Annotated in this window: 54 protein-coding genes (2 of these 54 cut by a window edge); 17 read left to right on the forward strand and 37 right to left on the reverse strand. The window is 70.4% G+C overall.

Features of this window, described 5'->3' with window-relative positions; translation table 11 throughout:
- The 10 genes from ACWCOV_RS14110 to ACWCOV_RS14155 form a co-directional block, all read right to left on the reverse strand.
- On the reverse strand, positions 1-435 hold the 5' portion of the coding sequence (locus tag ACWCOV_RS14110) for a TadE/TadG family type IV pilus assembly protein (RefSeq protein ID WP_449829636.1). It extends 294 nt beyond the left edge of the window; the window shows 435 of its 729 coding nt (coding positions 1-435); the start codon lies at positions 433-435; the stop codon falls past the left edge of the window.
- The gene (locus ACWCOV_RS14115; RefSeq protein WP_449829637.1) at positions 425-925 is read right to left on the reverse strand and encodes a TadE/TadG family type IV pilus assembly protein; all 501 of its coding nucleotides are present in this window, start codon (positions 923-925) and stop codon (positions 425-427) included. The genes ACWCOV_RS14110 and ACWCOV_RS14115 overlap by 11 nt, the downstream gene beginning before the upstream one ends.
- A 15-nt stretch (positions 926-940) precedes the next feature.
- Positions 941-1,354, reverse strand: coding sequence for a TadE family protein (locus tag ACWCOV_RS14120; RefSeq protein ID WP_360521320.1), 414 nt, complete (start codon positions 1,352-1,354; stop codon positions 941-943).
- A 5-nt stretch (positions 1,355-1,359) separates the two neighbouring features.
- A complete protein-coding gene (locus tag ACWCOV_RS14125; protein WP_132210455.1) occupies positions 1,360-1,578 on the reverse strand; it encodes a hypothetical protein in 219 nt (72 codons plus the stop codon).
- A 101-nt stretch (positions 1,579-1,679) separates the two neighbouring features.
- Positions 1,680-2,600, reverse strand: a complete 921-nt coding sequence (locus ACWCOV_RS14130; protein ID WP_449829638.1) for a type II secretion system F family protein — start codon at positions 2,598-2,600, stop codon at positions 1,680-1,682.
- Positions 2,600-3,502 carry a type II secretion system F family protein gene (locus ACWCOV_RS14135; RefSeq protein ID WP_449829639.1) on the reverse strand — a complete coding sequence of 301 codons (903 nt, stop codon included), beginning with the start codon at positions 3,500-3,502 and terminating at the stop codon, positions 2,600-2,602. The genes ACWCOV_RS14130 and ACWCOV_RS14135 overlap by 1 nt, the downstream gene beginning before the upstream one ends.
- Positions 3,503-3,514: 12 nt before the next feature.
- On the reverse strand, positions 3,515-4,825 hold the full coding sequence (locus tag ACWCOV_RS14140) for a CpaF family protein (protein WP_449829640.1): 1,311 nt from the start codon (positions 4,823-4,825) through the stop codon (positions 3,515-3,517).
- Positions 4,822-5,625: a hypothetical protein gene (locus ACWCOV_RS14145; protein WP_449829641.1), complete on the reverse strand. Its 804-nt coding sequence runs from the start codon at positions 5,623-5,625 to the stop codon at positions 4,822-4,824. The genes ACWCOV_RS14140 and ACWCOV_RS14145 overlap by 4 nt, the downstream gene beginning before the upstream one ends.
- Positions 5,625-6,356, reverse strand: coding sequence for a hypothetical protein (locus tag ACWCOV_RS14150; RefSeq protein WP_449829642.1), 732 nt, complete (start codon positions 6,354-6,356; stop codon positions 5,625-5,627). Before ACWCOV_RS14150 ends, ACWCOV_RS14145 begins: the two co-directional genes overlap by 1 nt.
- 53 nt (positions 6,357-6,409) lie before the next feature.
- Entirely contained in the window at positions 6,410-6,871 is a 462-nt protein-coding gene (locus ACWCOV_RS14155; protein ID WP_449829643.1) for a hypothetical protein, read from the reverse strand.
- Between the two features lie 153 nt (positions 6,872-7,024).
- Between ACWCOV_RS14155 and ACWCOV_RS14160 the strand changes: the two genes are divergently transcribed.
- From ACWCOV_RS14160 to ACWCOV_RS14170, 3 genes are read left to right on the forward strand one after another with little or no spacing between them, the layout of a single operon-like run.
- Positions 7,025-14,152: a hypothetical protein gene (locus tag ACWCOV_RS14160; protein WP_449829644.1), complete on the forward strand. Its 7,128-nt coding sequence runs from the start codon at positions 7,025-7,027 to the stop codon at positions 14,150-14,152.
- A 26-nt stretch (positions 14,153-14,178) separates the two neighbouring features.
- The gene (locus ACWCOV_RS14165; protein ID WP_449829645.1) at positions 14,179-14,709 is read left to right on the forward strand and encodes a hypothetical protein; all 531 of its coding nucleotides are present in this window, start codon (positions 14,179-14,181) and stop codon (positions 14,707-14,709) included.
- Between the two features lie 3 nt (positions 14,710-14,712).
- Positions 14,713-15,273, forward strand: coding sequence for a hypothetical protein (locus tag ACWCOV_RS14170; RefSeq protein WP_449829646.1), 561 nt, complete (start codon positions 14,713-14,715; stop codon positions 15,271-15,273).
- Here the strand turns inward: ACWCOV_RS14170 and ACWCOV_RS14175 are convergent.
- From ACWCOV_RS14175 to ACWCOV_RS14215, 9 genes are read right to left on the reverse strand one after another with little or no spacing between them, the layout of a single operon-like run.
- Positions 15,255-15,884, reverse strand: coding sequence for an acVLRF1 family peptidyl-tRNA hydrolase (locus ACWCOV_RS14175; protein ID WP_449829647.1), 630 nt, complete (start codon positions 15,882-15,884; stop codon positions 15,255-15,257). The genes ACWCOV_RS14170 and ACWCOV_RS14175 overlap by 19 nt on opposite strands.
- Positions 15,881-16,264 (reverse strand): metal-sulfur cluster assembly factor, encoded by a 384-nt coding sequence (locus tag ACWCOV_RS14180; RefSeq protein WP_449829648.1) that lies wholly within the window; start codon positions 16,262-16,264, stop codon positions 15,881-15,883. The genes ACWCOV_RS14175 and ACWCOV_RS14180 overlap by 4 nt, the downstream gene beginning before the upstream one ends.
- Positions 16,257-16,727, reverse strand: coding sequence for a Fe-S cluster assembly sulfur transfer protein SufU (gene sufU / locus ACWCOV_RS14185; RefSeq protein ID WP_449829649.1), 471 nt, complete (start codon positions 16,725-16,727; stop codon positions 16,257-16,259). Before sufU ends, ACWCOV_RS14180 begins: the two co-directional genes overlap by 8 nt.
- A complete protein-coding gene (locus ACWCOV_RS14190; protein ID WP_449829650.1) occupies positions 16,727-17,983 on the reverse strand; it encodes a cysteine desulfurase in 1,257 nt (418 codons plus the stop codon). Before ACWCOV_RS14190 ends, sufU begins: the two co-directional genes overlap by 1 nt.
- Positions 17,980-18,741, reverse strand: coding sequence for a Fe-S cluster assembly ATPase SufC (gene sufC, locus ACWCOV_RS14195; protein ID WP_449829651.1), 762 nt, complete (start codon positions 18,739-18,741; stop codon positions 17,980-17,982). The genes ACWCOV_RS14190 and sufC overlap by 4 nt, the downstream gene beginning before the upstream one ends.
- A gap of 25 nt (positions 18,742-18,766) precedes the next feature.
- Positions 18,767-19,105, reverse strand: coding sequence for a non-heme iron oxygenase ferredoxin subunit (locus ACWCOV_RS14200; RefSeq protein WP_449829652.1), 339 nt, complete (start codon positions 19,103-19,105; stop codon positions 18,767-18,769).
- Positions 19,102-20,304 (reverse strand): Fe-S cluster assembly protein SufD, encoded by a 1,203-nt coding sequence (gene sufD, locus ACWCOV_RS14205; RefSeq protein WP_449829653.1) that lies wholly within the window; start codon positions 20,302-20,304, stop codon positions 19,102-19,104. The genes ACWCOV_RS14200 and sufD overlap by 4 nt, the downstream gene beginning before the upstream one ends.
- The gene (gene sufB / locus ACWCOV_RS14210; RefSeq protein ID WP_449829654.1) at positions 20,304-21,716 is read right to left on the reverse strand and encodes a Fe-S cluster assembly protein SufB; all 1,413 of its coding nucleotides are present in this window, start codon (positions 21,714-21,716) and stop codon (positions 20,304-20,306) included. The genes sufD and sufB overlap by 1 nt, the downstream gene beginning before the upstream one ends.
- Positions 21,713-22,444 (reverse strand): helix-turn-helix transcriptional regulator, encoded by a 732-nt coding sequence (locus tag ACWCOV_RS14215; RefSeq protein WP_449829655.1) that lies wholly within the window; start codon positions 22,442-22,444, stop codon positions 21,713-21,715. Before ACWCOV_RS14215 ends, sufB begins: the two co-directional genes overlap by 4 nt.
- Positions 22,445-22,607: 163 nt before the next feature.
- On the opposite strand from ACWCOV_RS14215, the gene ACWCOV_RS14220 reads away from it, so the two are divergent.
- From ACWCOV_RS14220 to ACWCOV_RS14230, 3 genes are read left to right on the forward strand one after another with little or no spacing between them, the layout of a single operon-like run.
- Positions 22,608-23,324, forward strand: coding sequence for an ABC transporter ATP-binding protein (locus ACWCOV_RS14220; protein WP_449829656.1), 717 nt, complete (start codon positions 22,608-22,610; stop codon positions 23,322-23,324).
- Positions 23,321-24,097: an ABC transporter permease gene (locus ACWCOV_RS14225; protein WP_449829657.1), complete on the forward strand. Its 777-nt coding sequence runs from the start codon at positions 23,321-23,323 to the stop codon at positions 24,095-24,097. The genes ACWCOV_RS14220 and ACWCOV_RS14225 overlap by 4 nt, the downstream gene beginning before the upstream one ends.
- Before the next feature lie 28 nt (positions 24,098-24,125).
- The gene (locus tag ACWCOV_RS14230; protein WP_449829658.1) at positions 24,126-25,052 is read left to right on the forward strand and encodes a COX15/CtaA family protein; all 927 of its coding nucleotides are present in this window, start codon (positions 24,126-24,128) and stop codon (positions 25,050-25,052) included.
- A 56-nt stretch (positions 25,053-25,108) separates the two neighbouring features.
- Here the strand turns inward: ACWCOV_RS14230 and ACWCOV_RS14235 are convergent, their stop codons facing one another.
- Together ACWCOV_RS14235 and ACWCOV_RS14240 are read right to left on the reverse strand one after the other, a co-directional pair.
- Positions 25,109-26,206: a ScyD/ScyE family protein gene (locus ACWCOV_RS14235; protein ID WP_449829659.1), complete on the reverse strand. Its 1,098-nt coding sequence runs from the start codon at positions 26,204-26,206 to the stop codon at positions 25,109-25,111.
- A 160-nt stretch (positions 26,207-26,366) separates the two neighbouring features.
- Positions 26,367-27,281, reverse strand: a complete 915-nt coding sequence (locus ACWCOV_RS14240) for a heme o synthase (protein ID WP_449829714.1) — start codon at positions 27,279-27,281, stop codon at positions 26,367-26,369.
- A 341-nt stretch (positions 27,282-27,622) separates the two neighbouring features.
- Between ACWCOV_RS14240 and tkt the strand changes: the two genes are divergently transcribed.
- From tkt to ACWCOV_RS14275, 7 genes are read left to right on the forward strand one after another with little or no spacing between them, the layout of a single operon-like run.
- Positions 27,623-29,758 carry a transketolase gene (tkt, locus tag ACWCOV_RS14245; protein WP_449829715.1) on the forward strand — a complete coding sequence of 712 codons (2,136 nt, stop codon included), beginning with the start codon at positions 27,623-27,625 and terminating at the stop codon, positions 29,756-29,758.
- A gap of 33 nt (positions 29,759-29,791) precedes the next feature.
- Positions 29,792-30,901 carry a transaldolase gene (gene tal / locus ACWCOV_RS14250; RefSeq protein WP_449829660.1) on the forward strand — a complete coding sequence of 370 codons (1,110 nt, stop codon included), beginning with the start codon at positions 29,792-29,794 and terminating at the stop codon, positions 30,899-30,901.
- Positions 30,898-32,502: a glucose-6-phosphate isomerase gene (locus tag ACWCOV_RS14255; RefSeq protein WP_449829661.1), complete on the forward strand. Its 1,605-nt coding sequence runs from the start codon at positions 30,898-30,900 to the stop codon at positions 32,500-32,502. The genes tal and ACWCOV_RS14255 overlap by 4 nt, the downstream gene beginning before the upstream one ends.
- Before the next feature lie 33 nt (positions 32,503-32,535).
- Positions 32,536-34,086, forward strand: coding sequence for a glucose-6-phosphate dehydrogenase (gene zwf, locus ACWCOV_RS14260; RefSeq protein WP_449829662.1), 1,551 nt, complete (start codon positions 32,536-32,538; stop codon positions 34,084-34,086).
- Entirely contained in the window at positions 34,083-35,288 is a 1,206-nt protein-coding gene (locus ACWCOV_RS14265; protein ID WP_449829663.1) for a glucose-6-phosphate dehydrogenase assembly protein OpcA, read from the forward strand. The genes zwf and ACWCOV_RS14265 overlap by 4 nt, the downstream gene beginning before the upstream one ends.
- On the forward strand, positions 35,285-36,055 hold the full coding sequence (gene pgl / locus ACWCOV_RS14270) for a 6-phosphogluconolactonase (RefSeq protein ID WP_449829664.1): 771 nt from the start codon (positions 35,285-35,287) through the stop codon (positions 36,053-36,055). The genes ACWCOV_RS14265 and pgl overlap by 4 nt, the downstream gene beginning before the upstream one ends.
- 41 nt (positions 36,056-36,096) lie before the next feature.
- Positions 36,097-36,900, forward strand: a complete 804-nt coding sequence (locus ACWCOV_RS14275) for an isocitrate lyase/PEP mutase family protein (protein WP_449829665.1) — start codon at positions 36,097-36,099, stop codon at positions 36,898-36,900.
- Between the two features lie 48 nt (positions 36,901-36,948).
- Here the strand turns inward: ACWCOV_RS14275 and ACWCOV_RS14280 are convergent, their stop codons facing one another.
- From ACWCOV_RS14280 to whiA, 7 genes are all read right to left on the reverse strand, one after another.
- Positions 36,949-37,308, reverse strand: a complete 360-nt coding sequence (locus tag ACWCOV_RS14280; protein ID WP_360521422.1) for an RNA polymerase-binding protein RbpA — start codon at positions 37,306-37,308, stop codon at positions 36,949-36,951.
- Positions 37,309-37,323: 15 nt separating this feature from the next.
- Positions 37,324-37,557, reverse strand: coding sequence for a preprotein translocase subunit SecG (secG, locus tag ACWCOV_RS14285; protein ID WP_449829666.1), 234 nt, complete (start codon positions 37,555-37,557; stop codon positions 37,324-37,326).
- Positions 37,554-38,366 (reverse strand): triose-phosphate isomerase, encoded by an 813-nt coding sequence (gene tpiA / locus ACWCOV_RS14290; RefSeq protein ID WP_449829667.1) that lies wholly within the window; start codon positions 38,364-38,366, stop codon positions 37,554-37,556. The genes secG and tpiA overlap by 4 nt, the downstream gene beginning before the upstream one ends.
- 6 nt (positions 38,367-38,372) lie before the next feature.
- On the reverse strand, positions 38,373-39,575 hold the full coding sequence (locus tag ACWCOV_RS14295) for a phosphoglycerate kinase (protein ID WP_449829668.1): 1,203 nt from the start codon (positions 39,573-39,575) through the stop codon (positions 38,373-38,375).
- A 77-nt stretch (positions 39,576-39,652) separates the two neighbouring features.
- Positions 39,653-40,660 (reverse strand): type I glyceraldehyde-3-phosphate dehydrogenase, encoded by a 1,008-nt coding sequence (gene gap, locus ACWCOV_RS14300; RefSeq protein ID WP_449829669.1) that lies wholly within the window; start codon positions 40,658-40,660, stop codon positions 39,653-39,655.
- Between the two features lie 196 nt (positions 40,661-40,856).
- Positions 40,857-41,051, reverse strand: coding sequence for a hypothetical protein (locus ACWCOV_RS14305; protein ID WP_449829670.1), 195 nt, complete (start codon positions 41,049-41,051; stop codon positions 40,857-40,859).
- A 93-nt stretch (positions 41,052-41,144) separates the two neighbouring features.
- Positions 41,145-42,128 (reverse strand): DNA-binding protein WhiA, encoded by a 984-nt coding sequence (gene whiA / locus ACWCOV_RS14310; RefSeq protein WP_328520667.1) that lies wholly within the window; start codon positions 42,126-42,128, stop codon positions 41,145-41,147.
- 135 nt (positions 42,129-42,263) lie between these two features.
- On the opposite strand from whiA, the gene ACWCOV_RS14315 reads away from it, so the two are divergent.
- Entirely contained in the window at positions 42,264-42,770 is a 507-nt protein-coding gene (locus tag ACWCOV_RS14315) for a SigE family RNA polymerase sigma factor (protein WP_449829671.1), read from the forward strand.
- A complete protein-coding gene (locus ACWCOV_RS14320; RefSeq protein ID WP_449829672.1) occupies positions 42,767-44,254 on the forward strand; it encodes a hypothetical protein in 1,488 nt (495 codons plus the stop codon). Before ACWCOV_RS14315 ends, ACWCOV_RS14320 begins: the two co-directional genes overlap by 4 nt.
- A gap of 10 nt (positions 44,255-44,264) precedes the next feature.
- Here the strand turns inward: ACWCOV_RS14320 and ACWCOV_RS14325 are convergent, their stop codons facing one another.
- The 3 genes from ACWCOV_RS14325 to uvrC are packed head-to-tail and all read right to left on the reverse strand — an operon-like array spanning position 44,265 to position 48,111.
- Positions 44,265-45,206 (reverse strand): gluconeogenesis factor YvcK family protein, encoded by a 942-nt coding sequence (locus ACWCOV_RS14325; protein ID WP_449829673.1) that lies wholly within the window; start codon positions 45,204-45,206, stop codon positions 44,265-44,267.
- The gene (rapZ, locus tag ACWCOV_RS14330; RefSeq protein WP_449829674.1) at positions 45,203-46,066 is read right to left on the reverse strand and encodes an RNase adapter RapZ; all 864 of its coding nucleotides are present in this window, start codon (positions 46,064-46,066) and stop codon (positions 45,203-45,205) included. The genes ACWCOV_RS14325 and rapZ overlap by 4 nt, the downstream gene beginning before the upstream one ends.
- Positions 46,066-48,111, reverse strand: a complete 2,046-nt coding sequence (uvrC, locus tag ACWCOV_RS14335; protein WP_449829675.1) for an excinuclease ABC subunit UvrC — start codon at positions 48,109-48,111, stop codon at positions 46,066-46,068. Before uvrC ends, rapZ begins: the two co-directional genes overlap by 1 nt.
- Before the next feature lie 82 nt (positions 48,112-48,193).
- Here uvrC and ACWCOV_RS14340 point away from each other — a divergent pair, with 82 nt between their 5' ends.
- Entirely contained in the window at positions 48,194-48,649 is a 456-nt protein-coding gene (locus tag ACWCOV_RS14340) for a DUF6194 family protein (RefSeq protein WP_449829676.1), read from the forward strand.
- A 147-nt stretch (positions 48,650-48,796) separates the two neighbouring features.
- Positions 48,797-50,017 carry a S8 family peptidase gene (locus tag ACWCOV_RS14345; protein ID WP_449829677.1) on the forward strand — a complete coding sequence of 407 codons (1,221 nt, stop codon included), beginning with the start codon at positions 48,797-48,799 and terminating at the stop codon, positions 50,015-50,017.
- Between the two features lie 52 nt (positions 50,018-50,069).
- Here the strand turns inward: ACWCOV_RS14345 and ACWCOV_RS14350 are convergent, their stop codons facing one another.
- The 6 genes from ACWCOV_RS14350 to eccCa form a co-directional block, all read right to left on the reverse strand.
- Entirely contained in the window at positions 50,070-50,627 is a 558-nt protein-coding gene (locus tag ACWCOV_RS14350) for a Rieske (2Fe-2S) protein (protein ID WP_449829678.1), read from the reverse strand.
- Between the two features lie 185 nt (positions 50,628-50,812).
- The gene (locus ACWCOV_RS14355) at positions 50,813-52,402 is read right to left on the reverse strand and encodes a hypothetical protein (RefSeq protein ID WP_449829679.1); all 1,590 of its coding nucleotides are present in this window, start codon (positions 52,400-52,402) and stop codon (positions 50,813-50,815) included.
- Between the two features lie 12 nt (positions 52,403-52,414).
- Positions 52,415-53,737 (reverse strand): type VII secretion integral membrane protein EccD, encoded by a 1,323-nt coding sequence (eccD, locus tag ACWCOV_RS14360; protein WP_449829680.1) that lies wholly within the window; start codon positions 53,735-53,737, stop codon positions 52,415-52,417.
- Between the two features lie 28 nt (positions 53,738-53,765).
- Complete coding sequence (locus ACWCOV_RS14365; RefSeq protein ID WP_449829681.1) at positions 53,766-54,815, reverse strand: DUF6177 family protein; 1,050 nt, start codon at positions 54,813-54,815, stop codon at positions 53,766-53,768.
- Position 54,816: 1 nt separating this feature from the next.
- Complete coding sequence (locus ACWCOV_RS14370) at positions 54,817-55,221, reverse strand: hypothetical protein (protein ID WP_449829682.1); 405 nt, start codon at positions 55,219-55,221, stop codon at positions 54,817-54,819.
- Positions 55,218-56,316: the end of a type VII secretion protein EccCa gene (gene eccCa, locus ACWCOV_RS14375; protein ID WP_449829683.1), read on the reverse strand. Its footprint extends 2,930 nt past the window's final position; the window shows 1,099 of its 4,029 coding nt (coding positions 2,931-4,029); its start codon lies beyond the right edge, outside the window — the gene reads right to left on this strand; it ends in the stop codon at positions 55,218-55,220. The genes ACWCOV_RS14370 and eccCa overlap by 4 nt, the downstream gene beginning before the upstream one ends.

Below are 56,316 nucleotides of genomic sequence, written 5' to 3' on the forward strand. Positions count from 1 at the left end.
GCTGGCCTTCAGGCTGGTCTTGCCGATCAGGCCGAGGAACGTCGTCTTGTTGTCCAGGGCAACCCGGATCTCGACCTGCTCGTCGGTCAGCTTGGTCGGGCCGCAGGACGTCACGGCCGGGTCGTTGGACGACACCTGCGCGCAGAACCCGGCGATCGCGGTGGCCGCCTTGGCGGTGTCGATCTTCGCCTCGGCCGAGTTCAGCTGGATGCTGGCCGCGCCGACCCGGGCCGCCTCCTGGGCGTAGCCGACCGCACGGGAGCGGGCGCCGAGCTGGCGGCCGCCGTCGATCACCAGGCCGGCCAGGGTGAAGATCATCACCGCCAGGATCGCCACCGCCGGGCTCAGCGCACCGCGCCCGACCGTCCGCCGACGGTTGCTCGGGGCATCGATCCGGAAGAAGTCCGGCACCCGCGAGCGGCGCTCACGAGCCATCGCGCACCCCGCGGTACGGGTCCACCGAGGAGGTGAACCGCTTGGTGATCGTGGTGTCGCCGCCGATCCCGAGCAGGCCGAGGTCGCGGTAGTCGATCGTGCAGGTGACCTCGACCGACAACGGCGTGCCGGCCGCGAACGCGGTGGTGATGGTGCCGCTCGCGGTCTCCTTGCAGGACCTGAACGCCTGGCCCATCGTCCGGTTCACCGCGTCGTCGACGTACCCCTGGGCCTCGCTCAGCGAGCGCGCCTGGCTGGCCGAGCGGGCGCCGTCGCGGGCCGCGCTCTCCAGCAGTGAGGAGGTCTGGAAGTACCGGCCGCAGGCGAGCAGGAACATGAACAGGATCAGCAGGATCGGGGCCAGCACGGCCAGCTCCAGCGCCATCGTGCCCTGCTCGGTCGGCTTCCGGTGCCGTCCGGCGGTCCGGATGTACCGCACCGTCGGGCGGGCATGCCGGGGTGGACGACGGGTCCCCAGCTTCCCAGTCATGTCCTCACTCACTTGTCACTTGTCGTCGGCCTCGAACTGCTCGATCGGCCCGGTGGCGGTGCGCTCGACGTGCAGCTTCAGGCCCGGCACCAGCGAGACGGTGTCACCGGTCACGGTGAACGACACCATCCCCTCGGGGTTGTTGTACGACGGCGGCTCCACCTCCGCGTTCTGCAGCGTGGTCCCGCCGAGCTGCTGCGCGTACGCCTTGATGTCGCCCCGGATCTGCTCGCCGACGCCCTCGTTGTACACCGGCGGCTGGACCAGGCGCAGGCGCGAGACGCCTTCCTGGGCCGCGTTCAGCGCGACCGACCGCCCGTACAGCCAGAGGGCGGTCTGGATCGACATGAAGATCAGCGCCAGGATCATCGGCGCCAGGATCGCCAGCTCGAGGGAGGTCGCACCTCCCTCGGACCGTCGCCGGTGCACCAGGGTCAGCCGTTCTCGATCTCGCCGGTGCGCTTGTCGATGACGCGGCGGACCACCAGGCCGATCGCCAGTGCGGCGGCGACCAGGATGGCCGAGATGATGGCCCATTCCAGCGCGGAGGCGCCGAGCTGGGTCCGTCCCTGCCGAGCCCGGGCCCGTTGGGTGTGGGCCCGCGCCACCGCGTAGCCGGCCATCGCGCGCCAGAACTGCAGTTCCGAGTTCATCCGTATGCCTTCCCGATCATGAGGCCCAGTGCGGGCCTCAGTATGCCCTGTACGACGGACCATTCCGCCCCCTGGATCCGTCCAGGTTGCCCTTACCCGTTTCAGTTCCCGAGGATCGCGATCCCGGCCGGGAAACCGAGGAACAACATGAACGCGGCGCACATGACGAGCTGGGCGACCAGCATCGACTGCGACCGCTCCCCCGCCTTGCCTTCCACGTCCGCGAGCTCCTTGCGGCGCAGCGACGCGGCCCGGGCCAGCAGCGAGGCCCGGATCTTGGCGCCCTCGTCACCGGCCAGCGCCAGCGCCGACGCGAGGTCGCGCAGTTCCTCGACGCCGAGGTCCTCGCCCAGCCGGGCCATCGCGTCCCACGGCGTGATGCCGATCAGCCGCGCGTTCGCCAGCGCCTGCCGGATCCTGGCCATCGCCCAGTGGTCGCCGATGGTGGACGCGGTCATCAGCGCCTCGGGCAGGCCGCGGCCGCCGGCCAGGTTCATCGCGACCAGGTCCAGGAAGCTGCCGACCACGTGCCGGAAGTCGCGCCGCCGCGCCTCCGCCTCCTGCCGCAACGCCAGGTCGGGCAGGAAGAACGCAAACGCCATCGCGCCCAGCGTGACGATCGCCGGGGTCGCGCCGGGCGCGGTGAGACCGAGCATCGCGAACAGGAACAGCACGACCGGGAGGAAGATCATCGCGCCGAGCGCGAAGAACACCTTGGTCGCGAGCATCGCGGCGAACGGCTGGTTCATCACCGCGAGGTCGCGGCGCAGCCGGCCGAACGCCCAGCCGCGCGCGTTCGCCTCGAACTCGAGCCGCCGGCCGAGCGACTCGCGGGCCCGGTCGAGACCGCCGAGCACCTTCTCGCCGGCCGCGCTCTGCGTGGCGGCGCCGCCGTACCCGGTCCGCCCGGCGTCGATCCGGGCGATGGTGGACAGCACGTTCGCGGACGGCTTGATGAACATCCGCACCAGCAGGTACGCGCCGAGGCCGACCAGGCCACCGGTGACGAAGGCCCACGTCATCAGCCCACCACCTCCATCCGGTCGTCGCCGGCCCGCTTGGCCCGCCTGTCGGCAGTGCCGATCAGGAACCGCTCCGGGACCTCGATCTTGGCCAGCTTGCGCAGCCAGACCAGCCCGAGCGCGTACAGCGCGATCACGATGAACAGCACGAACTGCCCGATGAAGCTGGTGTACGGCGCGACGTACGTCGGGTTGAACAGGACCAGCGCGGCCGCGACCAGCAGCGTGATCGCGACGACCACCTGGACCGAGCGGCGGGTCGACCGCCGTTCGGCCGCGACCTTGCGCCGTACGTCGAGCTCCTCGCGGGCCGAGTCGGCGAGCGCGGTCAGCACCTCGCGCAGACCGGGGCCGCGCAGGCGGGCGTTCAGCACCAGGGCGGCGACGATCAGGTCGGCGGACGGGTCGTCCAGGTCGTCGGCGAACCGCATCAGTGCCGAGGGCAACGGTTCGCGGATGCGCAGCCGGTCGACCAGCAGGTTCAGGCCGGGCTTGATCGCCGGGGCGGCGTTCACCGCGGTCGCGGGGATCGCCTGCTCCAGGCCGACCGCGCCGGCGATGGTGTCGCGCAGCGCCTCGGTCCAGGTGGCCAGCGCCTCCAGCCGTTCGATCGCCCGGCGCTCCTCGCCGGTACCGCCGAAGAACCGGTCGGCCATCGCGGCCAGCAGTCCGAGCGCGACGGCGAGGACAAGCCAGCGCGTCAACACCAGGACGATCAGGCCGACGCCGATGCCGGTGCCGAGCCGGACCAGGTTCTTCCGCCCTTCGACGCCGGTGCCGCGGCGGAACAGCGACGGGGTCTCGTCCTTCGGCACGGTGCCGCGGATCGCGACGACCAGCAGCAGGAGCGCGCCACCGACCACCGCTCCGCAGAGCAGTGCGAGCAGGGTCCGGTCGTTCATCGCCGCCTCACCTCACGCCCACGTTCCGTGCACGAGCGGCTGGTAGCCGAAGTACTCGAGCTCGTCCATGCAGGCGATCGGCGCGTGCGCGGCCGCCCGCCCGTCCGGACCCGGGGCGAACACCTCGCCGGACAGCACCCGGCCGTCCCAGCCGGTCACCTCGCGGATGCTCTCGATGTAGCGGCTCAAGCCGCCGCCGCGCTGGTAGTCGTTGTGCTTGCGGACGAACACCACGAAGTCGAGCGCGCCGGAGATCAGCATCTGGGTGGCGTCCATCGGCAGCCGCTCGATCGCCTGGATCGCGTAGGTGCTGATCCGGTTGAACACCTCCATCGAGCTGTTCGAGTGGATCGTCGACAGCGAGCCGTCGTTGCCCTGGCTCATCGCGTTCAGCATGGTGACGATCTCGTCGCCGAGCACCTCGCCGACGATGACCCGGGACGGGTTCATCCGCAGCGACCGGCGGACCAGGTCGGCCATGCTGACCTGGCCGACGCCTTCGGAGTTCGGCAGCCGCTCCTCGAACGCGACCACGTTCGGGTGCAGGTCCTTGAACTCACCCAGGCCGAGCTCGAGCGAGCGCTCCACCGTGATGAGACGCTCGTGCGGCTGGATCTCGTTGGCCAGCGCGCGCAGCAGCGTCGTCTTCCCGGAGTTCGTCGCGCCCGCGATCATGATGTTCTTCCGGGCCGCGACCGCCGCCCGCAGGAACGAGCCGACGTCCTCGGACATGGTGCCGTTGGCAACCAGGTCCTTGAGGAACACCCGGCCCAGGCGGGCCCGCCGGATCGACACCGCCGGGCGTGCGGTCACGCCCATGACCGCGGACAGCCGGGAGCCGTCCGGCAGGCGCAGGTCGAGCTGCGGGTTGGCCGAGTCGAACGGCCGGCTGGTCAGTCCGGCGTGGGCGGCCAGCACCTGGATCAGCTCGACCAGCTCGTCGTCGGACTCGGCGACCGGACCCGGGTTCTCCTCGCGGCCGTCGCCGTACTGGACGAAGACCTGGTCGCAACCGTTGATGTCGATGTTCTCGACGTCGGGGTCGTCGATCAGCGGCTGCAGCCGGCCGACCCCGAACAGCGCCGAGTGGATCGCGCCGGCGATCTGCGCGTCGTCGTCCGGCGTGGGCGGCGTGCGGCCCTCGGCCAGCTCGTAGCGGGCATGGTCCTCGAGCACCTGGACGATCAGCGAGCGGGCGTACTCACGCTCGTCCTCGGCGCTCATCGGCGGTACGCCGTTCACCTGGTCGCGCCGGCGTTGCTCGTTCAGCCGCTCGGCGACCTGCACCCGCAGCTTGCGAACCAGTTCCTGGTCGGCGCTCATCGCCAATCACCCTGCGGTGGAAAGGCAGCGTGGGCCATGTCGAAGTCCTGCGGCGGCGGCGCCGCGACGATGGCGGCCATCTCCGCGGTGATGTCGGTCGCGGAGCGGATCAGCTGGGTCTTGTCCAGCCGGCCGTGACCGCGCCCGTCGAAGAAGGCCGCACCGGCCGGGTCGTAGGCCAGGTGCCACCGGTGCCGCACCGGCACGGACATCGCGTCGAGCACGGTCCACACCTGCTTGACGCCGTCCCGCCGCTTCGGGTCGGCCACCACGACCACACCGAGCTGTGCGTCGACGTGGTGCACCAGTGACGACAAGCGCTCGCGGAGATGGGCCACCGACGAGCCGGTCGCCTTACAGACGAGGACGACCAGGCGGGCGGACTGCACGACAGGCAACTGCGGGGACGAGGCCCCGATGCGACCACAGTCGGCCAGTACGTCGCCGCTCTGCATCTGGTTGAACGAGATGCCGAGGGGATGCCACAGACCGCCCATGCCGCCGACCTGCTCGGGCGAACGGACGCCGAGCATGACGTCGAGACCACCGTCGAGCTGCTGGCTGTGCGCGAGGATCACCTCGTCGCTCAGGCCCTTACGGCTGGCCGCGGCCAGGCTGACCAGACCGCGGTCGGAGTTGAGTGGGGCGCCACCCGGTGCGGTCATCCGGATCGCCACGTCGCTGCCGGCCGGGTCGCACTCGGCCAGCAGCACCTGCCGCGGCCAGAGCGCACCGAAGACGAGGCTGGCAGTCGTCACCCCGGGCGAGCCCTTTGCGCTCGCCAGTGCCACCAGAGCCATCAACCGTCTCCGTCGGTGCGGGAGACCTCGGGCTTGGTGCTCGGACTGAGCTCGGCCAGCACCAGGGTCTTGGCCGCCGCGGCCGCCGCGACGGCGGTCGCCTTCTCGGTCGGGACCAGGATGGTCACGTTCAGCGTGTTCGCGTTGTTCTTCGAGTCCGCGATACCGCCCGAGCTGGCGGTCACCTCGGCGGCAGTGACCAGCGGCGCGGCCTGCTGGCTGTCCTGGCTGGCGGTGGGCACCCGGATCACCGACACGATGTCGCCGACGCCGATGCCGTCCGACGGCGCCCGGCCGCCTTCCAGGGTGACGCCGACCAGCGCGCCACCGCCCGGGATCGGCTTGGTCTTGGTGAAGTTGGCCTTCGTGACGAACTGGTCCTTGTACAGCCAGGTCGTCGTGTACTGGCCGATGTAGTCGTCGGCCTCCGACCACGGGATCAGCGCGCCGGTCGCGCCGGCCAGGTCACCGCGGGCCAGGTCCTTGCGGTCCAGCTTGTGACCGGGCTCGAGCTTGTCGGCGGAGATCGCGACGAAGTCGGACCGGTTGCCGCTGTTCACCGCGATCAGCGCGGAGCCGGCCGCGCCGAGCAGGATCAGGATGACGGCGAGGGCGGCCAAGGCGGGGCGGCGTTCCCGGCTGCTCGGCAGGCGGTTTGTACCACTGCCCGCCGATCTGCCCGCTCCGCGGGTGCCTTGGGAGGAAGTACGCGTGGAGGACGAGAGACTCACGCGCCCTACCGTAATGGCAGCGAGGTGCCATCCATGCCACGAGACCGGTGCCGTTACCGGCTCGCGACCCGGTCCCGCTCCGCCGAGGTCAGCAGCTCGGTGAATGCGCCCGGCTCGCCGTACAACTGGTCTAGATAGCTAAACAGTCCCTGCAGCGCCAGCCCGAGCTCGCGTTGCCACCCGTCGGCCGTCTCCAGGTGCGCCGCGAGCACCCGCCCCTCGGCGAGCGTGACGGCCGAGTTCACCGGCTGCACCAGCCGCTCACCGTCCTCGTCCGGTACTGCGCTCCTCCCCCGGACCTGCCGTACGACGCCCGCCAGCTCGGACCGCTCGGCTTCGGGCAGGATCCGGTCGAATCCGGGGGAACCGTGGAGCTGGTCGAGGTAGTCACAGAGAGCGAGGAACAACTCGACAGCGTCGTAGTCCGGGCCAGGTTCGGCCACGGATCGCAGCTGGGCCACCACGCTCCGCGCCTGCGGGACACTCCACTCGGACGCTCCCAACCGGTCGGTCATGTGACGATCGTAGGGACGCGGCAGGCGTAAATCGTTAACTGTTCGGGTGATTTGGGTGGCTGGCCAGTAACCGAAAGTTTGCTAACGTCCGGAAACCAGAGGCTCGGTGACAACTGGTGGTCACCGAGTCGCGATCGGGAGGGGTGGGTCGTCTTGACGACGCCTGGTGTCACCGCCCCGGATCCGGTGGGTCGCGCTCGCGCAACCCTCGGAACCGCGTTGGGCATCGTCGTGCCGTCAGCCGTGCCGCTGCGTGACGGCCGGATCTGGCTGACCAGCCGGCGGGACGTGCTGCCGTCGCACGTCGTCCGGGCGTTGGAAGAGCGACTCAGCGCCCGCGCGGCGGACCGGATCAGTGACGAGCGGATGCTCGCCGAGGCCGTCGCAGTGCTGGGCACAGAGATCGCCCGGGCCCGCGGCGAGTCGACTGAAGCCGGTGCCACCAACGCGCTCGACCGGTACCTGCACACGCCCGGACTGGACCAATCGCGCCGTACCGAGGGTGAGGCGATGCTCCGCCTCGCACTGCGGCTGCAGGCTCGGGAGTCCAGCGAAGCGGCCGCACGCCTGGCCGCGATGCCCGGCGAGACCAGGGTTCCCGTCGCCACCGAGATCGTGTCGGCAGCGCAGCGAATCAACCGCGCCGCCACCCGGCTCGGTACGCCGACCACTGAGCAGCCGCGGACCGGCCGCCACCGGAACCCGGTCGGCATCAGCCACCGGCGCAGCGACACGCGCGTGGTCCGAGGGACCGCACTGGACCCAAGGGGCCGCACGGCCACCGCAGATCCCCAGCAGAGCGAGCTGGCCGCACTGGCGGCGTTGACACAGCTGGGTGAGGCCGACCTGGGCTCGTCCGTCACCAGCCGGCCGGCCGTGAGCCCGCAGTCCCGGTTGGCGACGATGACGCTCACCACCCGCGACGCACCGCAGCACGTCCGCGTCGAGATCCTGCCGACCGACCGCGGCCTGGCAGCTCAGGGCACGCTCCGGTCCGGTACGGCGAACGAGCCGCACGTCCTGCGGATCGCGCCGTGGGTGCCAGAGCACCAGTACCGGCAGATCTGGGTCCGCCTGCTCAGCCGGATGACGCAGCAGATGCAGGCGGAGCAGGCTGAGCAGCCGCGCGGGATCCTCGGCCGGGTGCGCTCGATGCTCGGCTCGGAGCGGCGAGAGCAGCGGCTCAACGAGGACTACGCCGCCTACCAGCAGCTGTCCCGGGACTGGGAGCATGCCCAGGCCGAGACCCTCGCGAACGGTCAGCCGAGCGGACCGCGCAGTGTCGCGGACCTCGAGCGCGACATCCGCCTCCAGGCCGGCGCGATCTGGTGGCGCAGCGGCACCATGCCCACTCTGCCCTGGGCCCAGGACTCGACCTACTCCCCCAGTGCGGCCGTCGAGGGCATCGCCGCCGAACGAGCTGTCGCAGCAGCCACCCCAGACGCCGACACCCCCGAGCACCTGCGACAGCAGGTCGTCGACCAGATCGCCGCCCTGGAAGCCGCCGCCGCGGACCTGCGGAACCAGGCCGGCACCAAGTTCGACAGTGCGGCCGCGTCCGCCGATCAAGCGACCGGCAAGGTCGACCTCGCCGCGGCCGAGGATCTGCTCCAGGACCGCGGTGCACCGGAGCGAGCCCGGAAGCTGCGGGCCGAGGCGACCGGCGCCTTCGCCAAGGCCCGCCGCCATACCGAAATGGCGCACGCCTACCAGGAGGCGGCGAACGATGCCGGCGAGGCGTTGGCCGGCTACCAGGCCCTGCTCGCCCGGCTCGACGACCCGGACCACGAGCCGGAGCAGGTCGCCGAGCTGGCGCGCGACGCTGCCGCCAGAACGGACAAGTACCAGGCAAGCCTGCGCGCTGCCTTGCCTGTCGACCATCTCGAGACCGGGGTGCCGACCGACCAGCACCTGGACCTGCCGGTCGAGGCGATCAACGCGGCGCTGCTGGCGAACCAGAGCAGCCAGCAGATCACCGGCTCCGGTCCGCTCCCGGTCCCGGGCGCTCAGTACCGCAAGCTCTTCTCCGACGGCATGGTCTTCAGCGTCGACGGCCCTCCCGACGACGACGTCAGCCAGGTCGCCCAGGTCCGGGTCCGGGTGAAGGCCAAGGACCTGCGCGAGCGGACCGGCCTCGACTACGACATGGCGGAGCAGATGTCCGCCACCCTCGGCGAAGGCGGCCACAACAACGCCATCACCAACACCCACGCGAGGAACGTCTCCTTCGGGGTCAACCTGCAGCCGCTCATGGCCGCCGCGCCGCCGGGATCCGTCGTCCAGGAGGCCTCGCAGGTGGTCGCGCCGCGCGTCGACGCGTCCACCGGCCAGACGCTCGCCGAGACTGCGGGCGCAAGCGCCCACGGTCAGCTCGGCTGGGTCGACGTGCACAAGGGTGAGTCGATCCCTTACAGCTGGACCGGTGAGTTCGAGATCCAGGTCCGGAACTCGCCGACCGAGCCGTGGTCGGAGGTCACCACGGTCAGCGCCGGCGAGCAGCTGACCTGGGTCCCGAGCCCCTACACGGTCAAGGCGCCGACCGAGACCGTGACGCTGGAGCAACTCGGCCGCGCGGCCGACCTCGACGCCGGATTCCCGCGGCATACGGTCAACCGGATCACCGGCCTGCACGACCTCAACGACCGACTGGTCGCCGAAGCCCAGGAGAAGCTGGGCTCGATCGACCGGATCGGGTACCAGCAGATCCTCGGGCGGGTCACCGAGGACCCGTACCGGTTGCTGGGCGAGTTCGCCAAGCCCGGCGGGCTGAGCCGGACCATCCAGGTCGGTGGCGAGTCGGCGTACCGGCTCACGCTCGAGGTCGAGCCGGTCTGGGCCACCGCTGAGCTGGTCGGTGCGTGCAGCGGAGAGCTGGGCCAGGAGAAGGTCGAGGTCGACTTCGCCGGCGTCAGCGCGAGCCGCGCCTCGGGGGCATCACTGTCCGGCTCGGCGTCGGTCGCCTATCCGGGCACCCCGCTCGATCCCGCCCAGCCCGTTCCGGCCTACCTGCCCAGCCCGACGGCGCTGTCCGACGTGGGCTCGAGCACCGCGGACCTGTCGCCCAACGTCTCGGTCGGCCGCAACGTGTCCCGCCAGGGCGGGATGAACCTCAGTACGACGGCGATCACGCCGGTGGTCGACCGCGACATGTCGCCGACCCAAGGTGTCCTGGTCGACCTCAAGGTCACCGCGACACTGCGCAAGATCGACGATCCGGACACCGAACCGGTGGTCGTCTCCGACACCTGCAAGGCCAAGCTGCGGCTGACGGCCAACCGGCTGCTGCGTGCGGGCGCGCCGGCCGGCAAGGACAACGTACTGCGGGACGACGACGGCGAGATCCGGCTCGACCAGCACGGCCGCGCGCTCCTGGTCGGCGACCCGGAACCGCCCACCGGTCCGCAGACCCTGCCGCCGTGGCACGGGACCGGCGAGAACCAGATGCGCGGCACGGGCAAGGCTCTGCCCGACGGGCTCACCGGCGTCGACGAGGCCCGGCGGCAGGCGTTGACCAAGCTGAGCGAGATGGGCCTGGTGCCGCCGCTCGACGACGACTTCCAGCCGCTCCCGGACGACTCGTTGTCCGACCGGGAGCGGGCCGGTCAGCAGTTGAACTACGACCGCGTGGTCGAGGCCATCGCCGAGCACCGGATCGTGGCCGGGATGAACTCGGCCTGCCAGTCCGGCCTGCTGGTTCACCTCGTCGACCACCGCGACGGCCACGCGCCGCGCGACCGCTTGTTCCGCCTGTCGACCACGCAGGACTTCGACGATGTCCGGGCCGCGGGCAGCAACCCGTCCAGGACGGTCACCCGGCTCGGCATCAGCTCCCGGGCGATCCAGGCGATGCTCGGCCGTTCGAGGTCCATACCGGTCTCCGCCGGCATCGGGGTCAGCGACGGACCGGCGGAGGGACAGCCGGGCTTCCTGGGCCGGCTGGGTCTGAAGTTGAGCCGCAACGCGCTGGCGCGGTCCTTCAGCCAGACGGTGGGCAGCCGGATCAACCGGGTCACGCTGCACGAGAGCACTGCCCCGGTCGACAGCCTCGACCAGAGCATCCGGATCACCTTCACCGAGATCACCCCGGACGGCGAGTCCGAGCCGCTGGCCGACGTCCGCGGCACGATGTCGGTGGCGTACGACAGCACGCTGGCCCAAGCCGACGAGCCCGTGTTCGAGGCCGACCCGAAGCCACCGCACCCGGAGGCCGTCAGCCGGTCGATCCCGGTCGCGATGGACGCCGGCAACCCGGCCGACCGGCTGTACACGGCAGTCGAGGCGATCCGCGCGGACACCGTCGGCTTCGCGGAGCTGTACACCGCGCTGTCCCCGGAGGCGATGCTCTCCAACAAGGAGTGGATCACCGACGGCCGGTACGAGCTGCCGCTGGTGATCACGCCGGCGCCGGCGAACCCGGCGCAGGCCGTGCAAGACCGGACGCTGCTGCCGCAGAGCTACAAGATCGTGATCCGCAGCGAACCGGTCAGCCAGACGTTCGCGGCGATGAACCACCAGGTCACCGGTGACATCAACTTCACCATGATCGACACCGGCTTCACCTCCGGCAGCTCGACCTCGGGCGGCGTCGCGCTCGAAGGCGGCGGCGGGCCGGCCGCCGAAGCCGGCGACCCGTCCACGACGAGCGGCAAGGTGAGCGTCGGCCGAGTCGCCGGCCGGTCGCAGTCCACCGGCACGAGTCAGACGTCCGGCGACGAGCGGCTGCTGATCAACACCGGCGTGCACTACGAGCTGCTCGAGCGGCACCGGCTGGTGGCCGACGTGATGCAGGACGGCAAGGTCGTGCAGACCGTGCCGCTGCAGGACGCGCTGGTCCAGAAGGCGATGCCGGAGTACACCGCCCTGGAGCTGTACGGGCGTGAGCAGTTCGACCTTCCGCTCCCGATCGCGGCGGACGTGGCCGAGCGGTACCTGACCAACAAGATCGAGATGAGTCCGCGGACCGCGGCCGCCTTTGTTCGCCGCTACAAGCGGGAGAAGGCCGGTGTGACGACAGGCTTGGCCGCGGAGCACGACGACGAGCGGCTGAGCCAGAAGGTGCTCGCGCACGCCAAGGTCCCGGAGTCCACCGCGCCGACACCTGAGGAGCGCCTGGCGGACACTCTGGCCCGGACCGAGCAGGTGGCCGGGGAGCAGCGGGCTGTCGGCATGCCCAACTCCTTCCGGGCCACGCTCGGCTCGAGCCAGCCCTACGAGCTCAAGGAGGAGGGACCGGCGCGGCGCGACGTCGACCTGCTCCCCCAGATCCGCGAGCAGGTCGAGGAAGTGGCGCCCGGACGGCTGGCGACCGACCAGTTGCTCGCCCCGGCGCTCGAGGCGACCTTCGCCAAGGACGCTTTCAAGGGTCACCTGGTGAACATGCTCGGCCCGCGCGGCTACACCGCTCCCCCGATCGAACTCCCGGTCGAAGGGCAGGAGCACCCCGATCTGCTGCTCGTCACCGTCAAGGCTCACTTCGAGGGCGACATCCTGGTCGACGGCACTCCCGGTCTGGCGAAGGTCGAGGCGGTCGACTTCGACCAGAAGTACGACTACGGAAGCCGGGACCAGTCGACCGGACGGAACATCGCCTACTCCGGCGGCGTGGAGCTGAAGGGCGAGGGCGACGGGCAGTCGATGTCGGGCGGAGTCAGCGGTGACCGCATCCGGCAGGTCTCGGCCGGCAGCGGCGAGCAGAACACCACCCTGCATCGCACGGGCGACCTCGACCTGACTCCGGTGACCCGGACCGTCGTGTTCACCACCGAGGTCAAGCGCGTGCACCGCGCCGGCGCGGCGGCGATGTCGAGCACCCGGTGGCGGCTCACCCGGACGACGCCGGCCGAGCTGACCACGACCGCGCAGCCGCGCGAGCAGCGCGCCGTGCTGACGTCCTTCGTTCCGCGCGGCCTGGTCGGCGAAGCCCCGGCCGCCGGCGCCGAGCAGGCCACCGGGGAGTTCAGCCCCGAGCACCGCTCGTTCCAGATGCCCGAGGGCGCGCAGGTCGCGGCCATGCTGCCGTACCGCGAGGGCGCGGCCGTCACCGACGAGCTGTACAACAGACTGACCGAGCACCTGTCCCAGCCCGGCGTGCTGGGGGTCGCCGGCCTGGCCGAGCACGAAGTGGCGATCGGGACCCAGTTGCTGCCGATGGCACTGGAGGCCAAGTTCGAGCAGCTGACCGGTCCGGGCGGCCTCAAGCTGGAGCCGCTGATGGGGCGCGGCAACGGCCGGACGACCATCGCCGTCCAGATCAATGCCAGGCCGGTCGGCATCGAGCTGCTGACCGACGGCGTACCAGGCCAGTCGGGCATGGTCCGGCGGTACCAGCACAAGGTCCAGAGCTCGACCGCCGGCAATCAACTCACTCCGGTCACGATCACCGGAGGCTTCAACAGCGGCGTCGTCTCGATGACCGCCTCGGTCGGCGAGCAGGTCAAGAAGCAGTCCTCCGACGCGGTGGGCACCCGGCTCGAGACCATCGCGACCCGCCGCGGTGACCTCGTCGACGTCCGGTTCCCGGTCACGTACGACCTCACGATCAACCAGCAGACGGACAGCGGCCGCGGCACCCCGACGACCAAGGACACCACGCACCTGCGGGACGCCGCACGCGGCGAGTTCTACGTGCGGATGCTTTACCACGAGTACCTCAGCATCCTTCAGCAGATGGAGTCCGGCGGCGACGTCTCTCTGGACGGCCTGCAACTGCAGGCGATGCCGGACAAACTCGGCAAACCGGACCTGCGCGCAACGGAGTACGCCGAAGACGCTGCGGGACAGCGGACGTACCAGCCGTACCAGCCGTTGCTGGCCGCGATCGACAAGGCCATGGCCGAGCGGAAAACCGTGGTGCTGGCCGTGCAGGAGGCCGGTGGCCAGGAGCGGCTCTACCAGGCTGTCCCCGTCCAGGACGAGCGCGGTGTCCACGTCGTACTCTCCGGCGTCAATGACGGCGGGTTCGCGGCGGCCTTCGCCAGCCTGGACCGGCGGCTCGTGCAGATGGCCGAGAGCCCGCACCCGTCCGGTGACGGGCGCATCCGGGTCGACCTGCGGGAGCTGTTCAACACCACCGAGCGCGGTGGCAACTTCAGCACCAAGGTCGCGGCCGCGCTCGAGCAGAACGGCGTGCCGACGGCGATGCTGAAAGGACTCGACTACAGCCGGACGGCACGCCAGGTGACCCCGGCGGCCAGTCAGGGCCAGAAGCCGACTGTCGGTGGGGCGGCCACCAGCCGGACCATCACACCGACGACGAGCGGGCCCTCCATGGCGGGCCCGTGACGGCGCAACACGAGGAGGGGGTCGGTATGGCGTTCGCAGTGGCGCGGACCAGGGACGAGGCGCACCTCTACCTGGAGCTGCATCCTTGCCCCAACTGCGGATCGATCGACACGCCGTGGGAGGACGGGCTGGCCGACGTGGAAGGTGAGCTGGCGATCAGCTACGCCGGGACCTGTCCCGGCTGCGACGTCGAGCGGCAGTACCTGTTCGGTCTGCCGGCCCGCGAGACCAGGGCGGCGGGATGGCCGACGTTCGGCGGTGCGGAACCGTCGGAGTTGCTGGACCCGGGCCAGTGGATGGACGTGGCCGACCGGGCCACCGCCGACGTCCCCACCGATCCGCGCGCGGCCGGTAAGGTGCTGGCCGTCGCCGTGGCCGCGGTCGACGAGGTGATCAAGTTCGTGCCGGCCGGGCAGGACGCCGTACCGGAGGACGAGTTCTGGACGCCGCAAGGCCGGGCGCTCTGGGACGCCGAGCCGGACCGGTTCCGGCTGGAGCGGCTACTGGCGGCCCGCGACACCTACCGCGAGCGGGGCCGAGAGACAGGAGCGACATAACCGATGCTGACCGCAAGGACGCTGGCCGAGGCACAGGTGTACGTGAGCCTGGCGACCGCCGCCGACCAGGCCGCGCCGGCCACCGAGCCCGCCCCGATCGTCCCGGGAGAGAACCTGGCCGAAGGGGACGAGGCCTGGACGCTCGCGTCGTCGGCCGGTGACATCGAGATCTCCTACGCCTCGGAGGACGCGGCCCGCACGATGGGCGCCCGCTTCGGGCTGGGCGTCTCGCAGCTCGTCGACGCGGCGCAGTGGGCTGTGGTGGCAGCGACGTACGCGCGCCGGGCGCTCGAGGCGGACATGGCCTACACCGGTGGACCCGACCAGGACCGGGACACGGTCGAGCTGAACTGGGAGTTCGCCGCCGACGCGGTCGGTGAGGCGCTCAAGTTCCTGCCGGACGGCGCCGACGTGGTGCCGGACGAGGGTGTCTGGTCCGAGTTCGGCCGCCAGTCCCGCGCGCGGAACCCGGAGCTGGTGACCCGGGCCAAGCTGACCGACGACCTCGAGTACTACCGCGGCACCCTGCAGGACTTCCGCGCGCTCTACGGCGACAGGTCCTGAGGGTCGGTCAGCTCGATCCGGATCGCGCGGGCGTCCGCGCCGGCCTGCTCGAGGACCTTCTGCTTGGGATCCGGTACGCCGAGGAACGGCGGCCGGACCAGGCTCGACAGGTCCTTCAACCGGGGATCCTCGAGCACGGTGTCGACGGCCCGCCGGTCTCCCCCGCACACCAACGCGTCGAGACGCGCCGGAGCCAGGATCCGTACGGCGACCTCGTTCGCGGCCGCGAACGCCTCCCGGGCCTGGTTGTCGCGTCGCCGCGCGTACCGCTGCTGCGACCACCCACCGGCCTTCGTCGTTCCCTGGACGTGCCGCGAGCCGACCTTCGAGTCGATCAGCTTGCTCCCGGCGAACACGCCGACGCCGTAGCCACCCCGCCGTACGAGCAGAACGCCCAGCCGGTGGTCGGCGAGCACATGCGCGACGAGGCCCTCACGAGTGAGGGCCTCGAGTGGCGCAAAAGGTACGGAGACGACAGCGATCGAGCCGTCCTCGGCGGAGACGGTCACCGTCTCCGGAGTCACGTCGTACGACGTCGCGCCGTGGCGGTCACCGAAGCCGGCCAGCCACCTGTCCAGCCGCTCCGGCGCCACCGAGACAGCGCGCGTCACACGTTGAAGCCGAGGGCGCGCAGCTGGTCGCGGCCGTCGTCGGTGATCTTCTCCGGACCCCACGGCGGCATCCAGACCCAGTTGATCCGGAAGTCGTTGACCAGGCCGTCGAGCGCCATCCGGGTCTGGTCCTCGATCACGTCGGTCAGCGGGCAGGCCGCCGACGTCAGCGTCATGTCGATGATCGCGGTGCTGCTGTCGTCCACGGTGATGCCGTAGATCAGGCCCAGGTCGACCACGTTGATCCCGAGCTCGGGGTCGACGACGTCCTTGAGCGCCTCGTTCACGTCCTCGACCTTGGCCGGTTCGGCGCCGGGCTGAGCCGCCGCGGTCAGGTCGACCTCGGGCAGCTCGATCTTCTCGTCGGTCTGGTCAGCCATTGCTCACTCCTTTGTGCTGCGCTTCGGTCTGGGCGAGGGCCTGGGCGGTCGCGTCCCGCCAGGCCGACCAGCCCAGCAGCGCGCACTTCACCCGGGCCGGGAACTGCGCGACGCCGGCGAAGGCGACGCCGTCCTCCAGAACCTCTTCGTCCGGCTCGACATTCCCGCGGCCCTGCATCAGCTCGAGGAACTTCTCGTACGTCGCCATGCCCTCGGCGACCGGCTTGCCGATCACCAGGTCGGTCATCACCGACGTCGCGGCCTGGCTGATCGAGCAGCCGACGCTCTCGTGCGTCACACCGGTCACCGTGTCGCCGTCGAGCTCGACCCGGAGCGTGACCTCGTCCCCGCAGGACGGGTTCACGTGGTGCACCTCCACGTCGTACGGCTCCGCCAGGCCCGCGTGGTGCGGGCTGCGGTAGTGGTCCAGGATGATCTCCTGGTACAGCGAGTCCAGCTGCATCAAGCCACCTTGAAGAAGGACCGGACGAAACCGAGGCCGTCGACCAGCGCCTCGACCTCCTCCGGGGTCGTGTAGAGGTAGAAGGACGCCCGCGTCGAGGACTGCACGCCGAACCGCTCGTGCACCGGCCGCGCACAGTGGTGCCCGGCCCGGACCGCGATCCCGCGGGTGTCCAGCACGGTCGCTACGTCGTGCGGGTGGACGCCGTCCAGCTCGAAGCTGATCGCGCCACCGTGGTCGGTCGCGTCGGTCGGCCCGAGAATGGTCAGCCCCGGAACCGTCTTCAGCCCTTCCAGGGCGTACTCGACGATGGCGCGCTCGTGGGCGGCGATCTTGTCCATGCCGATCCCGGACAGGTAGTCCACGGCCGCACCGAGACCGACCGCCTGCGCGATCGGCGGCGTACCGGCCTCGAACCGGGCCGGCGGCGCGGCGTACGTCGAGCCGGTCATCCGCACGACCTCGATCATCTCGCCACCACCGAGGAACGGCGGCAGCTCGGCGAGCAGGTCGTAGCGGCCCCAGAGCACGCCGATGCCGGTCGGGCCGACCACCTTGTGGCCGGTGAAGACCAGCAGGTCCGCGCCGAGCGTCGAGACGTCGACCGGGAACTGCGGCACTGCCTGCGAGGCGTCCACGACGACGGTCGCGCCGACCGCGTGCGCCTTGGCGGCGACGTCGGTGATCGGGTTGATGGTGCCGAGCGCGTTGGAGACCCAGGTCAGCGAGACGACCTTGGTGTGCTCGGTGATCAGCTCGTCGACGTTGCTCAGGTCGAGCCGGCCCTCTTCGGTGACGCCGAACCACTTCAGCGTGGCGCCGGTCCGCTCACAGGCCAGCTGCCACGGCACGATGTTGCTGTGGTGCTCCATCTCGGAGATCACCACGACGTCGCCCGGCTTCAGCGACGCGCCGAGCGTGTGCGCGGCCAGGTTGAGCGCCTCGGAGGCGTTCTTGGTGAAGACGATCTCGTCCCGCGACGGCGCGCCGAGGAAGGCCGCGACCTTGTCCCGGCCGCCCTCGTACGCCGCGGTCGCCTCGGCGCCCAGCTGGTGCATGGCCCGGGCGACGTTGGCGTTGTGCTTCAGGTAGTGGTCCTCGATCGCCTGGACCACCTGGCGCGGCTTCTGCGAGGAGTTGGCCGAGTCCAGGTAGACCAGCGGGAACCCGTTCGCGAGCTCGCGGCTGAGGATGGGGAAGTCCGCCCGGACCGACTGCAGGTCCAGGGGACTGCTGAACGTCCGGGCGTCGGTCACTTCGCGCCTGCCTTCAGGAACCGCTCGTACCCGTTGGCCTCCAGCTCCTCGGCCAGCTCCGGGCCGCCCTCTTCGGCCACCCGGCCGTCGACGAACACGTGCACGAAGTCGGGCTTGATGTAGCGCAGGATCCGGGTGTAGTGCGTGATCAGCAGGACACCCTTGTCACCCTGCTCCGCGAACCGGTTGACGCCGGTGGAGACGATCCTCAGCGCGTCGATGTCGAGGCCGGAGTCGGTCTCGTCGAGGATCGCGATCTTCGGGTTCAGCAGCTCCAGCTGGACGATCTCGTGGCGCTTCTTCTCACCGCCGGAGAAGCCCTCGTTGACGTTGCGCTGGGCGAAGTCGGCGTCCATGTCCAGGTCGGACAGCGCCTTGTTCACGTCCTTCACCCAGGTGCGCAGCTTCGGCGCCTCGCCGTCGATCGCGGTCTTCGCGGTCCGCAGGAAGTTCGCCACCGACACGCCGGGCACCTCGACCGGGTACTGCATGGCCAGGAACAGGCCGGCCCGGGCGCGCTCGTCGACGGACATGTCGAGCACGTCCTCGCCGTCGAGGGTCACCGTGCCGCTGGTGATGTTGTACTTCGGGTGGCCGGCGATCGAGTACGCCAGCGTGGACTTGCCGGAACCGTTCGGGCCCATGATCGCGTGCGTCTGGCCACCGGCGATGGTCAGGTCGACGCCGCGCAGGATCTGCTTCGGGCCGCTCTCGGTGTCGACCGACACGTGCAGGTCGCGGATCTCGAGTGTCGCCATGAGGTTTCTTCTATCTCCGTCTGGTCTACAGGGATGCCTGGTTCAGGGGGTTCTTGACGTCGACGAGCACGTCGTCACCGTCCAGCCGGACCGGGTACACCGGCACCGGGTCGTACGCGGGCAGGCTGGTCGGCTCGCCGGTGCGCAGGTCGAAGCGGGACCCGTGCAGCCAGCACTCGATCTCGCACTCGCCGACGTCACCCTCGGACAGCTGGATCTGCGCGTGCGAGCACTCGTCCCGCACCGCGAAGTACTGTCCTTCGCTCTTCACGACCGCGACCTCGACACCGCCGACCTCCACCGGGACGACTCCTTCGTCCGGTACGTCGGTGACGGCGCAGGCGCGCTCGAAGGTGTCGCTCACTGCCCGACGACCGCCTTGGCCGAAGCGCTCAGCTCCGCCGCGCGGGCCAGCTTCTCCTCGATCACGTCGTGCAGGTGGTCGGCCACCTCGGCGACGCCGATCTTGCCGATGATGTCGTTGAAGAAGCCGGACACCACCAGCCGCCGGGCCGCGTCCTCGGGGATGCCGCGTGCCTGCAGGTAGAACAACTGCTCGTCGTCGAACCGGCCGGTCGCGGACGCGTGCCCGGCGCCCTCGATCTCGCCGGTCTCGATCTCCAGGTTCGGCACCGAGTCGGCGCGGGCGCCGTCGGTGAGCACCAGGTTCCGGTTCAGCTCGAACGTGTCGGTGCCCTCGGCCGCGGCCCGGATCAGCACGTCGCCGATCCACACCGAGCGGGCGTTGTCACCGGCCAGCGCGCCCTTGTAGAGCACGTTGCTCTTGCAGTGCGTGGCCTCGTGGTCGACGAACAGCCGGTGCTCGTGGTGCTGGCCGGACTCGGCGAAGTACACCCCGACCAGGTCGGCGTCGCCGCCCGGACCGGCGTACCGGACGTTGGTGTTGACCCGGACGACCTTGCCGCCGAGGGTGACCGCGACGTGGTGCAGCCGGGCGTCCCGGCCGATCAGCGCGTCGTGCTGAGCCAGGTGGATCGACTCGTGGTCGCCCTGCTGGATCGAGACGACCCGCAGGTCGGCGCCGTCGCCGACGACGATCTCGACGTTGCTGCCCAGCTCACCGGCGCCGGTGTGGTCGATGATCACGATCGCCCTGCTGTGCCGGGCGGCGTCCACGATCAGGTGGCTGAAGCCGCGGGCGCCGAGGCTCGCGACGTTCACGTGCACCGGCTCGGCCAGCTCGGCCTCGGCCGGGATCCGCACCGCCAGCGCCTCGGCCGCGTGCGTCCAGGCGACGGCCGCGGACCGGTCCTGCGGCGTGCCGACCTTCAGCGAGTCCGCCGCGACGGTCTCGATCACCACACCGTCCGGTCCGGACGCGTCGATCTTCGGGGTCTCGGTGCCGGCCTCGTCGGCGAACAGGGCCTTCAGTGCCTTGACCGGGGTGAAGCGCCACTCCTCCTCGCGCCCGTTCGGCACCGGGAAGTCGGCGACGTCGTACGACGTCGGCCGCTCGCTCCGGGCCTGGAGCGGAACCGGGGACCCCGGCCCGTGGGAGTGCGCCCGGTTGCCGGTGGCAACCAGGGTTTCACTTGCGGTCATCAGCCGACGGCCCCTTCCATCTGCAGCTCGATCAGTCGGTTCAGTTCCAGCGCGTACTCCATCGGGAGCTCGCGGGCGATCGGCTCGATGAAGCCGCGGACGATCATCGCCATCGCCTCGTCCTCGGCCATGCCCCGGCTCATCAGGTAGAAGAGCTGGTCGTCGCTGACCTTGGACACGGTCGCCTCGTGCCCCATCGCCACGTCGTCCTCGCGGACGTCGACGTACGGGTAGGTGTCCGAGCGGCTGATGGTGTCGACCAGCAGCGCGTCACAGCGCACCGTGGACTTGCTGTGGTGCGACCCCGGCGCCACCTCGACCAGGCCCCGGTACGACGTCCGGCCGCCACCGCGGGCCACCGACTTCGACACGATCGAGCTGGAGGTGTACGGCGCGTTGTGCACCATCTTCGACCCGGCGTCCTGGTGCTGGCCCTCGCCGGCGAACGCGACCGACAGGGTCTCGCCCTTGGCGTGCTCGCCCATCAGGTAGACGGCCGGGTACTTCATGGTCACCTTGGAGCCGATGTTGCCGTCGATCCACTCCATCGTCGCGCCCTCCTCGCAGGTGGCGCGCTTGGTGACCAGGTTGTAGACGTTGTTCGACCAGTTCTGGATCGTCGTGTAGCGGCAGCGGGCGCCCTTCTTCACGATGATCTCGACCACCGCGGAGTGCAGCGAGTCCGACTTGTAGATCGGCGCGGTGCAGCCCTCGACGTAGTGCACGTAGGCGTCCTCGTCGACGATGATCAGGGTCCGCTCGAACTGGCCCATGTTCTCGGTGTTGATCCGGAAGTAGGCCTGCAGCGGGATGTCCACCTTGACGCCCTTGGGGACGTAGATGAACGAGCCGCCGGACCAGACCGCGGTGTTCAGCGCGGCGAACTTGTTGTCGCCGACCGGGATCACCGAGCCGAAGTACTCCTGGAACAGCTCCGGGTGCTCCTTCAGGCCGGTGTCGGTGTCCAGGAAGATGACGCCCTGGGCCTCCAGGTCCTCGCGGATCTGGTGGTAGACGACCTCGGACTCGTACTGCGCCGCGACACCGGCGACCAGGCGCTGCTTCTCCGCCTCCGGGATGCCGAGCTTGTCGTAGGTGTTCTTGATGTCCGGCGGCAGGTCCTCCCAGCTGGTGGCCTGCTTCTCGGTCGACCGGACGAAGTACTTGATGTTGTCGAAGTCGATTCCGGACAGGTCGGCGCCCCACGACGGCATCGGCTTGCGGTCGAAGAGCTTCAGGCCCTTCAGCCGCAGGTCGAGCATCCACTCCGGCTCGTTCTTCAGCGCGGAGATCCCCCGGACCACGTCGGCACTCAGGCCGCGCTGTGCGACCGCGCCGGCGGCGTCGGAGTCGGCCCAGCCGTACTGGTAGTTGCCGAGGCCTTCCAGTTCGGGGTGAGCGGTTTGCGTCATCGTGCAGTCCTCGCAGATTCGCCGTGGGATACAGGGGCAACCGGTAGTTCACCGGGGATGTGCGTCGTGCAGACACCGTCGCCGTGGGCGATGGTGGCCAGCCGCTGGACGTGCTTGCCGAGGAGTCGCGCGAACACCTCGGTCTCCGCCTCGCACAGCTGGGGGAACTGCTCGGCCACGTGCGCGACCGGGCAGTGGTGCTGGCACAGCTGCTCGCCGTGCGCGGCCTTCGCCGTGGACGCCGCGTAGCCGTCCGTGGTGAGGGCCTGGGCGAGCACCTCCGCCTTCTGGTGCTCGGGAGCCGCGTCGACCAGCTCCCGGTACCGCTTCTCCACCTCGGCGACCCGCCGCCGGGCGAACTCCGTGACCGCCTCGTCACCGCCGGCTTCGGCGATGAATCGCAGCGCGGTGGCCGCCAGGTCGTCGTACGCCTGGTGGAACGCGTGCCGGCCGGTGTCGGTCAGCACGAAGACCTTCGCGGGGCGGCCGCGGCCGCGCGGGCCGTAGACCCGCTCCTCGCGGGACTCGACCAGGCCCTCGTCGAGCAGGTGGTCGAGATGCCGGCGGACTGCCGCCGGAGTCAGCTCCAGGCGCTCCGCGAGCACCGCGGCGCTGGACGGACCGTTGGTCAGGATCGAGCGGGCGACCCGGTCCCGGGTGGACTCGTCCCGCGCGGCCGGCGTCGCGGCGCCCGTGGGCACCGGTCCGTTCGTCGCAGGAGTTTTCACAACATCAGTGTCGCGTAATTCCCGGGACCCTTCAAATAAGGGTCCCCTAACCGGTTCTGGCACTCACGCGGGGCGCCGGAGCCCATCGTGACCAGCGTCACGCCCGGGAGGGTTCGCCCGAACCCGGGCCGAGCGCTCCGCGGGCCGGTCCTAGACTTCTTCCGTGCCAGTCGCGGTGGAGATCGACAACCTCGTCGTGCGGTACGGCGAGAAGACCGCGGTCGACGGTCTCAGTCTCACCGTAACCGGCGGCACCGTGACGTCCGTGCTCGGGCCCAACGGCGCCGGCAAGACCACCACCGTGGAAAGCTGCGAGGGCTTCCGCCGGCCGGACTCCGGCCGGGTCCGGGTGCTCGGGCTGGACCCGGTCGCCGACCACGACGAGCTGATGCCGCGGATCGGCGTGATGCTGCAGGAAGGCGGCGCCTGGTCCGGCGTCCGCGCGGTCGAGATGCTCCGGTACGTCGCCGCCCTGCACACCCACCCGCTCGACATCCGGGCGCTGATCGACCGGCTCGACCTCGGTACCTGCGGCAAGACGCCGTACCGGCGGTTGTCCGGTGGGCAGAAGCAACGGCTGTCGTTCGCGCTGGCGATCGTGGGTCGCCCCGAGATCGCGTTCCTGGACGAGCCGACCACCGGTCTGGACCCGCACGGCCGCCGGGAGATCTGGCAGCTGATCCGCGACCTGCGGGACGACGGCGTGACCGTCGTGCTGACCACGCATGCGATGGACGAGGCCGAGCAGCTGTCCGACCAGGTCCACGTGGTGTCGGCCGGCAAGGTGATCGCCTCCGGCACCCCGGACGCGCTGACCGAGCACCACACGAAATCGCTCGAGGACGTCTTCCTCGAGCTCACCAGGCCGGAACGACGATGACGACATACGCACCGCAGCCCGGAAGCGCGCCGTGGCCGACCAAGGTGATCGCGCACACCCGGATGGAGTTCAAGCTGCTCGTCCGCAACGGTGAGCAGCTGCTGCTGGCCCTGGTCATCCCGCTCGGCCTGCTGTTGCTGCTGGGCGGGACCGGGCTCGGCAACCGCCTTCCGTTGGGTGACGGGCGACCGATCGACGACGCGGTCCCCCGGGTGCTCGCCCTCGCGGTGCTGTCGTCGTCCTTCACATCGCTCGCCATCGCGACCGGCTTCGAGCGGCGCTACGGCGTGATCAAGCGACTCGGCGCGTCTCCCCTGTCCCGGACCGGTCTGCTGGCCGGGAAGATCGGTGCGGTGCTGGCCGTCCAGCTGATCCAGCTCGTCGTGCTGATCGGCGCAGGTTTCGCGCTCGGCTGGAGGCCGGTCGGTGGCCCCAACGCCGGCTTCGGTGTCGTGCTGATGATCCTGTGCGGGACGGCTGCGTTCGCGTCGCTCGGTCTGCTGATGGCCGGCGTACTGCGCGCCGAGGCGACGCTGGCCGCGGCGAACCTGATCTACCTGCTACTGCTGGTCGGCGGCGCGGTGCTCACACCGGTCGACGAGTACCCGGCGGGCATGCAGGGCGTCGTACGCGTGCTGCCGAGTGCCGCGCTGGCCAACGGCCTGGCCAACTCGACCATCGAGGGCGTCGTCCCCTGGGCCGCGGCGCTGTCGCTGGCGCTCTGGGCGGCCGTCATCGGATACCTCGTCTCCCGGACCTTCCGATGGGACTGAACGAGCGCTTCTTTAGAGTGTGCCGGTGATGAGCACGGAGACGCCGCCCCAAGAGACGACACCGGTCACCGGATTCTGGCGACTGGTGCCAGAGCCGAGCCTGGACGTGGTACGGCGCTGGGGCTGGGCGTCGGTGGTGGCGAACATCGGCATCGTGGTCACCGGCGGACTGGTCCGGCTGACCGGCTCCGGCCTCGGCTGCCCGACCTGGCCGTCGTGCACCGACGAGTCCTACGTGCCGCACCCGGAGCTCGGCATCCACGGCGCGATCGAGTTCGGCAACCGGATGCTCGGCTTCGTGGTCGCGGTGGTTGCGATCGGCACCTGGCTGGCGGTGATGCGGTACCGCCCGGTGCGCAAGGACCTGCGCCGGCTGGCGACCGCGGCCGCCCTCGGTGTCCCGCTGCAGGCGGTGATCGGCGGGATCAGCGTGCTGACCGGGCTGAACCCGTGGATCGTGTCGGCACACTTCCTGGTGTCACCGGTGATCATCACGCTGACCGTGTCGATGATGCGGCGGTCACGGACGAGTCCGTACCCGCACACTCCCCCGGTGGTCCGTGCCCTCGCCACGGCCTGTGTGGTGGCGGTCTGGCTGGCCGTTGCCCTCGGCACCTTGGTGACCGGGGCCGGCCCGCACTCGGGCGATCCCGAGACCGGGCGGAACGGATTCAACGAGGAGCTGATCAGTCAGCTGCACGCGGACGTGGTGTTCGCGCTGCTCGGGATCTCGATCGCCCTGGTGATCGCCACCCGGGTGACGGCGACCTCGCGGACGCTGCGGAAGCTGGCGTCCTGGTTGCTCGCGATGGAGCTCCTCCAGGGCGTCGTGGGCTTCACGCAGTACTTCACCGGACTCCCCTGGGTGCTGGTGCTCATCCACATGTTCTTCGCCGCGGTGCTGATCGCTCTGGTGACGGCGGTGTACGGCGAACGCGGCACACCAGCCACCTAGCGGTGGGACCCGGGGCGCCGGGCCCGGTGAGTAGACCTGACGCCCCGGGTTGCTTCTCAGTGTTTCGGCACCACCTGGTAGACGGCGCCCGGCGGTCCGAACAGCGGTGACGTCACGTAGACCTTGCCCGACCGGCTGATCGCCGTACCGCCCGGCAGGGTCAGCTTGCCGGGGGCAAGCTCCTTCTTGACTCCGGCCCTGTGCCACTTGCCCGGGTACTGCAGGTAGAGCGAGCCGATCGGAGAGCCTCCCAGCTCCCACTGGAGCCAGCTCACCTTCGCCAGCTCGACCACCGCGAGCGTGCCCTTCGGGCCGCCGGCCAGGTCGACGATCGACGTGTAGCCGTCGGCGTACCGCGTGCACTTGCCCGTGTGCGGTTTGGCCGGGTCACAGACGGCGTTGTACGAACCCGGCTTGATCCGCCAGATCTGCGACTTGCCTGGCGTTGCCGGGAAGCCGCGCAGCTCACCGACGTACCAGTAGCCGTCCGAGCCGACGGTGACCGACGTGGTGACTGCCTCGCTCGGGATCCTCGTGCCGGCCGGCGGCAGCGGGTTGCCCTCGGGATCCGTGGCCGGCAGACCGGTCGGGACCGGCACGACCCGCGGCTTGAACCGGGCCACGGTCTTGATCGTCCCGTTCGGCCAGACCCGCAGCAGGTCGTTGTTCCCGGCGTCGGCGACCAGCACCGTGCCGTCCCTGAGCGCCGCCACCCCGTACGGGTTGGTGTCGGTCGGCTTGCCTTCCAGGTCGTACGGATCCTTGTCCTTGATCTGGTACTTGCCGATGTCGGCGACCTTCACCGGTGCCTTGCCGGGCCGGAGCCGGTAGAGCGTCGCCGCGCCGGGCGGCAGCTCCTCGGCCGGTGCGCCGCCGCCGGTCAGGGCGTACGTCGTACCCCGGACGTTCGTGTCGATCGCCGGTGGAAATCCGCCCTGCACCTGGCCGAGCTTGCGGATCACCTTGCCGTTGTGGGCCCAGGCTTCGTAGACGGAGCCGTCGCCGACGCTGTAGATGATCTTCCCGCCGAACGTGGCCACCCCCCGCGGACTGGTCAGACCCGAGACGACCGGCTTGATGGTGGTGCCGTACTTCTTCCCTGCGTCGGCTGGTGCCGCGACCAGCACGGACCCGGCGAGCGCCAGCGCTGCCACGGCAGCAATACGTGTTCGTACCCCCACTGCGAAACCCCCATGCATCTATGTCTCCCCAGGCGTGGATCCCCCTCCACAGACCATGACATCGCAACATCAGATCACGATCAGGTCAACGGGAAAACTCCCTGCACCTGCAGGGCGACGCTGAGTCAGAGGCTCAGTGCAGCAGCGGATCGACGGCCGCGGCGATGAACAGCAGGGCCAGGTAGATGTTGGAGAAGTGGAACAGGCGCATGGGTCGCAGGGCCGCGCCCTCGGCGCCGGTGTGGGCCCGGAGCAACAACGCGCGGGCCTCGCGCAGGAAGACGATTCCGAGCGCGATCGCGGCCAGCGGGTAGACGAAACCGGTGTCGGCGATCGGCCACAGGGCGATCGAGGTGATGACCATGACCACGGAGTACGCCATGATCTGGCGGGCCGTGGCGACCGGAGTGGCGACTACAGGCAGCATCGGCACGTCGACCGACGCGTAGTCCTCGCGGTACCGCATCGCCAGCGCCCAGGTGTGCGGCGGCGTCCAGAAGAACACCACCAGGAACAGCACGAACGGCGTCCAGGCCAGCTCGTTGGTGACCGCCGTCCAGCCGATCAGGGTCGGGAAGCAACCCGCGATCCCGCCCCAGACGATGTTCTGCACGGTCCGGCGCTTCAGCACCATCGTGTAGCCGAACACGTAGAAGGCGTTCGCCGTCAGCGCCAGGATCGACGACAGCCAGTTCACGAAGAAGCCGAGCTCGAGCGTGGCCAGCACGCCGAGGACGACGCCGAAGACGGTCGCCGAGCGCGGGCTGACCGCGTGCCGGGGCAGCGGGCGGCGGCGGGTCCGGCGCATCTGCTCGTCGATGTCGCGGTCGAGCACGCAGTTGATCGTGTTCGCGCTGCCGGCCGCGAGGATGCCGCCGACCAGGGTGGCGGCGACGACGCCGAGCTCCGGCACTCCCCCGGCGGCCAGGAACATCACCGGCACCGTGGTGATCAGCAGCAGCTCGATGATGCGTGGCTTGGTCAGCCCGACGTACGCCTTCACCACGTCGCGCACCGACGGACTCAGCACTGCAGCGCTGTCCGGCAGCGGCGTCGGGTAGGACGTCGTCGCGGCTGGACGCGGGTCGACGGCCGTCACGAACACCTCGAACTCGATGGGTTGACGCCGGAGACCGGCGCTGACGGTTCGACAGTCTACGACGCCCCGTAGGAGTCCTCGACCACCCCCCGGGAACAAGGATGTACATGTCCGAGTTGGTGATCTGTGAGAAGCCTGAAACGTGCTGGCGAGTAGGCTCCTGGCGGGGGACCGACAGGAGTGCCCGCAGCCATGAGAGGAGCGCCGCCGGCGTGACGGAGAAGACCAGCCCCAAGCTTGAATGGACCGAGCTCGACCAGCGCGCGGTCGACACCGTGCGGGTGCTTGCGATGGACGCGGTCGAGAAGGTCGGCAACGGCCACCCCGGTACGGCGATGAGCCTGGCGCCCGCGGCGTACCTGCTGTTCCAGAAGGTGATGCGGCACAACCCGGCGAACCCGGAGTGGGCCGGGCGGGACCGGTTCGTGCTGTCGGCCGGTCACTCCAGCCTCACGCTGTACATCCAGCTGTACCTGGCCGGCTTCGGCCTGGAGCTGGACGACCTGAAGGCGCTGCGCACCTGGGGCAGCCTGACTCCGGGCCACCCGGAGCACGGCCACACCAAGGGTGTCGAGACCACCACCGGCCCGCTCGGCCAGGGTGTCGGCAACGCGGTCGGGATGGCGATGGCGGCCCGCCGTGAGCGCGGCCTGTTCGACCCCGAGACCGCCAAGGGCGACAGCCTGTTCGACCACCAGATCTACGTGATCGCCTCCGACGGCGACCTCGAGGAAGGCGTCTCGTCCGAGGCCTCCTCGCTGGCCGGGCACCAGAAGCTCGGCAACCTGACGGTGATCTACGACGCCAACAAGATCTCCATCGAGGACGACACCGACATCGCGTTCTCCGAGGACGTGGCGCTGCGCTACGAGGCGTACGGCTGGCACGTCCAGACCGTCGACTGGACCAACGGCGGGACCGGCTACGAGGAGGACGTCCAGGCCCTGTACGACGCCCTGGAGGCGGCCGCGGCGGTCACCGACAAGCCGAGCTTCATCCGGCTGCACACGATCATCGGCTGGCCGGCCCCGAACAAGCAGAACACCGGCAAGATCCACGGCTCGGCGCTCGGCGCCGACGAGGTCGCCGCGACCAAGCAGGTGCTCGGCTGGGACCCGGAGAAGTCCTTCGACGTGGCCGACGACGTGATCGCGCACACCCGCAAGGCGCTGGAGCGCGGCCAGGCCCTCGAGGACGAGTGGAACACCAAGTTCGAGGCCTGGAAGGCCGCGGCGCCGGAGCGGGCCGAGCTGTTCGCCCGGCTGGGCAAGCGGGACCTGCCGGCCGGCTGGCAGGACGCGCTGCCGAGCTGGGACGCGGACGCCAAGGGTGTCGCCACCCGGGCCGCCTCCGGTGAGGTGCTGACCAAGCTGGCGCCCGAGCTGCCCGAGCTGTGGGGCGGTTCGGCCGACCTCGCCGGCTCGAACAACACCACCCCGAAGGGCCAGCCGTCGTTCGTGCCGGCCGAGTTCTCCACCAAGGAGTTCCAGGGCGACGAGTACGGCCGGGTGCTGCACTTCGGCATCCGCGAGCACGGCATGGGCTCGGTCCTGAACGGCATCGCGCTGCACGGCGGCACCCGCCCGTACGGCGGCACGTTCCTGGTCTTCAGCGACTACATGCGCCCGGCGGTCCGGCTGGCCGCGCTGATGAAGCTGCCGGTCACCTACGTGTGGACGCACGACTCGATCGGCCTCGGGGAGGACGGCCCGACGCACCAGCCGATCGAGCACCTGGCGGCGCTGCGGGCCATCCCGGGCCTGGACGTCGTACGCCCGGCGGACGCGAACGAGACGGCGGCCGCGTGGGCCGCGATCCTGCAGCACAAGGACCGCCCGGCCGGCCTGGCGCTGACCCGGCAGAACGTCCCGGTCTTCCCGCGCGGCGCCGACGGCTTCGCCGGCACCGAGAACGTGCACAAGGGCGGTTACACGCTGCTCGACACCGACGGGACGCCGGACGTGGTGCTGATCGGCACCGGCTCCGAGGTCCAGCTGGCCGTCGAGGCCCGGAACACGCTGGCCGAGCAGGGCATCAAGGCCCGGGTCGTGTCGATGGTGTCGCGCGAGTGGTTCGACGAGCAGGACGACGCCTACCGCGACGCCGTCATCCCGCCGCAGGTCCGGGCCCGGGTCTCGGTCGAGGCCGGGATCGCGCTCGGCTGGCGCGAGGTCGTCGGTGACGCCGGGCGCAGCGTGAGCCTGGAGCACTTCGGCGCCTCCGCCGACTACAAGGTCCTGTACGACGAGTTCGGCATCACCGCCGCCGCCGTCGTCCAGGCCGCCAAGGACAGCATCGCCGCCGCCGCGGAACTCGGCGGCTCCGGGGTACCGGCAGGGCGTCGCCCGGCCGGCGGAATCGGCCCCGGCGACGACCCGGCGGTGAGCGCCGACCCGAACGCCGACGCCACCAACGAGCGCAACTGACACACCACAACAGAACATCCGGAGGCTTCGGACATGAACGATCGCTTGAAAGCACTCGCCGACGCGGGTGTCTCCATCTGGCTCGACGACCTCTCCCGGCAGCGGCTGACCAGCGGCAGCCTGGCGGCCCTGATCCAGGACGCCCACGTGAGCGGCGTGACCACGAACCCGACGATCTTCGCCAAGGCGATCGCGGACGCGGACGCGTACGCCGAGCAGGTGTCCCGGCTGGCCGCCGAGGGGGTCTCCACCGACGAGGCGATCCGGGTGATCACCACCGACGACGTCCGGGACGCCGCTGACCTGTTCAAGCCGGTGTACGACGACACCGACACCGTCGACGGCCGGGTCTCGATCGAGGTCGAGCCCGGCCTGGCCCGGGAGACCGAGAAGACGATCGCCCAGGCCAAGGAGCTGTGGGAGACCGTCGGCCGGGACAACGTGTTCGTGAAGATCCCGGCCACCAAGGAGGGCCTGCCGGCGATCACCGAGACGCTGGCCGCCGGGATCAGCGTGAACGTGACCCTGATCTTCTCCCTGGAGCGCTACAAGGCGGTCGCGGACGCGTTCCTGAGCGGCCTGGAGAAGGCGGTCGAGAACGGCCACGACGTGACCAAGCTGGCCAGCGTCGCGTCCTTCTTCGTCAGCCGGGTGGACACCGAGGTGGACAAGCGGCTGGATGCCATCGGCACCGACGAGGCGAAGGCGCTCAAGGGCAAGGCCGCGATCGCCAACGCCCGGCTCGCGTTCGAGGCGTACGAGGAGATCTTCGCGTCCGACCGCTGGCGCGAGCTCGAGACCGCCGGCGCCAAGCCGCAGCGCCCGCTGTGGGCGTCCACCGGCGTGAAGGACCCGGCGTACCCGCCGACCCTGTACGTCGACAACCTGGTCACCCGGGGTGTGGTCAACACCATGCCGGAGGCAACCATCAAGGCGGTCGCCGAGCACAGCGAGGTGACCGGTGACACGGTCCGCGGCGACTACGCCGCCGACCGCAAGGTGATCGACGACCTGGAGCAGCTGGGCATCTCGTACGACGAGGTCGTCCAGGTGCTCGAGGACGAGGGGGTCGCGAAGTTCGACGCGTCGTGGTCCGAACTCCAGGACACCGTCACCGCCGCCCTGAAGGGTGCGGCCAAGTGACCGAGAACCTCACTGTCAACGCGTACGGCGAAGGCTGGCGCGAGGTCGTCGACCGGCTCGTCGACGAGAAGATCGCGTCCCGGATCGCGGCCAAGGACGCCACCACCTGGGGTCCGGAGGCCGAGTCGGAGTCGGCGATCCGGCTGAACTGGGTCGACCTGTACGAGTCGTCGCGCCCGCTGCTGGCCGAGATCGAGGCCCTGCAGGCCGACCTCCGGGCCGAGGGCCTGGACCGGATCGTGCTGTCCGGGATGGGCGGCTCGTCGCTGGCCCCCGAGGTGATCACCCGGACCGCCGGCGTGGAGCTCGTCGTCCTGGACTCGACCGACCCGAGCGTGGTCGGCCGGGCTCTGGCCGGCGACCTGCAGAAGACGGTCGTCGTGGTGTCGAGCAAGTCGGGTGGCACGGTCGAGACCGACAGCCACCGGCGGGCGTTCGTCAAGGCGTTCGCCGACGCGGGCATCGATCCGGCCGGCCGGATCGTGGTGGTGACCGATCCGGGTTCGCCGTTCGAGAAGCTGGCGGCGGACGAGGGCTACCGCAAGACGTTCCTCGCCGACCCGAACGTCGGCGGCCGCTACAGCGCGCTGACCGCCTTCGGGCTGGTCCCGTCGGCGCTGGCCGGCGCGGACGTGGCCGAGCTGCTCGACCAGGCCGCGGAGGTGGCCCCGGCGCTGCGGGCCGACGACGCGTCGAACCCGGCGCTCGTCCTCGGTGCGGTGCTCGCCGCGAGCCCGGGCCGGGACAAGGCGATCATCGCCTCCGGCGGCTCGTCGATCGTCGGGTTCCCGGACTGGGCCGAGCAGCTCATCGCCGAGAGCACCGGCAAGAACGGCACCGGCGTACTGCCCGTCGCCGTCGAGAGCCTCGACGCACCGGAGCTCCACAGCGGTGCGGGCGATCTCGTGCACGCCGTGCTCGCGGCCGACAGCAGCGCGGCCAGCGTCGCCTCCGGCACACCGACGGTCGTGACCACCGGTTCGCTCGGTGGGCAGTTCCTGCTGTGGGAGGTCGCGACCGCGGTCGCCGGCTACCTGCTGGGGATCAACCCGTTCGACCAGCCGGACGTCGAGAGCGCGAAGGCGGCTGCTCGTGGCCTGCTGGACGCACAGCCCGAGCCGGAGCCGGCGGCGTTCACCGACGGCTCTGTCGAGGTGCGTGGGTCCGAGGGGCTGCTGGACGGTGTGGACTCGCTCAAGGGCGCGATCAACGCACTGCTCAGCCAGCTCGACGACAAGGGCTACCTGGCCGTGATGGCGTACCTGGACTCCGAGCGCGACGCCGGCTTGGCCTCGATCCGCGCGGAGCTGGCGACGCAGACCGGTCGGCCGGTGACCTTCGGCTGGGGTCCGCGGTTCCTGCACTCGACCGGCCAGTACCACAAGGGCGGCCACCCGGAGGGCGTGTTCCTGCAGATCACCGCGACGCCGCCGAACGACGTGGAGATCCCGGACCGGCCGTTCACCTTCGGCGGACTGATCGCGGCCCAGGCCGCGGGTGACGCCAAGGTGCTCGCCGAGCGCGGCCGGCCGGTGCTGCGGCTCCACCTGACCGGCCCGACGAGCGGCGTACAGCAGCTCAAGTCCCTGTTCGACAACTGACGTTCGACAACTGATCTCGGAGGAAAGCGGCTGATGACCGCTGAGCTCGACGAAGAGCTGACCGGACCGGTCAACCCGCTGCGGGACCCGCAGGACCGGCGGCTGCCGCGGATCGCCGGGCCCTGCAGCCTGGTGATCTTCGGTGTCACCGGCGACCTGGCCCGCAAGAAGCTGATGCCGGCCGTCTACGACCTGGCGAACCGGGGGCTGCTGCCCCCGGGCTTCGCCCTGGTCGGGTTCGCCCGGCGCGACTACACCAACCAGGACTTCGCCCAGATCGTGCACGACTCGGTCAAGGAGCACGCCCGGACGCCGTTCCGGGAAGAGGTCTGGCAGCAGCTGGCCGAGGGCTTCCGGTTCGTGCCGGGTGACCTGACCGACGACGAGGCGTTCAAGCGGCTGCGGGAGACCGTGGACGAGCTGGACCTCACCCGCGGCACCGGTGGCAACCACGCCTTCTACCTGTCCATCCCGCCCGGCCTGTTCCCGCAGGTCGTGCAGCAGCTGTCCGAGCACGGGCTGACCGACGAGGTCCCCGGATCGTGGCGGCGGGTGGTGATCGAGAAGCCGTTCGGCCACGACCTGAAGAGCGCACGAGAGCTGAACCACGTGGTCGAGTCGGTCTTCCCGCCCGAGGCGGTGTTCCGGATCGATCACTACCTGGGCAAGGAGACCGTGCAGAACATGTTGGCGCTGCGGTTCGCCAACGCCATGTTCGAGCCGGTCTGGAACAGCCACTACGTCGACCACGTGCAGATCACGATGGCCGAGGACATCGGCATCGGCGGCCGGGCCGGGTACTACGACGGCATCGGCGCGGCTCGGGACGTGATCCAGAACCACCTGCTCCAACTGCTCGCGCTGGTCGCGATGGAGGAGCCGGTCAGCTTCGACGCCTGGTCGCTGCGCCAGGAGAAGAAGAAGGTGCTCGCCGCGGTGAAGCTGCCGGAGCGCCTCGACCTGCACACGGCCCGCGGCCAGTACGCCCCCGGCTGGGCCGGCGGTGTGAAGGTCAAGGGCTACCTGCAGGAGGACGCCATCCCGCCGGACTCCGCGACCGAGACCTTCGCCGCGCTGCGGGTGGACGTCGACACCCGGCGCTGGGCCGGCGTCCCGTTCTACCTGCGCACCGGCAAGCGGCTCGGCCGCCGGGTCACCGAGGTCGCGGTGATGTTCAAGCGCGCGCCGCACCTGCCGTTCACCAAGACCGAGACCGAAGAGCTCGGCCAGAACGCGCTGGTGCTGCGGATCCAGCCGGACGAGGGCATCACGATGCGCTTCGGCGCCAAGGTGCCGGGCACCTCGATGGAGATCCGCGACGTGAACATGGACTTCGCGTACGGCGGCTCCTTCACCGAATCCTCCCCCGAGGCGTACGAGCGGCTGATCCTCGACGTACTGCTCGGCGACCCGCCGCTGTTCCCGCAGCACACCGAGGTCGAGCTGGGCTGGAAGATCCTCGACCCGGTGATCGACTACTGGGCCGGGCACGGCAAGCCGGAGCAGTACGAGTCCGGCAGTTGGGGCCCGGACTCCGCGCACGAGATGCTCGCCCGCGACGGACGCGCCTGGAGGCGGCCATGATCATCGACCTGACCGGCACGACGTCGAGCGAGATCGCCTCGGCGCTGCTGAAGGCCCGCCGGAACGCGGGCTCACCGGCCATGGGCATGGTCGGCACGATCGTGGTCGTCGTCGACGAGGCGTCCCACCACGACGCGATGAAGGCCGCGAACGAAGCGGGCCGCGAGCACCCGTCCCGGGTGCTGGTGGCGATCCTGCGGCCCGGCCGCGGTGCGTCGGGCCTGGACGCCGAGGTACGTGTCGGGGAAGGCATTCCGGGCGAGGCAGTGCTGCTGCGGCTGCACGGCGAGCTGGCCAAGGTGCCCGAGTCCGTCATCACTCCCCTGCTGCTGCCCGACTCCCCCGTCATCGTGTGGTGGCCGGGCGGCGGGCCGAAGGTTCCGGCCGAGGACCCGTTGGGGCGGCTCGGCCGGCGCCGGGTGAGCGACGCGGCCGCGACCCGGCGGGCATCGGTCGACTTCTCGGCCCGGGCCGAAGGGTACGAACCCGGCGACACCGACTTCGCCTGGACGCGGCTGACGCCGTGGCGCGCGCTGCTCGCGGCGGCTCTCGACCAGTACCCGACGAAGGTGACCGGGGCCGAGATCACCTCGGCCAAGGGCAACCCGAGCGCGGACCTGCTCGCCGCCTGGCTGCAGCACCGGCTGGGCGTCACGGTCGAGCAGAAGGTCTCGCGCGGGCCGGGCATCACAGCGGCCCGGCTGTTCACGCCGACCGGTCCGATCTCGCTGACCCGGCCGGACGGCGCGGTCGCGACGTTCAGCGTGCCCGGCGCTCCAGACCGGCCGGTGGCTCTGAAGCGCCGTACGACGTCCGAGCTGTTGAGCGAGGAGTTGCGGCGGCTCGACCCGGACGACGTGTACGCGCAGGCGCTGGCGTGCATGGTCGAGCGGGAGAAGATGCCGGCCGACGCGAAGAAGGTGAGCGCGGAGGATCGCCGTTCGGCCCAGACCGCGGCGTCGAAGGCGGCCACGCGTACGGCGGCCGCGGACGCGCCGACGCCAGCGGCTACGAAGGAGAAGGCCGTCCGGAAGACGGCCGCCGCGAAGAAGACCACGGCCGCCCGGAAGTCGACCGCTGCGCGGAAGTCTGCGGCTGTGAAGAAGTCCGCGGCGCGGAAGACATCCACGTCGACGAAGGCCGCGGCCAAGAAGACGGCGGCGAAGAAGAGCACGGGCAAGCGGGTGGCGGGGCGGTCATGAGCTCCCCGTCGATCCTGGTCAACCGCGACGCCGAGGGCCTGGCCCACGCCGTCGCGGCCCGGCTCATCACCCGGCTCGTCGACGTGCAGAGCAGCGGCCGGGTCGCCCAGGTCGTGCTGACCGGCGGCCGGGTCGCCTCGGTCGTCTACCGGGCCGTCGCCGAGTCGCCGGCCCGCAGCGCGATCGACTGGCGCCGGGTGGAGTTCTGGTGGGGTGACGAGCGGTTCCTGCCGGACGGCGACCCCGACCGCAACGAGACCCAGGCCCGCGAGGCCCTGCTCGACCACGTGGACGTGGACCCGGCCCGGGTTCATGTCATGCCTGCCGACACCGGTCAGGGCGCTGAGGCGGCCGCGGCCGCCTACGCAGCCGAGCTGGCCAAGGCGGTGGGCGCCGGCGATCGGGACGGCGTACCGACCTTCGACGTACTCCTGCTGGGGGTCGGCCCGGACGGCCACGTCGCGTCGCTCTTCCCGGAGCACGCCGGGCTGTACTCCGAGGACACCGCGGCCATCGCCGTCCACGGCTCCCCCAAGCCCCCGCCGACCCGCATCTCCCTGACCTTCCCGGCCCTGAACCGGGCGCACGAGGTCTGGTTCGTGGTTTCCGGCGACGACAAGGCGAAAGCCGTCCGCCTGGCCCTGGCCGGCACCGGCCGGCTGCAGATCCCCGCCGCCGGCGTCCAAGGCCTGAACCGCACCCTCTGGCTCCTCGACGAGGCGTCCGCGGGCGAGATCCCGAGCAGCATCCGCGCCCCGCGCACCTGACTTCGGCGGGGGCCGAAGCGTGCGGCTGCGAGGATGGCGGTATGACTTTTCGCGAGCTGCACAACGGGTTCTTCGTGATGCCGAACGCCTGGGACGCCGGGAGTGCGGTGGTGCTGGCCGATGCCGGGTTCCCGGCGATCGCGACCACGAGTGCCGGGATCGCGTTCTCGCTCGGCAAGGGTGACCACACGCTGCCGGACGGTGCGCCGGCGGTGTCGCGGGAGGACATGTTCGCGCGGGTCCGGGAGATCACCGCGGCGAGCGCCGTACCGGTGAACGGCGACCTCGAGGACGGGTACGGCGCGGCGCCGGAGAAGGTCGCGGAGACGATCCGGCTGGCGCGCGAGGCGGGCCTGGCCGGCGGGAACATCGAGGACTACGACGGGCACGAGCTGTACGACGTCGAGCTGTCCGTGGACCGGATCATCGCCGCTCGCGAGGCGGCCGGCCCCGACTTCGTCCTGACCGCGCGCACGGACGGCCAGCTGCTGCGTACGCCGACCTCGCTGCAGGACTCGATCGACCGCGCCAACCGCTTCCACGAGGCCGGCGCCGACTGCCTCTACGTCCCCGGCGTCAACGACCTCGACTCGATCCGCACGCTCGTCAAAGAGCTGTCCGGCCCCCTCAACGTGGTCCTGGGCCTAGGCGCCTCCACCCTCACCGTCCCAGCCCTCCGATCCGCCGGCGTCACCCGAGTCAGCCTCGGCGGCAGCATCGCCCGAGCCGCACTGGGCCTGGTCCGCCAAGCCGCCCAAGAACTCCTCACCACCGGCACAACCACCTTCGCCACCCACCAAATCCCCCAGGCCGAACTCAACCAGCTGTTCGCCAAGCGGTCCTGAAACACCGGCAGCCCGGACCACGATCGGTCCGGGCTGCCGGTGCAAAGCTCAGAAGATGACTTCGCCGCGGGCGCGGCGGGCTCGGAGTTTTTCCAGGGCCTCTTCGAGGATTTCCTGGGCCTCCTGCTCGCTGCGTCGTTCCTTCACGTAAGCCAGGTGGGTCTTGTAAGGCTCGATCTTCGGGGGCGGGGGCGGGTTGTTCACATCGGTGCTGGTCGGCAGACCGCACCGTGGACAGTCCCACGCCTCCGGGATGGACGCCTCGACCGCGAACACGGTCGCGGTCTCGTGCCCGTTCGCGCAGAAGAACACGATGCGCTGCCGGGGCGCGGTGTCGCCGCGCTCCGCCTCGCCCATCGGGCCTGCGCCGACCCGGCTGCCACGAATCGCACTGCCACCACCAGCCACGGGAACCTACTCCCCTCAGCCGAGCTTGTAGAGCAGGCCGAGGGCGACGATGGCAGCGAACCAGATCAGACCGACACCGATCGTGATCCGGTCCAGGTTGCGCTCGGCGACCGACGAGCCGCCCAGGCTGGACGACACCCCGCCACCGAACAGGTCCGACAGACCGCCACCGCGGCCTTTGTGCAGCAGCACGAGCATCGTGAGGATGAGGCTGCAGACGATCACGACGATCGAAAAAGCGAGAATCACGAGGAGTAGCCTAACTGAAGGTCCAGGTAACGGCAGATTCCGGCGAACTCGTCCACCTGAAGGCTCGCACCTCCGACCAGGCAGCCGTCCACGTCCGGTTGGGCCATGATGCCACCTGCGCTGGCCATCTTCACCGACCCCCCGTAAAGAATCCGTACCGAGTCGGCGACCGACGGTGAGATCGTCTCCTCGATCCGGCCCCGGATGGCCGCGATGACCTCCTGCGCGTCCTCCGGCGTGGCCACCTCGCCGGTGCCGATCGCCCAGACCGGCTCGTAGGCCAGGACGAGCTTGCGGACGTCGTCCTGCTTCAGCCCGGCCAGCGCGCCGTCCACCTGGGCCAGCGTGTGCTCGACGTGCTCGCCGGCCTTGCGGACGTCGAGCCCCTCGCCGACGCAGACGATCGGGGTCAGCCCGGCCTCGAGCGCCTTGGTCGTCTTTGCGTTGACCAGCGCGTCGTCCTCGCCGTGGTACTGGCGCCGCTCGGAGTGCCCGGTCAGCACGTAGGTGCAGCCGAGCTTGGCCAGCATCGCCGCCGAGATCTCGCCGGTGTAGGCGCCCGCGTCGTACTTCGACACGTCCTGGGCGCCGTACCTGATCTTCATCCGGTCGCCGTCGATCAGCGTCTGGACGCTGCGCAGGTCGGTGAACGGCGGCAGCACCGCCACCTCGACCCGCTCGAAGTCGTGCTTCTTGTCCTGCAGCGTCCAGGACAGCTTCTGCACCAGGTGCACAGCCTCGACGTGGTTGATGTTCATCTTCCAGTTGCCCGCCATCAACGGCGTACGGGCAGCTGCGCTGTCAGCCATGGGGTGTCAGTCCTCTTCCAGTACGGCGAGACCCGGGAGCTCCTTGCCCTCCAGGTATTCCAGCGACGCCCCACCACCGGTGGAGATGTGCCCGAACGCGTCGTCGGCGAAGCCCAGCTGGCGCACCGCCGCGGCCGAGTCACCGCCGCCGACCACACTGAGGCCGTCCACCTCGGTCAACGCCTGCGCGACGGCCTTGGTTCCGCCGGCGAAGGCGGCCATCTCGAAGACGCCCATCGGGCCGTTCCAGAACACCGTCTTGGCGGCCGCGACCTCGGCGGCGAACGCCTTGCCGGACTCGGGGCCGATGTCCAGGCCGAGCTGGTCGGCCGGGATCGCGTCCGCGGCCACGACCGTCGCCGGGGCGTCGGCCTTGAACTCGGGCGCGACCACGATGTCGGTCGGCAGCACGATCTCGACGCCCTTGGCCTTCGCGGTCTCCAGGTAGCCCTTGACCGTGTCCAGCTGGTCTTCCTCGAGCAGGCTCTTGCCGACCTCGTGCCCCTGCGCCTTCAGGAAGGTGAAGACCATCCCGCCGCCGATCAGCAGCTTGTCGGCCTTGGCCAGCAGGTTGTCGATCACCGCGAGCTTGTCCGACACCTTCGCGCCGCCGAGCACGACGACGTACGGACGGGCCGGCTCCTCGGTCAGCTTCTTCAGTACGTCGACCTCGGCGAGCACCAGGCCGCCGGCGGCGTGCGGCAGCTTGCGCGCCACGTCGTACACGCTGGCCTGCTTGCGGTGCACCACGCCGAAGCCGTCGCTGACGAACACATCGGCCAGCGCGGCGAGCTCGTCGGCCAGCTGGTCGCGCTCGGCATCGTCCTTGCTTTCCTCCCGCGCGTCGAACCGCACGTTCTCGAGCAGCAGGACCTCACCCTCGTCCAGCTCCTGTACGGCGGACTGCGCGCTGTCGCCGGTGACGTCGCCGGCGAAGTGCACCTTGATGCCCTCGGGCTGCAGCAGCTCGCCGAGCCGCTTGGCCACCGGGGCCAGCGTGAACTCCGGGTTCGGCTTGCCCTTGGGGCGGCCCAGGTGCGCGGTGACGATCACCTTGGCGCCGGCCTTGGCCAGCTTCACCAGGGTCGGCAGGCTGGCCCGGATCCGGCCGTCGTCGCCGATCGTCTCGTCCTTGATCGGCACGTTCAGGTCGGAGCGCACCAGCACGCGCAGGCCGGCCACGTCCCCGAGGTCTTCGATGGTCTTCACAGTTCAGCAATCCTTGCGGCTCAGGGATCAGCCTGCGTCCGGGGTGGCCCGGACGCAGGCTGTCGACAGTGAAGGTGTCAGAGCGAGGCGCCGACGTGCTTGACCAGGTCGACGAGGCGGTTCGAGTAGCCCCACTCGTTGTCGTACCAGCCGACGACCTTGACCTGGTTGCCGATCACCTTGGTCAGGCCCGCGTCGAAGATGCAGGAGGCCGGGTCGGTGACGATGTCGGCGGAGACGATCTCGTCCTCGGTGTAGGTCAGGTAGCCCTTCAGCGAGCCCTCGGCGGCGGCCGCCTTGTAGGCGTCCTTGACCTCGTCGACGGTGACCTCGCGGCCGACGGTGACGGTCAGGTCGGTGGCCGAACCGGTCGGGACCGGGACCCGCAGCGCGTAGCCGTCCAGCTTGCCCTTCAGCTCCGGCAGCACCAGGCCGATCGCCTTCGCGGCGCCGGTCGACGTCGGGACGATGTTCAGCGCGGCGGCGCGGGCGCGGCGCAGGTCCTTGTGCGGCGCGTCCTGCAGGTTCTGGTCCTGGGTGTACGCGTGGATCGTGGTCATCAGACCCCGCTCGATCGTGAACGCGTCGTGCAGGACCTTGGCCAGCGGGGCGATGCAGTTGGTGGTGCAGGACGCGTTCGAGATCACGGTGTGCTTCTCGGCGTCGTACAGGTCGTGGTTCACGCCCATCACCACGGTCAGGTCCTCGTTCTTCGCCGGGGCGGAGATGATGACCTTCTTGGCGCCGTTGTCGGCGTGCGTCTTGGCCTTGGTGGCGTCGGTGAAGAAACCGGTCGACTCGATCACCACGTCGGCGCCGACGTCGGACCACTTCAGGTTGGCCGGGTCCCGCTCGGCGAACGCCTTGATGCTCTGGCCGGCGACGGTGATGTCGTCGTCGGTCGCGGAGACCTCACCGGGGAAGCGGCCCAGGATCGAGTCGTACTTCAGCAGGTGAGCGAGGGTCTGGTTGTCGGTCAAGTCGTTGACGGCGACGACCTCGATGTCGGCACCGGACGCCTGCACGGCGCGGAAGAAGTTACGGCCGATCCGGCCGAAGCCGTTGATACCTACGCGTACGGTCACGGGACTGCGTCTCCTCAGGTCTAGCTTTGAGCACTGCCGCTACACCCGAAACACTAGCCCAAGAGCCCACTCGGCCCACTGGTAGTGTCCACACCAGACCACCCCGCAAACCGTTGCCTTCCGAACCAGACCAGCTGCAACAGGGTTTCAACGGCAACAGCGGCCCTGGACGCGATCCAGAGCCGCTGCTCGACTCTCAGCGCCCGAAGGCCTTCTCCTCAGCGGCGTCGCCGGCATCGCCGATGCGCGCTGCGGCGGCCACCTTCTCCTTCAGGCCGGGCGCCGGTCGCACCGCGTTGTCCGGCCAGCCGGCCACTACCGGGGACTCGGCGAACAGGTTGCTCTGCTGCTTGTCCCCCGTGGCCGGCTCGTCCTCGTTCGCGTCGCCCATCGGTCTCCGATCGTTGTCGTGATGGAAACCCCCGCTCCGGCCATCCAACCAACGGGGCCCGAGCGGCGTGGCGCTTGATCGGTAACGATCCGGTCAGGCCGGGTCGAGCATCTCCGGGGTGAGGTTGGCCTCGGTGTTCGGGATGCCGAGGTCGGCCGCGCGCTTGTCGGCCATCGCGAGCAGGCGGCGGATCCGGCCGGCCACCGCGTCCTTGGTCAGCGCCGGCTCGTGCAGCTGCCCGAGCTCCTCCAGGCTGGCCTGCTTGTGCTCCAGCCGCAGCTTGCCGGCGACCTGCAGGTGGTCCGGCACGTCGTCGCCGAGAATCTCCAGCGCACGCTCGACCCGCGCGCCGGCGGCCACTGCCGCCCGCGCGGAGCGGCGCAGGTTCGCGTCGTCGAAGTTCGCCAGCCGGTTCGCGGTCGCGCGGACCTCGCGGCGCATCCGGCGCTCCTCCCAGGCCAGCACGGACTCGTGCGCACCCAGCCTGGTCAGCAGCGCGCCGATCGCGTCGCCGTCGCGGATCACCACGCGGTCGACGTTGCGCACCTCACGGGCCTTCGAACCGATCCCGAGCCGCCGGGCCGCGCCGACCAGCGCCAGCGCCGCCTCCGGCCCCGGGCACGTCACCTCGAGGGACGACGAGCGCCCCGGCTCGGTCAGCGAGCCGTGCGCCAGGAACGCGCCCCGCCAGGCCGCCACCGCGTCACAGGAAGCGCCCGAAACGACCGCCGGCGGCAGACCCCGGACCGGGCGGCCGCGGTTGTCGACCAGGCCGGTCTGCCGGGCCAGCGCGTCACCGTCCCGGACGACGCGCACGACGTACTTGGTCTGCTTCCGGATACCGGACGGGGAGATCACCACCACGTCCGACGGGTGCCCGAAGATCTCGGCGATGTCCTTGCGCAGCCGCCGGGCCGCGGCCCCGCTGTCCAGCTCCGCCTCGACGACGATCCGCCCCGACACCAGGTGCAACCCGCCCGCGAAGCGCAGCACGGACGACACCTCGGCCTTGCGGCAACAGGGTTTCGTGACCTGGATGCTGGTCAGTTCGGACTTCACCTGTGCAGTCATCGCCATGAAGGCATCCTCCCACCGTTGTCAAAGACCCTCGGGACCGAACCTCCAACTGAGACCATGCGAAGTGCGTTACGCGGCGGTGCAACCTGGCGGCCCACCGGTTGCGTTCCTTCGGCGACACCCGAGAGGAGGGGCATGAGAGCACGCAACGACGCCGAGTTCACCGAGTTCGCGGCGAATGTGATCCGCCCGCTACGGCGTACGGCGTACCTGATGTGCGGCGACTGGCACCGCGCCGAGGACGCGGCCCAGGACGCCCTGGTGAAGGTGTACCGCCGGTGGAACCGGATCGACCGGAGCGAGGGCCTGAAGAGCTACGCGCACCGCTGTGTGGTCACCGCGGTCCTCGACCAGTCCCGCAAGCCGTGGCGCCGGGAACGGTCGGACGAGGCCGATGAGTCGGCACTGGTGCTGCCGGACGTTTTCGGCAAGGTCGACAACCGGATGCTGGTCGTCGACGCGCTCGCCCAGCTGCCACCGAGCCAGCGAGCCTGCGTCGTACTGCGCTACTACGACGACCTCCCCGTCGAGCGGACCGCCGACATCCTCGGCATCAGCGCCGGCGGCGTGAAGAGCCAGACCTCGCGCGGCCTCAGCCGGCTGCGCGAACTCCTCCTGCTGACCGAAAGGAGCGCCTCGTGAGCAACGACATCGAACGTCTGCTGGCGGCCGCGGCCGACGACACCGACCGGCCACTGCACACCGACATCGACGCCATCCTCGCCCGCGGCCGCCGTTCGGTCCGCCGCGGCCGGATCGCCGTCGCGTCCACCGCCGTCCTCACCACTGCGGCGATCATCGGCGGCGTCGCCGCCTGGTCGAGCACCGTGAACGACTCCGCGGACCCGGCCGGGGACCCGAAGAACCAGACCATCACCGTCGACTCGAAGACCGGACAGGTCGTCGACAACGAGTCCGGCCGGCCGGCCATGGCGCCGCCGCCGGTCAGCCCGCTGTCGGACGCCGAGGTCCTGCAGCGTTGCAAGCTGTACGACAACGAGTACGTCCAGGCCAACCAGGAGCGCGGCTCGAACAACTTCGACAAGGCGGGACCGATCAACGCCCGCTGGAAGGTCCTCGTGAAGAGCGGCGACCAGAACCGTCTGCAGGCGCTGTTCCTGGCGCCCGACCAGTCGATCGTGTCCACCTGCACCATGGAGGGCCCACAGCGGCCGAAGACCAACGGGCGCTACAGCACGACGGAGAGCTTCGGGACGCTCGGCAAGGTTCCCAGCGGTTCGGACGGCGAGCCGCAGGCCGTCGCGGCGAAGGTCCGGATCCCGGCGAACGGCGTCGCCAGGGTCCTGGTGAACTTCGTCGACGAGCAGGCACCGCGGCAGGCGCTGGTCGGCCCCGACGGGTTCTTCACACTCGGCTACCCCGATTGGGAGCAGTTCCACCGGCCGTCGCCCGACGCTTCGGGCCAGGCACGCCGGCCCGAACCGACGCTCCAGCGGATCAGGGCGTACGACGCCGACGGCCGCCGGATCTACGACTGGAAGTACCAGCCGGTGGAGCTGCCATCGCAACCGGCCGTTCCGGCGGACCGGAAGATCGAGCTCGCGGCACCGATCACGCCGCAGGTCGTGCTCACCGAGGACCCGGCCACCGGCAAGCCGCTGCGGCCGGCGCCGCCGGTCAGTCCGGTCAGTGACGACTCGATCCGGACCCGGTGCAAGAAGCCGGACGGCGCCTACCTCAAGGAGGGCGTCCTGCCGGGTCAGGACTCGCGGACCCACGACGCCGGCAAGATCACCCCGGACTGGAAGGTCGCCCTGAAGACCGGAACCGGGATCGACTTCACCGCTCTGCTGGTCTCCCCCGGCGACAACGTCGTCGCGTGGTGCCACATGTACGACGAGGCCGATCACTACGACTACAGCCGCGGCGGGGTCCCCGCCACCGGGAAGTTCGGAGTCGGGCTGGAGTGGGGCCAGGTCCCCGACGGGGTCGCCCAGATCGTGGTCGACCTGCCGAGTGGCCCGGTCCGCGCACTGATCTCGAACGGGTTCTTCATCTGGGGCCTGACCGGCGGCAACTCCGACGTCAAGAACGTGCGGATCCGCGGCTTCGACGCCCAGGGCAGGCAGGTGTACGACGCCAAGCACGACGTCGACGCCAGCTAGATCGACGCAGCTAGACGAGCAGCTCCCGGTAGACCTTGGCCAGTTTGTCGGGAGCGTGGTGGAGGTGGCGGTCGTCGTCGGCGATGTCGGCGACGACCAGCTCCGCGCCGAGCGCTTCCGCCGTACGGCGCAGGGACGCCGGGTCGGGCACGTGGCCCTCGTCGGCGAGGACCACGTCGATCCGCAGGTCCGGGGCGTGCGCGGCCAGCACCTCGAGGTGGGTCTCCGGCGAGAAGCCGTCGGTCTCGCCCTTCTGCTCTCCCAGGTTCAGCGTCAGCACCCGGCGGGCGCTGGTCTGCTCCAGGCCGCGGCACAACGCCGGGACCAGCAGGTTCGGGATCACCGAGGTGAACCACGAGCCCGGGCCGACGACGACCCAGTCGGCTTCCGCGATCGCGACCAGCGCCTCCGGGCAGGCCGGCGGGTCGGCCGGGTCGAGCGCGACGTCGACGACGTGCCCCTCGGTCGTCGCCACCTCGGCCTGGCCGCGGATCTCGGTGATCGCCTCCGGATGGTCCGGATCCAGCCCGAGCACGCGCGCCGTGATGTCCAGCGGTACGGCGGACATCGGCAGCACCCGGCCTTGGGCGCCGAGCAACCGGGCGACCCAGTCGAGCCCGTCGACGGCCTCGCCGAGCAACTCCCACAGCGCGACGATCAGCAGGTTGCCGACCGCGTGGTCGTGCAACGCGCCGTCACTGCGGAACCGGTGCTGCAGCACGTCGGCCCATGTCCGGCCCCACTCGTCGTCGCGGCACAGCGCGGCCAGCGCCATCCGCAGGTCACCCGGCGGCAGCACACCGAGCTCGCTGCGCAGGCGACCGGACGAGCCGCCGTTGTCGGCGACCGTCACGACCGCGGTCAGCTGATCAGTGACATGACGAAGCGCGGACAGGGAGGCGGCCAGTCCATGCCCCCCGCCCAGTGCTACGACCCGGGGCGATCTCGTCACTCGCGTCCCAGATCCCGGTGTACGACCAAGGTCGGTGACCCTTTCTCCCGCAGCCGCTTGGCGATCTCCTCGGCCATCGCGACGCTGCGGTGCTTACCCCCGGTGCAGCCGATCGCGACGGTGACGAAGCGCTTGCCCTCGTTCAGGTAGCCGGTCCGCAGGGTGTCCAGCACGTCCACGTAGTTCTGCAGGAACTGCTGGGCCAGCGGATGGCCGAGGACGAAGTCTGACACAGGACGGTCCTGTCCGGTCATCGGGCGCAGGTCGGGCTGCCAGTACGGGTTCGGGATGAACCGCATGTCGGCCACCACGTCGGCGTCGACGGGGATGCCGTACTTGAACCCGAACGACACCACGGTGGCCCGCAGCTCGGCGTTCTCCTCGTCGCCGAAGGCGTTCACGATCTTCGCGGCGAGCTGGTGGATGTTCATGTTCGAGGTGTCGATGACCAGGTCGGCCCCGGCCCGGATGTCGCCGAGCAGCTCGCGCTCGCGCTGGATCCCGGTCAGCAGCCGGCCCTCGCCCTGCAGCGGGTGCGGCCGGCGAACGCTCTCCTGCCGCCGCACGATCACGTCGTCGGAGGCCTCCAGGAACAGCGTCAGCGGCCGGTAGCCCTTCAGCCGCAGGTCGTGCACCGCCTGCGGCAGCTCGTCGAAGAACATCCCGGTGCGGACGTCGACAACGACCGCGAGCCGGGGCGCGGCTCCGGTGCCGACCACCTGCTCGACGATGGTGGTGAGGAACATCGGCGGCAGGTTGTCCACCACGAACCAGCCGAGGTCCTCCAGCACATCCGCGACCGAGCTCCGTCCTGCGCCCGACATGCCGGACACGATGACGAGATTGCCTGCGTCGTCCATCAGTTCTCTGTTCTCCCTGGATCCCCGTCGGCCGTGTTCGCCGGCCGCTGTCCGGCCGGCGCCGGGATGTCGTCGTCCAGTATCTCGCCCGTGGCCATGTTCACCGCGGGCGCCCGGCCGGTTTCCGCCTTCGTTGCGGCAGCGTTCACCGCGAGTACGACGGACTCGGCCGTCCGGCGGCCGAATCCGGGCAGCGCGGCCACCTCGTCGATGGTGGCCTGGCGCAACTTCTTCAGCGAGCCGAAGTGCTTGAGCAGGGTCTTGCGGCGGACCTCGCCGAGGCCGGCGACCTCGTCCAGGACGCTCTCCACCATCGACTTGGAGCGCCGGCTGCGGTGATGGGTGATGGCGAACCGGTGGGCCTCGTCGCGCAGCCGCTGGAGCAGGTAGAGCCCCTCGGACGTCCGGGAGAAGATGACTGGGTCCTCCTCGTCCGGCAGCCAGACCTCTTCGAGCCGCTTGGCCAGGCCGCAGACCGGGATGTCGCCGAGGCCGAGCTCGTCCAGCGCCTGCCGCGCGGCCGCGACCTGCGGCGGGCCGCCGTCCACCACGACCAGCCCGGGCGCGTAGGAGAACTTGCGGGCCCGGCCGGTCTCCGGGTCGATCAGGTTGGCCGCCGGGTCCTCGTCGTCCTGCAGCGTGGCCCGCTCGTCCAGGAGCCGCTTGAACCGCCGGGTCAGCACCTCGGCGATCGAGGCGACGTCGTTCTGCCCGTCGACCCCCTTGATCACGAACCGCCGGTACTCGCTCTTGCGGGGCAGGCCATCCTCGAACACCACCATCGAGGCGACCACCTCGGTGCCTTGCAGGTTCGAGACGTCGTAGCACTCCAGCCGCAGCGGCGCCTCGGGCAGATCAAGGCCGGCCTGGATCTCCTCGAGCGCCTGGTTGCGGGTGGTCAGGTCGCTGGCCCGCTTGGTCTTGTGCATGGTGAGCGTCTGCAGCGCGTTCCGCTCGACGGTCTCCATCAGTGCCTTCTTGTCACCGCGCTGCGGGACCCGGATGAAGACCTTCGAGCCGCGCAGCTCGGACAGCCACTCGGTCAGCGCATCGGTGTCCTCCGGCTCGGTCGGGACCAGGATCTCCCGCGGGATCGCGTCGCCGGAGTCACCGGCGTACGTCTGCTGGATGAACCGCGAGACCAGGTCGCCGGTGGTCGCCGTGCCGTCCGCCTTGTCGGCGATCCAGCCGCGCTCACCGCGGATCCGGCCGCCGCGGACGTAGAAGATCTGGACGGCGACCTCGAGCGGGTCCTCGCTGAGCGCGATCACGTCGGTGTCGGTGCCGTCGCCGAGGACGACCGCGTTCTTGGCCAGCGCCTTCTCCAGGGCGGCCAGGTCGTCCCGGATCTTCGCGGCCCGCTCGTACTCGAGCTCGGCCGCGGCGGCCTTCATCTCCTTCTCCAGCCGGCGCACGTACGTCGCGGTCTGGCCGGAGAGAAAGGCGGCGAAGTCGTCGACGATCTTGCGGTGCTCGTCCTGGCTGACCTGGCCTGTGCACGGCGCCGCGCACTTGCCGATGTAGCCGAGCAGGCAGGGCCGGCCGATCTGGCGGTGCCGGTTGAAGACGCCCTTGCTGCACGAGCGCATCGGGAACACCCGCAGCAGCAGGTCCACGGTCTCCCGGATCGCCCAGGCGTGGCTGTACGGGCCGAAGTAGCGCACGCCCTTCTTCTTCTGGCCGCGGCCGACCATCACCCGCGGGTAGTCCTCGTTGAGGGTGATCGCGAGCCAGGGGTACGACTTGTCGTCGCGGTACTTCACGTTGAACCGCGGGTCGTACTCCTTGATCCAGGAGTACTCCAGCTGCAGCGACTCGACCTCGCTGGCGACCACCGTCCACTCGACCTTCGCGGCCGTCGTCACCATCGCCTGGGTGCGCGGGTGCAGGTTCACCAGGTCCTGGAAGTACGACGACAACCGGGCCCGCAGGTTCTTCGCCTTGCCGACGTAGATCACCCGCCCGGCGGCGTCGCTGAAGCGGTAGACGCCAGGCGAGTCGGGGATCGACCCGGGAGCGGGACGGTAGGAGGACGGATCAGCCACCCATCCACCCTAGTTCGCCGCACGGACAAAGACGGAATTCCGCCAAAGTTTCTACTGCGCCTTCAATGACACACTTGAAGGCATGACAGTTGACGAGATGGACCTCCTGATCAAGAGGTACGACGGCGTCCGGATCCTCGAGGCCCAGGACGACCTGTTCTACCTCTACGACCCCGACGGCGACCTGCCGCCCGAACGGCAGCAGCCGTTCGCGACGATCGTGACCGGTGACCACTACGAGACCGTGTCCCGGCTGGACGAGCCCGGAGCCTGGCGACTCAACATCGGCCTGACCAAGGCGACGTACACCTCGCTGTTCGGCGCCGTGCCGACCGAGCGGGACGCGGACTGGGTGCTGGACTCCGGTCACGACTACACCGCCCGCGACCAGTTGATGCCGCACCCGTTCTATGCCTCGCAGCACTGGGTCTGCATCGTCTCCCCCACCGACCCGGCTCCACTCCAGGACCTCCTCACCGAGGCCCACGAGTTCGCCGCGCGCAAGTACGCCAAGCACCGGGCCCGCCAAACCAACTGAACCTTGCGGTCGTGTTGCGGCTTGCCTCATAAGCCCGGTTTGACCCCCGGTTGGGATGGGCGGACTCCCTAGCGTGTCACCCAGGGTAGATGCGCAGGACCTTTGCGTGAGGCAACTGGGCCTTGCGCTGACTCGAGGGAGCCGCCCATGTCCCCCATCCGCAGACCGCGGGCCGTGCTGGGAGCACTTGCCGCATCCGCGCTCGCCGCCACCGGCATCGTCGCCACCGCGGCCGGTAGTGACGCCGCACCGGACACCGGTGTCAGCATCCGCGGCGCCGGTAGCGCGAACGCCATCCCGGACAGCTACATCGTCGTGCTGGCCGGCCAGCGCAGCCAGGCCGAGACCCGCGCCACCAACGCCGGCCTGGCCAGCAGCTACGACGTGAAGGTGCGCAAGCAGTACGACGCGTCGGTCAAGGGTTTCTCGGCGACGATGACCGCGGAGCAGGCCAAGAAGATGGCCGGCGACAAGCGGGTCGCGTTCGTCCAGCAGAACCAGAAGATCACCGTCAGCCAGGACAACCCGCCGTGGGGACTCGACCGCAGTGACCAGCGGGACCTGCCGCTGGACACGAAGTTCACGCCGTCCAGCGCCGCCGAGAACGTGAACGTCTACGTGATCGACACCGGCATCTACGCCGCGCACAAGGACTTCGGCGACCGCGCCGCGGTCGGCACCGACACCGTCGGCGACGGCCAGAACGGTGTCGACTGCATGGGCCACGGCAGCCACGTGGCCGGCACCATCGCCGGCACGACGTACGGCCTGGCCAAGGGCGCCAAGGTGTTCGGCGTCCGGGTGCTCGACTGCAGCGGCTCCGGCTCGACCGAGTCCGTCATCGGCGGGATCGACTGGGTGACCAAGAACGCGAAGAAGCCCGCGGTCGCCAACATGAGCCTCGGCGGTGGCGCCGACGACGCGCTGGACGCGGCGGTGAAGGCGTCGGTGGACGCCGGCATCACCTACGCCGTTGCCGCCGGCAACGAGAGCGCGGACGCCTGCGGCGGCTCGCCGGCCCGGGAGCCGTCCGCGATCACGGTCGGCGCGACCGACGACCAGGACCAGAAGGCGTCGTTCTCGAACTGGGGCAAGTGCGTCGACCTGTTCGCACCGGGTGTGGACGTCGAGTCCGTCGGCATCACCGACCCGGAGTCGACCGCCAAGATGAGCGGTACGTCGATGGCCACGCCGCACGTGGCCGGCGGCATCGCGCTTTACCTGGCCGACCACCCGGACGCCACGCCGGCCGATGTGACGACCGCGCTGGTCGGCGCGTCCACGCCGGACAAGGTGGGCGACCCGGGCGAAGGCTCGCCGAACAAGCTGCTGTTCGTCGGGAAGGCCGACCCGGCCGACCAGGGCTGACCTGCTGTAGGTGAAGAGCCCGGCCCCCCCGGGGCCGGGCTCTTCGCCCGTCTCAGGCCGACTGGACGATGTTGCTGCCCTGGACGGCGACGTTGACGGCCGGCAGCGGGCTCTGGGCCGGACCGCTGACCGGGCTGCCGTCGGTGATGCTGAAGTGGCTGTTGTGGAACGGGCAGACGATCTCTCCGCCCTCGACCGAGCCGATCGGGTTGCCCTGGTGGGTACAGACGGCCGAGAAGCCCTTGTACTGACCCGCGGACGGCTGCGTCACCACGACCTTCGCCTCGGTGAACACCTTCCCGCCGCCCACCGGCACGTCGGAGGCCGGGCCGAGCACCGTTCCGCCCGCCGTCGTCGCCGGAGCGCTCGAGGACGGGGCGGTCGACGACGGCGCGCTCGACGGTGCGCTCGTCGTCGGCGCCGAGCTGGTGCCGGTGGTGCCGGCCGAGCCCGCGTCGTCTCCCCCACCGCAGGCGGCCAGAATCGGAGCGCCTGCGCCGGCCAGAGCGACCATCGCGGCGCAGCGCAGCACGGACCTCCGGTCGCGCAGGTCGTCCGCGGCAGGCGCAGCCTCAGGGGTTGTCGGTGGGGCCATGGTGTCATCGCTCATGAATCTGGACCTCCAGGAGCTTCCGGTCAAAGTAGTTGAACGCTTTGCTTCTTAGCTTTCTACCCGGCCCCTCAAGTACGGGGCGGATACCGGGACAAACGACCGGATCACCCGAACGGTTCAGCGTTTGAGCACCTTTTCCGGATTCAACCGGGATTTGAGGCTTGCTGGGAACCGGCTGTGCGTCAGCCGGCAGTGCGGGTGACGGTCTCCACGACCCGCGCGGCCAGCTCCAGGACGGTACGGCGGGTGTCGGACTGCAACTGCTCGCTGTACAGCGGCCACGACTGGGCGATGTGCAGGTCGAACGGCAGCACGATCGGCTCCATACCGCGCTGGCGGAAGGCCTCCACGAGCCAGCTCACCGATGCCGGGTCGACGTTCTCGACCACGGTGATGACGATGATGCCGCGGTTGAGCAGCACGTCCTGGCCGTCCGGTGTGAGCTGGTCGAGCTGCGACAGGCAGTACTCGGCCACGTGCCGCACGGACGGCAGCACCACGACAGCACAGTGGCCGGAGCCGGCCATCTCGCTGCCCACCTCGTCGAAGATGCCGCCCGGGCAGTCGACCACGGCCAGCCCGACGTCCCGCGACCCTTGGCCTTGCGCTTCGGCGAGCGTCGTACGCACGGCCTCGGCGGTGCCCTCGCTGCGGACCAGAGTCACGCGCTCGATCGGGCCGGCGCCGACGGCCAGCTCCAGCCGCCGGGACAGCTCGGCGCCACCCGGGTCCGCGTCGACCGCGACGACCCGGTCGGAACGCTGTGCGGCCAGCATGGTGGACAGCAGTGCGGTGACGGTCGACGTACCGCCGTTGGTCACCGGGCTCAGGACGCCGACCCGGCGCATGATCGCGATCGGGCGGCGGATGGTCGCGATGTTGTCGACGTCGCGCTGCATCCGGCCCGAGGCGCCGACCAGGTACGCCGCTTCGGACGCGATCCGGCGGAACCGGCGGAAGACCGAGTCGCCTTCCGGCTCGGGCATCGGCGTGCCGATCTGGTCCGACTGAGGAGTCGGTGGCGGGGCAGCCCAGCCTCCGCCGTGCTGCTGTGGCGGCTGCTGGTCGTAGTAGTCCTCGTGCGGCACCTGCCCGGGGTGGTGCTGCCCCTGCGGCGGGTACTGCTCGTACGGCGCCGGCTGCTGGTACTGCGGCTGCGGTGGGTACTGCTCGTACGGCGGCGGCGCGTACTGCTGCTGGTCGTACGGCCCGGGCTGGTAGGGCGGCGGCTGCTGCTGGTACCCCTGCTGCGGATACTGCTCCGGCGGATACCCGTGCTCTGGCGGATACCCCTGCTGCGGTGGATAGCCCTGCTGCGGCGGGTACGGCGGCTGCGTTGCGTACTGCTCCGGCGGATAGGGCTGCTGCGGTGGGTATTGCTGAGGTGGGTACTGCTGGGGTGGGTACTGCTGAGGCGGCGCCTGCTGCTCGTACTGCTGCGGCGCTTGCTGCTGCTCGTACTGCTGCGGTGGGTACTGCTGCGGATATTGCTGGTGGTACTCCGGAGGAGGCGGCGGCGGTGGCTGCTGCCCGTACGCCGGCTGATACGGCCCCTGCTGATAAGGACCTTGCTGCGGAGGCACTCCCTGCTGCGGCGGACCCGGCTGTTGCTGCGGGTAGCCCTGCTGAGGTGCAGGAGGCATCGCAGGCCCGCCCTGCCCAGCGGGAGCTTGGGGCGGGGCGGGCGGGGTGTCCGGGCGGTCAGGGTCTTCGGCCGGTGACTGCTCCGCCATCCGGCGCAGCATGTCACCCTGCCAGTTCGATTCAGTCATTCCATCCGGTCGTCAGAACGCGTTCAGCAGGTCGGAGTAGACGCCGAAGACTCCCAGCGCCAGGGGGACCGTCACGATGATCGCCCCGACCTCAAGATAGTCGAGCAGCTGGGTGAGCCGCGCCCGGACATGCTCCGCCGGTGCGAAACTGAGACCGAACGCGCAGAACATCGCCACCAGCACCAGCAGCCCGAGCGCGATGAACGCGCCGCCCTGACCGTTCACCGCCGCGATCAGCACGCACCCCGACACGATCGTGAACGCGGCCGCGAACAGTACGGCGACCTCGCTCACCAACGGGTACAGCCGGGACCGCGACGCGAGCAGGAACGCCAGCACCAGCGCCAGCGCGACCGCCCACGCCCCGCCCTGACGCAGCAGCATGATCCCGGCCACCGCGGACGACACCGCGATCGGCACGACCGCCAAGGCCAGGCCGAGGTGTGCGGCGTTGAGCGCAGCCTGCACGTCGCCGCGCATGATCTCCTGACCCGCCGCACGCCGGTCGTCCAGACCCGACAGCCCGGACAACGCCAGCGCCAGCCGCGGCAGCAGACCGAGCAGCAGCACGGCCAGCAACGCCGCCAGTGCGCCGATGCGATCCGCATCGAGCCCAGTGCCCGCGCCGACCATCCAGATCGCCACGAACAGGATCGCCGTCGCGCCCGCGACCACACCGCCACCGGCCACTCCGGCAGCCGCATAGAACATCGGACCGAACGCCAGGCACAACGCGCCGACGGCGATCGACAGCCCGACGTTCCAGCCGGCGTCCAGCGCCCAGAACGCGGCCGTCAGCGCCAGTACGACGGTCGCCACCGTGACCAGCGGGATCGCGACGACCTTGTTGCCGGACCGGCCCAGGGCGATTCCGATGAAGGCGCAGATCGCCGCCAGGACCAGCAGAACCACGCCGGTCAGCACGTTCGGCGCCGCGACCAGCAGCGAGATCGCGCCCGCGACGACCGAGAACACCAGCCCGGCGCCGGCCAGGACCCGCCGGTGCGCGGGCTTGAACGTCGAGCCGCGGCGCTTGAGGTCCTCGACCGCTTCCTCGGTCACGTCGTACACGGTCGGGGGCGGTGGAAGCTCGCCTTCGGCGGCCAGCCGCAGCACCGAGCCGTCGATGATCTGGGCCGCTGCGAGCGTCCCCTCCGGCGGCACCAGCACCCCGGACGCGGTGGTCAGGAAGCGGCGCTGCGGAGTCTGCTGCAGCGGCTCGTCCAGCATCCGCAGCAGATCCGGGAGCAGCACGCCGAGCGGCTCGTCGGCAGGCAGTACGGCGTCCAGCCGCCGGCGCTGGCCAATCACCGTCACCCGGCTGTAGGTGCTCATGCCTGCATACTCCTGTTCTGGTCGTTCGTCACCGCTTACCCGCCAGCGCGTCGGCCGGGATGAGCTTCTTCATCAGCGTCGCGTAGGTCTCCCAGTCGCGCGGGTTGCGCCCGTCCCCGATCGGGTACCAGACCGCGGGCGCGTGCGCCGGCCCGATCGCCAGCGCCTTGCTGATCCCTTCGACGGTGAGCATCTCGCTCAGGCTCGACGCGCGGACCGCCTCGTTCCCGGCGGCCATCCCGATCGGGCAGGCCATCCCGACGAACCGCGGCGCGTAGGTGCCGTCGGCCTCGCCGTACGAGCCCATCACCATCGCCGAGACGAGCTCGAAGTCGTCGGCGATCTCGTCGATCCACTCGCCGACCTTGTGCATGCCCGGGAACTCCATCCCGGGCTGGGCGACCGCCAGCGTGACAGTCTCGTCCACGCCGGACTTGGTCCGGCGGGCCTCGAGGGTGCCGACCGACGGCCGGAACTCCGCGCCCGGCTGCCCGGCCAGGATCAGCCAGGTCGGCTCGGGGGCCCGGTCCCGGCAGTACTCGGTCAGCGCTTCCGGGCTCCACGGCTGGGTCACCGGCTCGGACGTCGACCAGCCGGCCGGGCCGTTGCCGGTGGCCGCGGTGAACAACCGCTCGGCGACCCGGCCCAGCACCAGGCTGTCGACCGGCTTGTGCCGGACCCGCACGGTGAACTGCAACTGGCCGAACGGATCCTCCTGGACGACGAAGTCCGGGTGCAGGTCGGAGCTCTGCTCACCGGGCTTGACCGCCGAGCGGGCGATGAACATGTCGCCGTTCCACTTCAGCCGGACGCCGTTCAGCCCGTCGAAGTACTCACCGTCCTCGCCGGTGACGACCCACTTCGAGAACGCGCCCTTGAACAGCGTCGACCGGACCGGCCAGGTCAGCCTGGAGGTCTTCGGCGTCACCAGCTGCACGTCCCGCTGGGCCATCTTCGCCGAGGTCAGCGCGTCGCTGAGCCAGGCCGACATGCCGATCACCGGGCGGTCCTGCATGACGACGGCGACGTTCTCCGTGATCAGGTCGACGCCCGGGCTGAAGATCAGGTCGTTCGGCATCTCAGTCGGTTCCCTCGCTCGCGTTCTGCGGTGTCTCGTGCCGGGCGGTGCGGACGCCGTCGGAGGTCCAGACCTTGCCGCCCAGCCGGTTGATCAGCGTTGTCGCGTACTGCTCCGCGACCTCGCGCGCACCGTCCCGCGCGGTGGCCCGGATCTCCACCCACCAGGCCGGCGTGTCCACCGTCCCGACGGTCGTGCCGAGCATCCGCTCCACCTCGCCCGGCACCTGGATCAGCAGCGGCAGCTCGATCGACACCAGCGGCAGGTTGTCCTCGCCGCACAGCTGGACGACGGCGCCGCCGCTGACCGCGCGGACTCCGAGCTCCTCCCCCGCGGCGGCCAGGCCGGCCAGGACGTCGGCACTCGACGGACGTCCGTCGACGAGTGCGACGAGGTCGTAGGTCATGTCGTTCCTCCGCTGCTGCTGTGGCTGGCGGCCTGGACCGGGTCGGCCAGGGCCGTCTGGACCAGTTGTGGCCCGTCGCCTCGTCGTACGAACAAACCGCGGCCGGGCGGGTAGTCGCCCGGGTACGCGCCGGTGAAGAGCTGGCCCTCGCTGCGCTCGCCGGACAGCACCAGGCCGGCCGCTCCGGACTCCATCACCGCGGACAGGAACGGCTCGTACAGCTGCCGCGACGCACCCGAGGCGCGCCGGGTCACGATGAAGTGCAGCCGGATGTCCCGGCCGGCCGCGACGTACGGCAGGAACGGGTCCATCGGCGACTGCCCGCCCGAGGTCAACAGGTCGTAGTCATCGGCCAGTACGACGATCCGCGGGCCACCCTGACCGGCCTCCGGAATCGCACCGGAGTCGTCCGGCATCCGCTTCGCCAGCTCCTGCGACACTCCGGCCGCCAGTCCGGCAGCGACCCGGCCGGTCGGCGCGTAGCCACCGACGTACGCCTCCGGCACGAACTCGCGCAGGCCGCGCCGCGGGTCCATCACCGCGAACACGAGCTGCTCGGACGCGTGCCGCTCGATCAGCTGCTGCACGATCAGCCGGACCATGTTGGTCTTGCCGGAGCCGCTGTCGCCGAACACGACCAGGTTGGTGTCGCGGCCGCCCAGGTCCAGGTACACCGGGGCCAGCGCGCGCTCGTCGACACCGATCGGCACCACGGCCGGCTCGCGGATCTCGTCGGCCACCTGGTCCCGCGGCAGCTGCAGCGGCAGGATCCGGACCTGCGGGGCGCGCGGGCCCTGCCAGGTGGACCGCACCGACACCGCCTGGGTCTCGAGGATCTCCGACAGGTTCTCGTCGTCGGCGACACCGTCCACCCGCGGCAGCGCGAACTGCGCGTACAGCTTGCTGCCCGGCACCAGCATCCGGCCGGCGCCGGCCTTGCGCAGCACCTCTTGCAGCCGCCGGTCGATGTTGGAGTCCGACGGGTCGTTCAGCCGGAGCTCGAGCATGGTGCCGAACATCGCCTGGTTCTGCATCCGGACGTCGTTCCAGCGCATCATCGACGCCACCACGTGCACGCCATAGCTGCTGCCCCGC

Source organism: Kribbella sp. NPDC002412 (assembly GCF_053592935.1).

What these genes read in the sequence shown, in the direction of transcription:
- ACWCOV_RS14230 (WP_449829658.1), top strand. Translation starts at nt 24,126, where the DNA reads ATGAGCACGGAGACGCCGCCCCAAGAGACGACACCGGTCACCGGATTC.
- ACWCOV_RS14355 (WP_449829679.1), bottom strand. Translation starts at nt 52,402, where the DNA reads ATGACTGAATCGAACTGGCAGGGTGACATGCTGCGCCGGATGGCGGAG.
- ACWCOV_RS14135 (WP_449829639.1), bottom strand. Translation starts at nt 3,502, where the DNA reads ATGAACGACCGGACCCTGCTCGCACTGCTCTGCGGAGCGGTGGTCGGT.
- sufD (WP_449829653.1), bottom strand. Translation starts at nt 20,304, where the DNA reads ATGACCGCAAGTGAAACCCTGGTTGCCACCGGCAACCGGGCGCACTCC.
- ACWCOV_RS14305 (WP_449829670.1), bottom strand. Translation starts at nt 41,051, where the DNA reads ATGGGCGACGCGAACGAGGACGAGCCGGCCACGGGGGACAAGCAGCAG.
- ACWCOV_RS14275 (WP_449829665.1), top strand. Translation starts at nt 36,097, where the DNA reads ATGACTTTTCGCGAGCTGCACAACGGGTTCTTCGTGATGCCGAACGCC.
- ACWCOV_RS14315 (WP_449829671.1), top strand. Translation starts at nt 42,264, where the DNA reads ATGAGAGCACGCAACGACGCCGAGTTCACCGAGTTCGCGGCGAATGTG.
- ACWCOV_RS14125 (WP_132210455.1), bottom strand. Translation starts at nt 1,578, where the DNA reads ATGAACTCGGAACTGCAGTTCTGGCGCGCGATGGCCGGCTACGCGGTG.
- ACWCOV_RS14140 (WP_449829640.1), bottom strand. Translation starts at nt 4,825, where the DNA reads ATGAGCGCCGACCAGGAACTGGTTCGCAAGCTGCGGGTGCAGGTCGCC.
- ACWCOV_RS14345 (WP_449829677.1), top strand. Translation starts at nt 48,797, where the DNA reads ATGTCCCCCATCCGCAGACCGCGGGCCGTGCTGGGAGCACTTGCCGCA.
- tal (WP_449829660.1), top strand. Translation starts at nt 29,792, where the DNA reads ATGAACGATCGCTTGAAAGCACTCGCCGACGCGGGTGTCTCCATCTGG.
- eccD (WP_449829680.1), bottom strand. Translation starts at nt 53,737, where the DNA reads ATGAGCACCTACAGCCGGGTGACGGTGATTGGCCAGCGCCGGCGGCTG.
- ACWCOV_RS14170 (WP_449829646.1), top strand. Translation starts at nt 14,713, where the DNA reads ATGCTGACCGCAAGGACGCTGGCCGAGGCACAGGTGTACGTGAGCCTG.
- ACWCOV_RS14165 (WP_449829645.1), top strand. Translation starts at nt 14,179, where the DNA reads ATGGCGTTCGCAGTGGCGCGGACCAGGGACGAGGCGCACCTCTACCTG.
- sufC (WP_449829651.1), bottom strand. Translation starts at nt 18,741, where the DNA reads ATGGCGACACTCGAGATCCGCGACCTGCACGTGTCGGTCGACACCGAG.
- ACWCOV_RS14155 (WP_449829643.1), bottom strand. Translation starts at nt 6,871, where the DNA reads ATGACCGACCGGTTGGGAGCGTCCGAGTGGAGTGTCCCGCAGGCGCGG.
- ACWCOV_RS14115 (WP_449829637.1), bottom strand. Translation starts at nt 925, where the DNA reads ATGACTGGGAAGCTGGGGACCCGTCGTCCACCCCGGCATGCCCGCCCG.
- ACWCOV_RS14370 (WP_449829682.1), bottom strand. Translation starts at nt 55,221, where the DNA reads ATGACCTACGACCTCGTCGCACTCGTCGACGGACGTCCGTCGAGTGCC.
- ACWCOV_RS14130 (WP_449829638.1), bottom strand. Translation starts at nt 2,600, where the DNA reads ATGACGTGGGCCTTCGTCACCGGTGGCCTGGTCGGCCTCGGCGCGTAC.
- ACWCOV_RS14365 (WP_449829681.1), bottom strand. Translation starts at nt 54,815, where the DNA reads ATGCCGAACGACCTGATCTTCAGCCCGGGCGTCGACCTGATCACGGAG.
- rapZ (WP_449829674.1), bottom strand. Translation starts at nt 46,066, where the DNA reads ATGGACGACGCAGGCAATCTCGTCATCGTGTCCGGCATGTCGGGCGCA.
- ACWCOV_RS14350 (WP_449829678.1), bottom strand. Translation starts at nt 50,627, where the DNA reads ATGAGCGATGACACCATGGCCCCACCGACAACCCCTGAGGCTGCGCCT.
- ACWCOV_RS14225 (WP_449829657.1), top strand. Translation starts at nt 23,321, where the DNA reads ATGACGACATACGCACCGCAGCCCGGAAGCGCGCCGTGGCCGACCAAG.
- ACWCOV_RS14180 (WP_449829648.1), bottom strand. Translation starts at nt 16,264, where the DNA reads ATGGCTGACCAGACCGACGAGAAGATCGAGCTGCCCGAGGTCGACCTG.
- sufU (WP_449829649.1), bottom strand. Translation starts at nt 16,727, where the DNA reads ATGCAGCTGGACTCGCTGTACCAGGAGATCATCCTGGACCACTACCGC.
- tkt (WP_449829715.1), top strand. Translation starts at nt 27,623, where the DNA reads ATGGACGCGGTCGAGAAGGTCGGCAACGGCCACCCCGGTACGGCGATG.
- ACWCOV_RS14265 (WP_449829663.1), top strand. Translation starts at nt 34,083, where the DNA reads ATGATCATCGACCTGACCGGCACGACGTCGAGCGAGATCGCCTCGGCG.
- whiA (WP_328520667.1), bottom strand. Translation starts at nt 42,128, where the DNA reads ATGGCGATGACTGCACAGGTGAAGTCCGAACTGACCAGCATCCAGGTC.
- ACWCOV_RS14145 (WP_449829641.1), bottom strand. Translation starts at nt 5,625, where the DNA reads ATGGCTCTGGTGGCACTGGCGAGCGCAAAGGGCTCGCCCGGGGTGACG.
- sufB (WP_449829654.1), bottom strand. Translation starts at nt 21,716, where the DNA reads ATGACGCAAACCGCTCACCCCGAACTGGAAGGCCTCGGCAACTACCAG.
- zwf (WP_449829662.1), top strand. Translation starts at nt 32,536, where the DNA reads ATGACCGCTGAGCTCGACGAAGAGCTGACCGGACCGGTCAACCCGCTG.
- pgl (WP_449829664.1), top strand. Translation starts at nt 35,285, where the DNA reads ATGAGCTCCCCGTCGATCCTGGTCAACCGCGACGCCGAGGGCCTGGCC.
- ACWCOV_RS14340 (WP_449829676.1), top strand. Translation starts at nt 48,194, where the DNA reads ATGACAGTTGACGAGATGGACCTCCTGATCAAGAGGTACGACGGCGTC.
- tpiA (WP_449829667.1), bottom strand. Translation starts at nt 38,366, where the DNA reads ATGGCTGACAGCGCAGCTGCCCGTACGCCGTTGATGGCGGGCAACTGG.